Raw genomic sequence first — 57,671 nt, 5'->3', positions numbered from 1 at the left:
TGTCGAACAGCGATGTTTCGATCTTCTGGCCACGACCGGTTGCTCTGGCGTGACGGATCGCCGCCAGCATCGCGAAGCCGGCGTAGATACCGGTAGAGAAGTCGGCGACGGAGACGCTAATGCGGGCTGGCTTGCGGTCGGGTTCGCCGGTCGACCACATCATGCCAGACGTCGCTTGCGCGAGCGGGTCGACTGCCGGACGGTCACTGTAGGGACCGTCCTCGCCGTAGCCGGTGACAGAACAGTAGACGAGTTTCGGATTGAGGTCTGCGAGGGTCTCGTAGTCACAGCAGAGGCTGTCCATCTTCCCCGGTCGGTTGTTGTGGATAAACGCGTCGGCGTCAGAGACGAGATGGTGGAGTGCGGCGACTCCCTCGGCGGTTTTCAGATCGAGGACGACCGAGCGTTTGTTGCGCGCGATGTTTGGAAGCGTGATTCCGTTGCGGTAGTGACGGGCGGTCTTCCCTCCTGGTGGCTCGACGGAGATAACGTCCGCGCCGAGGTCGGCGAAGATGACGCCCGCAGTCGGTCCAGCGACGCCCTGTGAGGCGTCTATAAGCGTGATATCGTCTAACGGCTTGGGTCCCATACTCACAGCACTGCGTTCGATCAAGTTAGCCTTACTGGTCGATTGCGTACTGGGTCGATCGGGAATTGAATCAGACTGAGGCGACGATAGACGGTCTATCGAAAACCGAGCGTCGAAAATAGATCAGAACCAACTGTCGGGCTGTCCAATCATCTTGGAAGTTCGATCGGTTTTAGTACAGATATTGGCGTATGAGTTCGGCATAGAGCTCGTTGAAAGACTAACAGCTGCGACTGTCGAACAGGACTTCTACGTAAATCATGATCGTGGTCACAGCTACGAATGGGCACACCAAGATATCGAACGCTTACTGGACGACTTTCTGGCGGTGTTCCAGCGTGACCCCGCCGATCCGTCGAGCGGTACCTACCGATCCACTGAGCCCACCTTCGACGTTTAGGGTTGGCAAGTCGATCGGTCAGCGCTCAGTCGGGAGACTGCCGAGTTCCTTGACCTCGAGAACGTAACTACTGATGGGTTTCCCGGTACTGGGAGCGGGAAGATCGAATTCATTACACGGGTTCTACGAACCCCAGGACCGCTTTGTAATCACTGTTGACGGAAAACCAGCGAGCGTCAGTCCAGTTGTCGTTGCGGCCGATGATGCGGGTCGATTGTCGTTCACCGTGAGGGCGGGCCCACCGGCCAGGACGAAAGGGAACATACTCGGGGAACGTACCGTTAGCGACCCAATGACGGTTGAGATCTTCATTACGCCCCGATAGAACACCCAACCGTGGACTGGCCGACTACGACTCTCCCGAGGTGTGAATTACGTCGACTGACCGCCGACGATGTCGAAATTGACGAAACAGCGTTCTATTCTCTCTTGGAGCGGTCTGTTTTTACCACACGAAAATATATGGTGGACGCAGTCCTTTCGTCTCTTCATGGGCGACACCTCTCCGAAAACGATCAAAGCCGTCGAGCACACCTGTGCGATCCTCGACGAACTCAGAGTGTCCGGCGGCCTGACGGTCACGGAACTGGCCGACCGTGTTGGACTCACTCCCGGCGGTGTGCACAATCATTTGACGACGCTCAAACAGCAGAATATGGTTCGACAGGACGAGACCGCCTATCGACTTGGCCCCGACTTTTTGCTGTACGGTGCCCATATTCGAAACAACAGTGGGATGCTACGGGCCGGGAAAGGAGTGGCTGATACGCTCGCCTACGAAACGGACGAGATCGCGAGCCTGCTCCTCGAGCACGACGGCAAACTGTTCGTCCTGCATGAACGCTTCGGTGAAAACGCGATCGGTCGGTCCTTCCACATCCAGAAGCGGGCGGAAGCGACGAAGTATCTCCACTGTACCGCCGGTGGAAAAGCGATCCTCGCTCACTTACCCGAAGAACGTCTCGAGACGATCCTTGAGAACCAGGAACTCGTCCAGTTTACGCAGAATACGATTACGGATCCGGACGAGTTGCGAAGCGAACTAGCCGTCATCAGAGAACAGGGATTCGCGCTGAACCGTGAGGAAGAGATGAACGGAATCCGTGCGATCGGTACGCCTGTTCTGGATGTCGACGACGGTGTGGTTGGAGCTGTCAGCCTCGTCGGCCCGGCGAGTCGACTGAAGGGCGACTCGTTCGAGCGAGAATACCCTGAACAGATGGTGCAGGCAGCAAACATGATCGAAATCAATCTTCAGACCGGGGATGCCGAACTGTGAGTTTCCCTATTCACTCGGCTTCTACCCTCACTCCGGTACTGACTCAGTTACGGTAAATATGTCGACCGACCAGAAATGTGACTGCTGATGGTGAACAGTCTCCTTGACACCGGAAATATACCTGGTAGAAAAACTATATTCTAAAATGATACTACTTCGAGAACCTCCTGCGAACAGTCAATGGCTGGAACTCTCGCAGCAAATCTAGTCCAGCCAGAAACTATTCGAATATTATGTTGTATTGATGGCACAGGGACTAGTATGATCAACCATAACTGCACATTTCTGTTTCCATACTGTCGAAACCAGCAATAAAACCTTCAAATGTTTACTTCCGCAGGGCAGGGGTTGTTTACGGTAACTTCTTTGTGTGAATCCTCGGAAATGGGCACCCTAACGACTCTTCAGCTTCGAAAAGTGACGTGATCCTCCCCGGTCGGTAATTACCTGTTCTCGAGTCTTTTCGCCGAAGGACACGAGTCGGAGAGCGTTACTAGATATGTTTGCCTAAACTCAAAACACAAAACTTCTCTGTATTCATACTATTTTGGTGTACTGTCGAGATGCTTCTATTTTTTGAGCCGTGCGCTGCGTCGTCTCAGGTAACTGAGTGCTCGACAATTCAATCGAAAGAACGCGGATGTGAGTCCGTTCTCCAATACGATCGGTAGGTTCAGTCCGCTGGACGTACTGAAGCCCGTCAAACGAGATGGTGCTCAGCGATGCGAGTCGGCGCCACTACGCGAAGGCTAGTTGTGAAGCCCCATCGCGGAGATCTGTTCCTGGTACCGGTTTCGGATGGTGACCTCCGTCACCTGTGCGACGTCGGCAACCTCTCGCTGAGTCTTCTTTTCGTTGCACAGGAGCGCACTCGCGTAGATCGCCGCCGCGGCGTAGCCGGTCGGCGACTTGCCGGAGAGCATCCCTTTTTCGGCCGTGGTATCGATGATCTCGTTGGCTTTCGCTTGGACCTCCTCGGAGAGATTCAGCTCGGAACAGAAGCGAGGGACGTACTTTTTTGGATCGACCGGCTCCATCTCGAGACTGAGTTCCTGCGAGATGTACCGATACGTGCGCCCGATCTCCATCCGTTCGACCCGCGAGACTGCGGCCACTTCGTCCAGCGACCGCGGGATCCCTTCCATCCGGCACGCGGCGTACAGGGTACTCGTGGCGACACCCTCGATCGAACGGCCGCGAATGAGGTCCTCGTCGAGCGCGCGTCGGTAGAGGACGCTCGCGACCTCCCGGACCGATCGCGGCACGCCCAGCGCGGACGCCATCCGATCGGTTTCGGAGAGCGCGAACTGCAGGTTCCGCTCGCCGGCGTCTTTCGTTCGAATTCGTTCTTGCCACTTCCGCAGCCGATTCATCTGGCTCCGTTTGTCCGAGGAGAGCGACCGGCCGTAGGCGTCTTTGTTCTTCCAGTCGATCGTCGTGGTCAACCCTTTGTCGTGCATCGTCTGGGTCGTCGGGGCTCCCACGCGAGACTTGCTGTCTCGTTCCGACTGGTCGAACGCCCGCCACTCCGGCCCGCGATCGATGGTCTCTTCCTCGAGGATCAACCCACAGTCTTCACAGCTCACTTCGCTCTCGTCGGCGCTTCTGACGAGCGAACTCGAGTTACACTCGGGACAGGTCTGAACGCCTTCTTGCTCAGTTGTCTCCTCGGCCGTCTGTTCATCGCGCTCGTCTTGGCGAGTTAGGCGTTCCATCAGTCATTCATACAGAATTGCCAGAGAAGGTTAAACGCTGTGAGCGCTCTCTGTCAATTTACCTGTCATCGCGGGAGGAGTCAACAAGTCGAAATCGGATAGTAGCGGTCGCGTTGCGTCCAGTCGGTACGAATAGCTGACGTCTCGGTCTACTGATTTCCCGCCTGTCGCCGTTCCTCGAGTACGAGTTCGGCGATCCGTTCCGGGTTCTCGTTCGCGAGCCGAAGCACTGCGTCGTGTATTTCTCGAGTTTCCTCGTCGAGAATCTCCGCTTCGGCGAGCGTCGGGACGATGGTCGTTCGGATCTGATTTTCGAACTCGTTTACCGTCTCGGTGCGCGCGTAGAACGGTTTCTGCTGTACTTCGCTGTACTCGAACGCTGGCCCAATTTCTGCGGGCGTGAGCGGTGTCTCGGATTCGTTTTCGGATTCCTCTCGATCTCCCGTCTGATCCGTGCTCGACCCGCCGTCCGTACTCCCGGTAGTCGACTCTGCCGTCGACGGTTCGTCGACAGGCTGTTCTGACACCGGCTTCGATTCCGGTTCGGACTGGGTCTCCTCTTCCGACTCTGCCGGCTCCTCGTCATCCGATTTAAGGTCGTCGAACGGATTGCTCATCGCTCGATCCCTCCAGCTGCGACGATCTCGGCGAGTTCCTCGTAGTATGCGATCTGATCGTTCTCCGGATCGTAATCCTGCAACGGCTGATTGTGCTGGAGCGACCGTGAGAGCGCAGAGCGGTGGCGAATTCCTGGTTTCGGTGGCGTCATCTCGCCGGCGTCGATCGCGTCGAACTCGTCGGCCGTGATTCGAGCGAAGTTGGGTACTGCTTCTTGCAGCGGTTGTCCGGGGTTCACTTCGTAGGTGGCCTTGTTCAGGTTCTCGAGCAGCTCCCGGTCCTCGGTCTGTTGATCGATTCGATCGGAGAGCTTGTTCGGTACGACCGCGAGGACGTCGACGTCGATGTACTCCCGGGCCGGCTCGATCAGCCGCTCCATGGTTCGCTTGTAGCCGCCGATCGCACTCGAGCCCGGTTCGATCGGGATGACGACGTTCCCCGTCGCAACGAGCGCGTTGTTGTTGAGCATCCCCGGGTACGCCGGGCAGTCGAAGACCACGTACTCGTACTCGGTCCCGAGCAGTGGGTCGACGATCTTCGATTTGATCCGGGCCGATCCCTGCATCGCGCCCGCGAGATCCTTTTCGACGTCCTCGAGTGTATCCGAGGACGGAAGTAGATCGAATCCGTGTTCAGTCGACCGAATGAGATCCTGGGGCGTCGCGTCGCCCTCGAGGATGACGTCGCCGAGATTGATCTCTCCCTGGTAAGCGTCCCCGAAGCCGAGCCCGTTCGTCGCGTGGCCGTTCGGGTCGAGATCGGCGTAGAGGGTCTTGCCGTGCTCGGCGAGCTGGCGCGCGAGGTTCATCGAGGTCGTTGATTTGCCGACACCACCTTTCAGGATGACCACGCTCACGGCGCGTGGTTCAGTTGTTGTCGTTTGCATTGAGAGGATCACCCGTTTGTACGGTACGATAGGTGCCTATTGTTCTGACACCTTCTATTTCAGCCATTACTGACCTCATCTAATTCTATCTTCTTAGTTTTACCTACTGAGGGTTTAATAGGTGGGGTAGTTACAATAGGTTGTGTGTCTATTGTGCCTATTGTACCTATTTTGGCTGTGGCACCTATTGTGTCTGCCTAACCGATCATCCCTGCTCTGCCTATCTGCCCTGCTTTTGGTGGGCCACTGTTGACTGGTTTGATGGCTATTGAGGGTGTTGGAGCTATTCAACCCAGTTCATCTATTTAGCCTATTTAGTGAAATGCACCTGTCTGATCTATTTAACCTGTGGTACCTATTGTTCCTTTCCAGGCTGTAAATCCGGCTTTCGCTCTCGGATCTGTTTCACCTATTGTTCCTACTGTGCCTATTCGGACGATGCTGGTCAGAGTTCTAGTGCCATACAAATTTACTATGGTGCTATTGCGACTATTCTCCCTATTGTAACTACTATGCCTATTGTAGCTACTATGCCTATCTCAAATATCATCTGCACTTACCTGTGGTAGTTCGAGAGAGCAAAACACCTCTCCGTTTACGCCGAGACGGAGGTTACACGTCATCGTCTTTCTCCAACGACTCGAGCTTTCCGGCGAGGTCCTCCGCCGATGCCGTGGTATCTGCTCCCGAGACGACGAACAATACGACGCCGAGGATACACCACAAAAGAACGATCAGCCACTCGTATGGCCAGAGCAGTGCCGACCCTCCGCCGGGTAAGTAGAGTGACACGAAGATTGCGGTCATAACGAACCCGAGTGCCCCAACGAGGTATCCTGCCGGAACCTTGTACGGGCGGTCCATCTCGGGTTCTCGATAGCGAAGGACAAGGAACGACACGACGACGAAGAACCAGGCGGTGACGATACCTAGCCCTCCTGCGTTCACGATCCACGTCAACATCTGTTCCCCGAAGAGTGGTGCGAGCACGGAAAGACCCCCAATGAGAAGAATCGCGTTACTTGGGGTGTTGTACTCGGGATGGACTTTCGATAGTGATGCGGGAATCATTCCAGATTCTGAAAGGGCGAACAACGCTCGGCTTCCACCGATGATAAACGCGTTCCAACTCGTGAGAATTCCGGCGATTCCGGCGAGAGCCATCAGTTGCCCCATCAGTTGCGAATCGAATAATTCAGCCATGGCTGCGGCAGCTGGAAGCGGACTGTCGACAAGTGTGCTCGCAGGAAGTGCTCGACTTGCCCCCCAGATCACGGCCATGTAGAATAGTGCGGCCATCACAACTGAAACGATAATCAAGAGCCCCAACGTCCGAGGAGGAACGTTGGCCTCTTCTGCCGATTGCGGTATCACGTCGAACCCCACGAACATGAAGGGTACCATCAACATTACGGCGAAGATACCGGCGGTGCCAGCCCCAAAGGAGGGATCTGGAGATGGCTGGCCACCGATCACTGCACCAGCAATCAATACGACCCCGGCGAACGCGATAATCACTGTCATGATTATCTGAAACTGTGCGGCTGGCCGAATGCCGATATAATTCAAAACTGTCACAAAGAGAGTTCCGGCGACACCAACCAAAATCCACGACCCATATACTGGTTCTCCGGCCACAGACCATAGCGGCATGACGTTAAACCCGGGAATAATGAACGCCATGGCAGACGGCAGGGCGACCGCTTCGAAGGCAGCGACGGTGACGTATCCAAAGATAATCGCCCAGGTACAAATGAATGAACCGATCGGTCCTAACGCTCGGAGACTATAGACGTGTTCACCACCGACTAGGGGCATCGATGAAGCGAGTTCGCTGTAGATGATTGCGACGAACCCAACGACGATTCCACCCAACACAAAAGCGGATATCGCTCCTAACGGTCCACCTTCACTGATCCACTCTCCTGTTAAGATGATCCACCCCCACCCGATCATTGCACCGAACGAGAGGATCAACACTTCCTTCGACGACAATGTCTTTGTGAGCCCGCTGTGTGTAGTTTCAGCCATGATTTAATTTTTGAATGACCTTCCGATCAATAATAATCGGAAGTCTAGTATCAAATCGGTTAGGCTTGATAGCGCAAGGGGATCTGTCTCGAGACGAATGATTTGTAGGCTCTGTTGAACCCCTTCGTACCTGACAAGGCCTACCTGCTGAATACAGAGGTATAGTGCAGCACAAGAGCTTCATTTGTACACCAGAGCTCTGCTTACGTACTTCGCTTCCCGATGTGTCCGCATTCGTGGCACGTCTGAGACGTGTAGGCAGGATTCTCGTTAGAGTGATCACCGCAGTTACAGCAGGCCGAGTGCCTCGGGATTAGATTCTGAGGAATCTCACTCCGACCGACATACAGATTTATTGTCCGGTAATCCAACACGCTATGCATCGTGTCACTCAAGCAGTCGAAACCGATCGATCGGCTGTATCACGAGGTTGCCAACTACGATCTCGTGATCGTTCCCGACTCACCGCTGGCAGACGCCCTCAATCGACGCCTCGAGCGACCCCATTTTGGCCCGTTCGCGATCACACCCCGGCGACTTGCGACGCGCCGTCGAGAGACCGCGGAGGACCGGACCGCGTTCCTCGAGGTAATCGACGAGACTGATCTCAGCTGGAAGGAAATCGCCTACACCGTCGGCAACGTGCTCCAGTGTTGGGAGTACCGGGGACGTGCCGACGCAATCTTCGAGTACGGCGCGTTCGACACGCCGGCAACCAGAACCGTCGTCGACATCGTCAGTTCGCTACAGACGTCTTCACGACTGCTCGCAGACTACGAGATCGATGTCGATTCGGGCGAGTCAGTCGCAGTCGTCGGCGAGTCCCAATTAACGAACCTCGAGCGGTCGATCCTCCCCGATGAGTACGATTCGATCGACCGGTTCACTGCGGACGCGTTCGATCTCCCGGCGTTTCGAATCTTCGAGTCACCAGCAGCCATCGTGGACGCGATTCTCGACACCGTCACGCAGGATAACGCCGACGAGATCGCCATCGTGCTCGACTCGAGCAGCGAGTATTCCCCGCTCATCGAGTCGGCGCTCGAGACGGCAGCGATTCCGTACTACGGCGGCCCTGGCTTCATGGACGACCGCGATCACCGCGCATTCGTCCAACTGCTTCGCTGTACGACGGCTGGCTCCGATACCCGCGTTCACTCCGTGAAACCGCTCCTTTCGTGTCTCGGTGCAACGGTACCGATCGAGCACGACGGCAAACGACTCACCGACGTCGACGACTCCGAAATCGGCTGGCTCCGTGAATTCATCGGTCGAGCGGATGCGCTTACCTTCGAAGCGACGTTGAACGCGTATGAGGATCGTGCCGGACGAACGCTCGAGACGTTCCGCGAGGAACTCGCGCGACTCGGGGTACTCGAGGAGCCGATCACGACGGATGCGATCGATCGACTCGCGTTCTACCTCGAGACCTACGAGGTACCGATCGACCGGGACAACGAAGGCGTCCTGCTAGCGGACGCGAAATCGGCCTCGTTCGTCGATCGGCCGGTCGTCTGCTATCTGGGGCTCGACGAAGACTGGACCCACGATTCCCCGAATCGGCCGTGGGTCGACCGCAACGAGGAGTACGAGCGAAACGTCGACGGCTTTCAGTCGCTTCTCCAGAGCGGCGTCGAACAGCAGTATCTTGTGCAAGATGCGGCTGGTGGCACAGCCGTCACGCCGTGTCTGTATTTCGACGAACTGCTCGAGACCGAGTTCGAACGGTTCAGTGATCTCGAATCGATTCACCACTCGCGGAGTGATCGATCGACCGGCGATGGATTCGATCGAGAGCCGCTGGATGCACCCGTCGATCCCGAACGCGTCGAGACGGTCAGTCAGTCGAGTCTGAACACGTACGCGAACTCGCCACGGGACTACTGCTTCGGACGGCTCGTCGACACCCCGGACAAACACTACTTCGTCGACGGGAATCTCTTTCACGACTTTGCGGAGTTCGTCGTTAATCATCCCGAGTTCGTCGACGATGGGCGTCTCGAGGATGCTGCTGCCGTCATGGTCGAGGAAACGCGTGCGTTTCATCGGCGTATCGACCTCGAGACGCAGCGAACGCGGTATCGGATCGGCCTCGAGACGATCTGTGACTACCTCGAGGAACACGCGCCGACCGAGACGACGTTCCTGACACCGTCGAGCGGCTGGGGTGAGAACTTCTTCGCGGAGTACTTTGACCGCGACGTCGACTCACCGGTGACCGAGCGGTGGTTCGAAGACGACGACCTTCGACTCAAGGGAAAGATCGATCTCGTACAGTCCCCGACACGACTCGTCGATTTCAAGAGCGGGAACAGAACCTCCGCGACGCAGGTAACCAAACACGGATCGATCGACGAGCCGAGTGACGAGCCGAACTTCCAGGCGTTGTGCTATCTCTCTTACTGGCGCCGCCAACAGCCCGACGAGTCCCTCGAGTTCACGTTCTTCCACTTCCTCGAGACGCTCGACGACGTCGTCGCTGGCGACGCCACGCTCGAAGACTGCCTGACAACGCTAACGTACCGTCCGATCGCGTTCGACGAGTTCGTACAAACCCGAACGGTCTTCGACGAACTCCGTGAAGATGCCGCGAACGATTGTAACAAGACGTTCTCGAAAGCCGACTACGAGACGTATCTGGCGGTGCTCGACGCGTACGACGTCCCCAGAACGCGAGACGCAGACGAAATGGCCGACTCACCGTTCGGTGAGGCGCTGGTCGAACGCCTCGTCGACGACGTCGGCGACTACAAGTACGTCAGGAACGGCTGCGTGCAAGCGTTCAGACACCTCTGTGGCTACCGCAAAGAAGGCTACTTCGTCGAAGATCTCGACGCGTTCGAGCGCTTCGTCGACGAGCAACTCGAGGAGCTGAACCGCTACCGCCGCGGCGAGGACCGCTTCCCGATCGACGGTCGCGCTGGCGAACCGAACTACCGCTACGTGGATACCCGCGATATGCTACTTACCGACTCCAGAGCCACTCGAGGCACCGCTCAAAACACTCACACGGAAGGGGCGCCAGCAGCCGACCCAGCGGACTCGGAGGGGCATCGATGACGTCGTCGACCGATGACACGGCACCTGCAGCCCCGACACCCAACGAGGGCCAACAGAAACTCATCGAGAGTACGGACGGACTGTACCTCGTCGATGCCGGCGCCGGCACCGGCAAGACGTTTACAGTCACGCATCGGTACGCAAACATCGTTGCACAAGACGATGTCGAACCCGACGATATCCTGTTGATCACGTTCACCCGCAACGCAGCGACGGAGATGAAAGACAGAATCGTCGCCAGCTGTGACTACGGCATGCGGGCGCTGAACGACGCACCCATTCAGACCTTTCACAGCCTCTGTAGCGATCTCCTCGACCAGCACGGCTTTCACGCACCCTCGTATCTCGGAATCGACGATGCGATCACCGGGTCGACGCAGATCCTCGAGAACGAAACGATCGAGCGGGAGTACTTCCGCGAATTCATCGGCCGCTTCGGCGACGATCACGACGAGTACGACGACCTCCTTCGCTGTCTCTCCGAGCCAGCGGAACTACTCGACCTGATCAACACCCTCGCCGCGAAAGGCGTCTTTCCGACGTCGGACGGCTGGTATCGAGACTCCAGAGACGCCCTCGAGGGAGAGTTCGACGCGTTCAAAGACGCGTTCGACGAGGTAAATCGGCCGCGAAACGACGGGAGCAAACAGTCGACACTCCGGTCGAGCCTCGGCCGCTACGGGAAGAACAAGTGCTACCTCCCGGACGCACCCGACCGCGATGAGTTGCGCGGTGAGTACGGGTCGAAAGCCGTTCCCGAAGCGGTCGCCGAGCAGGTCTTCACCGAGAATCGCGATCACCTCATCGAGTTCGTTCACGACGTCTACGTCGAGTACCTCGAGTTCGCACTCGGGCGGAACTACCTGAACTTCTCGTTCCTCCAGCTGTTCGCGTTCGTCCTGTGCTGTGAGGACGACGATCTCCGCGAGTCGCTCGAGTTCGAGTACGTGATGATCGACGAGTTTCAGGACTCGAGCGAGATCCAGTTCAAGCTCGCCCTGTTGCTATCGGGAACGGACAACGTCTGCGTCGTCGGCGACTGGAAACAGAGCATCTACTCGTTCCAGTACGCCGCCGTCGAGAACATCACCGACTTCGAGGCACGACTCGAGCGCTTCGCCGAAGCGTTGAACGACGACAGCGACCGTATCTCGTTCCCGCTCGCCCCCGTCACGCGAATCGAACTCGAGCAGAACTATCGTTCGACGCAGTCGATTCTGGATTTCTCCGAGCACGCACTCGTCGCACCGGGAAGTAAGCGGGAATCGGTCGATACTGATTCGATACTCGAGCAGGTCGTCTCCCTCCGTTCGAACACCGAACGGGATCAGTCGCGGATTGAGGCGTTCCAGCACGCCGACGAACACGAGGCGATCCTCACGAAGATTCAGGCAATCGTCGGGAACGACGAGTACGCCGTTGAAGACGATGGTGAATTGCGACCACCGTCGTTCGAGGATATTGCTGTTCTCACGCGCACCCGCGATTTCGGTCGCGAGTTGCTCTCGGCGGCCGAAGACTACGAGTTTCCGATGGCCTACGAAGGCGGAATCGAACTCTTCCGCACCGATCAGGCGAAACTCCTGCTGGCCTGGCTGCGCATCCTCGAGGGCGGACCGGCGGCCGACCGCGGGTGGGCAGTCGTCTTAGAGCGTGCCGGGTACACGCTCGACGAGATCGACTCCGTGCTCGAACGCGAACCCTATCCCGACGCGATGGAGCAGTTCCGGTCCGAACTCGAGGCGCTCGAAACGCACACGGCCGTCACGCGGCGCGTGTTCGATCGCTACGGCTACGACGGGGCGACGGCCGACGTCGTCCTCACGACGATCCAGTCGCTTCACAGTTCGACGACGATGACTCGAGGGGACCTGATTCGGATCATCGAAGACGGTGTCGAGAACGGCTACACGCAGGAGGTGCAGGCCCCCGCAGGAACCGATTCGGTCACCGTCCAGACGATCCACTCGGTGAAGGGGCTCGAACATCCGATCGTGATTCTCGGGAACATGAACAGCGGGGCGTTCCCGCCGTCGGGAGGGGCCGGCGGTACCATCACGTACTCCGAAACGACTGGCCTTCGTCAGCGAAAGTGCTACGACGACGCCCACAGCGACCCACACGTCTACGACAACTGGCGCGCCGACGTCCTGCGGCGCTGTCAGCCGACCGAATACGACGAGGAACGCCGACTGCTCTACGTCGCGATGACTCGCGCTGAAGATCACCTGCTGTTCGCCGCCGGTGAGGAACCCAACACCTTCCTCGAGGAGTTACCGGTCGAGATCGAGACGGTCGAACCCGACGTTTCGTCGGTAGCCATCGATGAGACGACGCACACTCGGTTCAGCATCGATGTGCCAGCGTCACCGGGACCGAAAGGCTACTCGCCGCACTCGCTCATGGACGACAGCATCTACGAGGACGTGTCCGATGGCAGAGGGATGGAGTTTGGCTCTCGCGTACACGAGTTCGCCGAAAACTACGCGCTTGGAACGGATGTCACGCCTGACAACGACGACGAACGGAACGTGAAAGCGTTCCTCGATGAGCTCTCGGGCGAACTGTTAGTCGAGGAACGAGCGTATCTGCCGCTCGAGGTCGATGGGAGACAACTCACGCTATCGGGAGTGATTGACTTAGTACACGTGACGGACGACTCCGTCGAGATCGTCGATTTCAAAACGGATCAAAGCCGTCACGCCGAGTCCGAGTACCGAGTCCAACTCAGCGTCTACTATCACGTCCTTGAGGAGTGGTTCAGTGACCGCACTGTGTCTGCGTCGCTCTTCTATACGGCAGAGGATACTCGAGTCAGGATTGAACCGTTATCGGAGTCGGAGTTAGTGGAGTTAGCTGATAGTTAGTAATCTTCCCGCGCTGGGTCTCGACTCGTTTCGCTCGTCAATACGAGCAAAGTTCCTCGGGCAAGTCCCGAGGCATTCACCCTGCTGTTTCTGTAGAAGATGTGATTCTGTTCGCGGCCCTCGTGTCCGTGAATTACGACTGTCGTTCCTCGAGATCGAAGAGCGCGAGCCGTGACCGAGTCGATGATATTCGTAATCGATGAGTGAATATCGGTAATTCCTACCGTTGCCGATAAACGAATCTCATCAGGTCTGGCGCTGCTGTAGTTCATCGTCGACGTATAGGGAGTCGAGGATGAACTCGTCGATGGCGCGGCGCGCGTCTTCTGGGGCGTTATCGTGGCCGAGTGATATCTTTCGCCCACGGGCAGCGTGGATGACGTCGGTGATGAGTTGTCCCATCCGTTCTGCGTCGACCGTGTGGAAGACTCCCTCTTCCATCCCTTTCTCGACGACTTCAACGATGCTGTCGCGCATGCCCTCGTAGTGGCTGTTGAAGATCTCGCGGTGTTGTTCGTCGTTCTGGGCGTGGGAGTACAGCTCGTGGAAGACCTTCATGCGGTCCCAGTGGTCGAACTCGCCGAACTCCGGTCCGAACAGACACTGGTCGATACGGACCGCGAGTTCGGCCTGTGGGTCGGCGTCCTCGTCAACGTCGACGCTGCCCTCGTACTGGTCGATGATGTACTCCAGAAACGACGAAAGTAGGTCGTACTTGCCGTCGAAGTGGTAGTGAATTACCTGTCGGGTCATCTCCATCTCCTCACCGATGTCCCGCATTCTGAGGTCCGCATATCCGTGCTTGCTGATCGCACGGAACGTCGCCTCCATGATCACCTCCTCCGTATCTTTGGAGGTTACCTTCCCCTCGGTGTCGCTCATGCGTTCACCTCGTCCCGTAGAACATATAAACTCGTGGTTGAATCAATCCGCCGTTGCCGGCCTTTACCAAACAGTAAATTTTTAACCTCTTGGTCAGACTTTGTGAATGCGCATGACACAGCGACTCATACGGAACGGGACGATCGTCTCGCTCGACCCGGACATCGGGCAGCTAACGGAGGGTGACGTTCTCATCGACGACGGTGAGATCGTCGAGATCGGCCACGGCCTGACGGCGTCGAACGCCGAGGAGATCGATGCGACCGGACAGATCGTCCTGCCGGGATTCGTCGACTCTCACATCCACCTTGCACAGACCCAGGTCAGGGGAATCGCCGGAGACTGGTCGCTCATGGGTGAATACTTCGATCACATGCTCGGTAATATGACGGGGCTCTATCAGCCCGAGGACATGTACCTCGGTGGCCTCTTCGGTGCACTGGAGAAGCTCTACACGGGGACGACCACGGCCCTGGACTGGTCGTACCCCAACTCGCTCGAACACGGCGAACGGGCCGTCGACGCGCTTCAGGATGCTGGACTGCGCGCGGTATACACCTACGGGCCGCCGGGCGACGACTCAGCGAAGTGGTGGTACGAGAGCGACGTCGGCCTCCCCGAACAGAACATCCGCGAACTCTACACCGAGAAGATCCGCGACGACGACCTGCTTAGCCTCGCGCTCGGACTTCGCGGGCCGGATTTCTGCGTCGACGAGACCGCCCGCAACGACCTGGAACTGGCGCGAGAGCTGGAGGCGCTCGCGACCATTCACATGGGTGCCGCACTGTGGCCGTCGTCGGTCTACGGCGGGGACTACCGGGGCTTTGGCTGCATGGAGGACATGCTCGGCCCTGACGTGAACGTCGCCCACGGCAATCACTTCTCTCAGGAAGACATCGACCACGCCGTCGAACAGGGCGTCTCGTTCTCCGCAACCCCGGAGGTCGAGATGCAGATGGGCCACGGAATCCCCGTCACCGGCAAGGTCACGAACGCCGGTGGGCGCCCCGCGTGGGGCGTCGACGTCTGCTCGAACATCAGCGGCGACATGAGCAGTCAGATGCGGATCGGCATGCAGGTCCAGCGGATGTTCGACAACCAAGAAATCCTCGAAGGCGACGAGGAGGTCACCGAGGTGAGCATCACCTGCCGCGATACGCTGGAGATGGCGACCATCGAGGGCGCTCGAGCGCTCGGCCTCGAGGACGAGATCGGCACCCTGACGCCGGGCAAGCGCGCGGACATTATCACCATCGAGCAGAACGATTTCCTGACGGCCCCCTCGCACTCGCCGATCCAGACAGCCGTGTTCCAGTCCGACCCCTCGCACATCGACACGGTGCTGGTCGACGGCGAGGTCGTCAAGCGCAACGGCGAACTGACCAACCCCCTCGTCGACGAGGAGTTCGACCGGTTCGTCGAATCCGGTCGCCGACTCGTCGACGAAGCGGGGCTGGAGTTATAACCGGAATTGCCAGTTCCAACACACCGTACTCAATTCACAGATGCGACTCGGACAATACACCACGACGGACGACGCACAGCCATGGGTTGGCGCGACCACGAGCGACGGCGAGGTCGTCAACCTCGCCGAAGCCGGCGCCGAAACCGGCATTGCCATCCCACGAGCGACCAGCGATCTGCTCGAGCAGTGGAACTGGCAGCGCAAGGTCGAGCTGGCAGTCGAGTACGCCCAGGAGACCGGCACCGGACGCTACGACGCTACCGACCTCGACCAGCACGCACCCGTTCGCGACCCCGGGAAAGTGGTCTGCGTCGGCCTCAACTACCGCGACCACGCCGAGGAAGGGGACAACCCCATCCCGGACGAGCCCGTTCTGTTCTCGAAGTTCCCGACGACTGTCACGGGTCCCGACGGCACCATCACCTGGGATCCCGACCTCACCGAGAAGGTCGACTACGAGGCCGAACTGGTCGTCGTCGTCGGCGAGGAGGCCCGCCGAGTCGACGAGGACGAGGCGCTGGACCACGTCGCCGGCTACATGGTCGGCAACGACGTCTCGGCGCGAGACCTCCAACACGGCGACGGCCAATGGGTCCGCGGCAAGAGCCTCGATTCGTTCGCCCCGACCGGGCCGGAACTAGTGACCACCGACGAAGTCGACGACCCGCACGACCTCGAGATCTACGCGGCGGTCAACGGCGAGCGCCTGCAGGACTCCTCGACGTCGAACTTCATCTTCGGCGTCGACGAACTCGTTTCGTTCTGCAGTCAGGCGTTCACGCTGGAGCCGGGCGACCTAATCTTCACCGGCACGCCCCCGGGCGTCGGCGTCTACCGCGAGCCGCCGGTCCTTCTGGAGGAGGGCGACGAGGTGACGATCGGTATCGAAGGGCTGGGCGAGCTGACCAACGACTGCGCGTACCTATAGGAATTGTCGGATAGTGCGAACCTGGTTTTTCGATCCTCCATACTGTTCGCTGTAAGTCATTTCCGGTGGGACCGCAGGACGACTCGCGGTCCCACCGGTACATCGGTACAGCAAACCGTCTCAGGTCCCGAGTCCGAACACCTCGCGGGGGTTCTCGTAGACGACTTGGCGAATGTCGTCGACGTCGATGCCGTAGCGGTATAGCTCGAAGATAGCCCGCTTCAGCGCGAAGGGGTCGGTCCGGAGGACGTTCGCGCAGTCGGTGTCGACCATGATGCGATCGGGGCCGTACTCGTCGATGGCGTCGGCGACGTCCGCGGCGTCGACGCCGACGAGCCAAGAGTGGCCGATGGTGTAGCTCAGATAGCACTCGGTCTCCGTCATTAGATAGTCGGTGTTGTTGCCGTCGGCGTGGGAGGCGACGACCCGCTCTTCGGCCAGGCCGGCGTCACGCGCCGCCTGAACGTCCAGTTTGACCGCTTCCAGCTGCGGGTTCTCGCCGTCGAGCACCGGTTCCACGCCGAGGGCGGTGTTCTTCTCGTAGCCGGGGACGCCTACCTCCGGTCGGTAGGACCGCTTGGAGTCGGTGGTGGTGTTTGGAGTGTGCAGAATGACCGGCAGATCGTGTTTATCTGCCAGTTCCATCTGCGCCTGGACGATGGCGCGCTGTTCGTCGACGTCCCAGGCCTCGACGTGCTGGGATGGCGTGACGCCGGTTTCGCCGACGGCAACGACTTCATCTAGTTCGCAGTAGGCGTCCATGGCGTCGATCAGATCGTCGGGGTCTTCGATGCGGACGCCGGTATGGACGCCTAGGCCGAGGGCGGCCTCGAAGAAATGGTTGCGTTCGATGGCCGCCCGGCGGTTGACGGCGTCGTCCCAGAGGTAGCGGACGTCCCCGGCCCGGACCGGCTTGTAGGGAGTCCAGTGGTAGCCCGACGATACCATTACCATCCCCTCACAGCCCGCCAGCGCGTATCGCTCGCGGTCCTCCCAGGAGAGCGTGTGCGCGTGGTTGTGGATGTCGATCCAGGGGAGGTTCAGCAACTCCCGCGGCAGGTCGGGTTCGTCCTCGAGGTGCGCTGCGTCGGTCGGTCGTTTCGTCGGGTATGTAGACGTCATGGCTGTGGACTGTGAGGCTACTGGACCGGCATGCGACGAGGCGTTCGGCTCCAGTGCCGTCGTCTCCGGGTAGAGCTTGTGTTTTACAGGTTGGTAAAACTTTATTGTGCGTCCGACTCTCATACACGGCGTATGACGCTACTCATCGGCACGGACGAGGGCCTCTACCGGGCCGAAGACGTTCCGTTCGATCGGGGCGAACTCGAGAGGGTACTGGACTGTGGGATGGTCACGGCAGTCAAAACGTGGGAGCACACCGATGGCGTGTTCGTCGCCTCCACGGAGGGCGCGTTCCGGTCGTTCGACGGCGGAGGGACCTGGGAGAACCTCGGCGTACCGCTTGGCGACCGCTTCTGGCACGCCGGCGAGAGCGAGGTCTGGTCGATCCTCGCGACCGCCGACGGCGCCCTCTACGCGGGCACGAACGACCCCTACATCTTTCGATCGACCGACGACGGCGAGACGTGGACGGAACTGAAGGGATTCCGGGAACTCCCCTCGCGGGGCCACTGGGAATCGCCAATCGACCCCCACTACGCGCGACTGCGAGCGCTGGAAGTCGTCCCCGGGCGGCCGGACCACCTCATCGCCGGGGTCGAGGCCGGCGGTATCCACATCAGCCGCGATGGCGGCCGGACCTGGGTCGACCGCCGCGACACCATCGTCGACGATATCCACCAGATACTCCCGATATCCGAGGACGTCTGGCTGGCGACGACGGGCTACCTCGACCACGACCTGGAGAACCTGGGTCTCGGCCACGCCGTCGGTGAGGGCGGCCTCTGGCGGACGGTCGATGGCGGCGAGTCTTGGACCCGCATCGACCGGGGTAACGACTTCTCGTACATCCGGGGGGTGTTCATCCACGACGGCCGGGTGTTCTTCTGTGGCGGCGAGGAGGCCCCGCCCGCCTGGGTGGACGACGACCACACGACCGCGCTGTTCGAGTCAACCAACTTCGGCCGCGACTGGGAGCGAGTCTCCTATCCCGGCGAACCCCACGAGGTCATCGAGACCTGGGAAGTATACGACGGCGAGGTTATCTGTGGGTCCGGACTGTTCGACGTCCCGGACCAGCGCGATGACGTCGAGGGGCGCATTATGCGCCGCGACGACGACGGCGAGTATCACACGGCGGGCCGCGTCGACGCCAACGTCAGCCGCATCGAAGCCATCTGAACAGCAATCGAGACACTCCTACCACTAACATACATAATGACTGATACGACAACCTCGAACTCGACCCCACCGTCACTGCTCGGCCGCCTCCTGTACAGCGGCGTCCTTACCATCATGGCCGTCGATGGTTTCCGGAACAACGACAAACGCGTCGACATCGCACGCGAGAGCGGCGTCCCGATGCCGAACGTGATGGTCCCATTTGCGACGGGGTTACTCCTCGTAGCTAACCTCGGCATCCTCCTCTGGAAGTACCCCCGTGCCTCCGCCGGCGCACTCATCGTGTTCTTCCTGGGCACGACGCCGTTCATCCACAACTTCTGGACGATGGAAGGGAAGGAACGGCAGGCGAACAAGATCAACTTCCAGAAGAACGTCGCGCTGCTCGGCGGCGCGCTGCTGATCCTCAACGAAGCCGCCACGGACGACGACCAGTCGTGACCGACTAGTCGTTCTGCGGTCACACTCTTTCCCGCGCTTGCGGGGCGACGCTCGAGGGAATGCGACTCGTCGGTTGTACGGTCTGTTGGAAGTCGTTTCCGGAACGATCGCGATCCGTCCTGTGGTCGCTCCGGTAAACCGTTACAGCAAACCGTATCAGTCGGCCGTCTCCTGGTCGCCGAAGACGCCGGCGGCTGCTAATTCGTCCAGTTCGGCTTCCGAGTAGCCCAGTTCGCGGAACACGACGCGATTGTGCTCGCCCAGCAGTGGTGGCGGGACCTCGAAGCCACTGTCGGCGTGTTCGAATTTGAGGGGGTGTTCGACGACCGGGATCGTGCCGATCTCGGGGTGGTCGAGTTCGGTCATAGTGCCGCGGGCCTCGATCTGGGGGTTGTTCAACGCCTCTTCGACGCTGTAGACCGGACCGGCAGGAACGCCCCCCTCGTCGGCGATGATCTCGACCCACTCGTCGGTGGTCTTCTCGGTGAGGGTGGCCTCTATTTCGGCTTCGAGCTCCTCGAGGTGGTCGACGCGGTCGGCGTTGGTGTCGAAGCGGTCGTCGTCGATGAGTTCCGGCCGATCGATGGCCTCACAGAGGTCGGCCCAGAGCTTCTCGTTGAGGACGCAGACGTTGATGTAGCTGTCTTCGGTCTCGAAGGTCTGGTAGGGGGCGAGCACGGGGTCTTTCGTCCCCATGCGCTCGGGTGTTTCGTCGGCAAACGCTCGTCCGGCCTGTTTGGTCAGCCACGGCAGCGTCGCCTCCAGCATCCCGAGGTCGATATACTCTCCCTCACCAGTTAATTCGCGGTTGTAGAGCGCGGTCATCGTCCCGAAGGCGGCCCACATGGCGGTGATGAGGTCGGTCATCGGTAGCCCGACCTTCACCGGTTGGCGCCCCTCCTCGCCGGTGACGTCCATGATGCCGCTGAGGCCCTGGATGAGCAGGTCGTAGCCCGAGCGCTCACGCCAGGGGCCGGTCTGACCGAACGCCGAGACTGCGAGATAGACCAGGGTCTCGTTGTGCTCGGTCAGGGTGTCGTAGTCGACGTTGAGGCGTTCGGCAACGCCCGGCCGGAAGTTCTGGATGAAGACGTCCGCCTCCGCGACGAGGTCGTACAGCGCCTCCAGCGCCTCGTCGTTCTTCAGGTCGAGTTCGACGCTCCGTTTCCCGTAGTTGACCGTCCAGTAGTAGGGGGACTCGCCCTCGATGAACGGCGGGCCCGAATGGCGGATGGCATCGCCGTAACCCGGCTGTTCGATTTTGATGACCTCCGCACCTTGGTTGGCGAGCATCGACGAGCAAAACCCGCCGGTCACAAACGTCGACATGTCCAGCACCGTGATCCCATCAAGTATCTTGTTCTCGTCTGTCATAGATTGGCCGTCCATAGCAGAGTTGTTGGCTTACCAAATGGTAAACCTATCGGGGACTACCCTTGAAGGGTGGGGGAACCGTTACTCCGGAAGCGACACTGGCTCGAACTCCTGTAGCCCGAAGTACGTCACTACGACGGCCCCCAGGCCGATCAGAAGAAGCCCACCTGCGATCAGGTCGCCGAGGATTGGAACCGCGCCGACGACCTGTAACAACATCATGATACCGACTACGCCGAGCCCGGTGGCCAGACCAACCCGCGGCGTATCCAACCGTTTTCCGGCAAGATATCCCATTCCGATGATCCCGTATGCGATTGTCACTAACCCGATCAGAAGTCCGAAGATGCTCACCGGGAGAAGAACGAGGGTAAACGCCATGAACACGAACACAGCCAAGAACGTCACGGAGAGGAGTGCGCCCACGGTGAGGCTGATTACCGGATGGTCCCGCGCGGTCGTTCCGACATTTTCGAGTAACGCTGGACGCTTTCGGGAGAGCCACGCCCCGACGAGGGATAGGAACAAAGTCGTCAGCACGACCGGCGTGTACGCAGCGATCGGGCCGGGTTCGGCCGGCGCGAACTCCACAGTGGATCGCTCACCGATGGCTGCGTCATCCGCAAACTCCTCGCTCCCACCGATGTGCTGGAGTTCGCCGTCGATCGTTCCTCCATTTTCAACGACGAGCGACCCCGACAGTTGCGTCACGTCGCCTTCGACCTCCCCGTGAATCTGGAACTCGCCGCCGATGACGTAGACCGGTCCGGAGATCGTTTCGTCGTCCGGGATTGTGACGGTCGCATCGCCGACGATCAACGCGCCCCGATGCTCGGTGATCTCGTGGTCACCTTCGATGACCAATTCAGTGGTTTCGACGTCCACCCCGCCGGCCGAGATCATGAGCAGGACGATGATCAATAGCGGAATGAGTTCCAGGTTCATGACGACACCTCTCCACGTGCTAACTCGAACATTCGATGGACGTATAGCAGTATGGGCAGCGCGACGATGAACAGCAGCGATAGTGCGTTGACGTACGTCATGTGGCTCCCTAACGGGAGTCCGATTCCCTCGGAGTACAGCGCCAGGGCGGTACTCATGAACGTCGCCAGCCACCCCGCGATTCCGACGCCGAGGGCGGTATGCGTACCGATCGTCTCCGTGGTCGAGAGATCCGGCCAGAGTGCGAAGTTGAGCGTCGTGTAGAAGCTGACCGCGAGCACGTAGAACATCGGCAGGATGAGCGCCGGCGTCTCGCCGCCTCCGAACTGAATGTCGAAGACGTACAGCAGGTGGGTGAACGCAAACAGGCCAAATACCCAGAAGAACACCCAGTTCCGATCGAAGTTCGTGTAGAGGACGCCGGCGGCGAGCGCTCCGACGACGTGGAGGACAGCGATAAACAATCGAACGCTCAGATCGGGCGATTGCCAAGACGTGTAGATGTAGAGCGGCTCTTCGATAATTCGGAGAAAGCCCAGACTATCGATAAAGAAGACGCCGAACATCAGCAGAACTGGACCCCAGAACGCGAAACTCAGCGTCCGGATCGGAATCGGCCGACAGAACCGTCCGACCCTGAACGTACTTCGTTCGTGCTGACCGGCGAGGCTGTCGACGAACGCGAACCGCTTCACTGAAAGGACGGCCAGAATCAGCACTGCCGGCACCATCATTGCGCTCATGACGAGACTAAACTCGTGGATCCGCCACTCGATTGGATACAGCGCTGCGACGAAAAACGAGAGGCCCGCCACGACCGCAGCAACGTATCCACGGTCTCTAACGGGGATGAAATCGAGCATGAAGCTGAACGTCACCGGGATGCCGAGTCCGAGCGTCGCCGAACAGATGACGACCCAGAGCACGAACTGTTCGACCGTACTCACGAACGGAGCAGCGATCGTCAGTAACAACTGGACGAGAATAATCAGAAAGAGCAGGCGAAACTTCACGTAGAGATCGGTACTCCAGCCACGCCGATCCATGACGAGACCGCTACCGACGGCGGCGACAAGCGTGAGAAGCGCGAGCACGCCCATCACTATCGAAACATCCTCGGGGGCCATCCCGATCTCTCGCGTCCCGAGATCGGTCAATCCCAACTGAACGAAGGTGAGATTGTAGTAGTAGCCCGCCGTGAGCGCGGAGACGTAGATTAGGTAGCCAGTGATCGGAACCCACTGGCGCTCACGAACGAAATCGAAGAGCTTCATGGAGTACTGTGTTCCTCAACCCGGTATAAATATTGTCTCTTGGATTATATATTACCAACGATATAACTCAAATAGTTTTGAGGTTATTACTAGGTGCTGAGTGTAACTCTCGTTCCGGAAGGAAGACCCGCAGTCGTTCCTCGACATTCGTAAACGGAACCACCGACAGCCACGCCTGCTCATCGTAGGTATCCAGCGTCAGCCGTTCCGGGAGATGAGGTTCGATAAGTCTCGGATCGGTCGCTCAATTAGCAGAAAGAACGTGACGCCAGCCTATGATGAGCGAAATAACCGTTCTATCCGTTTCTTCGACTACTGTGATGCAGTATTCTACCGCGACGCAATCGCGCTCCTAACCGCTCGGTTCGTCGTAATCGTGAGCGCAGAGCTGTGACCCATACTTAAGATATCCGACGCAAAGGTAGGGATATGGATTCTCGTACGGCTCCTGACCGGGGAACGAGTGAGTCCGGCATACGCACTCGAAAAGTAGGGCTCTTTCTCGCGCTCACGTTCGGTATCGCCTGGACCGGTGCCATCGTCCTCTACCTCGTTGGGATCGAACTCGGGACGCTCGTCGGACTCGTATTCGTGGTCGTAGTCGTCATGTGGGCACCGGCGTTCGCTGCGATCGGAACCCAACTCCGGTACGGTGAGTCTATTCGAGAGGGGTGTGGACTCGCTTTGGGTCGGCTTCGATGGGTCGGACTTGCGTGGATCACGCCGGTTGTCCTCGTTGCTGGCACGATCGGCATCGGAACCGCCCTTCCGGGCGTGTCGTTTACGACCGACTACGCGGTGTTTCTGCTCGAGTTGGGCCTGAGTCAGGACGAAGCCGCTGAAGCGATCGCGCAACTGGAAACGGTGCCTGTGCCACCTGTCGTTCTATTGGTCGTTCAGGGTCTCTTCGCGGGGCTGACGATCAACGCCCTCGCTGCGCTCGGCGAGGAACTCGGGTGGCGCGGGTTACTACTCACGGAACTCGCTCCGCTCGGATTCTGGAAACTCTCGATCTTCACCGGTGCGGTCTGGGGCATCTGGCACGCGCCGATCATCCTTCAGGGGCACAACTTTCCCGACGCGCCGCTCGCGGGTGTGTTCGTCATGACCGCTGCAACGATTGCGATGGCACCGATCTACACGTACCTGACCATCCGCGCTCGATCCGTACTCGCTGCAACCGTCCTTCACGGATCGTTCAACGGACTGGGAGCACTGTCGCTGGTCTACCTCACGGGAGCCGGAAACCTCGTGACCGCGCCCGTCGGCGTCGCCGGCATCGGTGCCGCACTGATCGTCACTGCGCTCTGTGTCGTCCACGATAGATTCATTGCAGACGAGCAGATCACGACTGGAGGCGCGCTGTCTCCGTGGTCGTGAGGGACGGTAGCGTGTCTCGGAGGACTGCGTCAGCGACCGGTTACTAGCGTACGTTTCCGTTGACCGGCGAGATGGTGTCACCCAGGTATCTATTGATCTAATGTTTCCAGAAACGAGGATAGTATTTCGTTGAACGTCATCGGATTATCGTGATTCGCAATATGTCCCGCATCCGGCACCGATGTGTGAACGCTGTTGGGGAGTTTTTCGTTCCATTCTTTCGCTTTCTTTCGTAGCAGGAAGTACTCGTGTTCACCGACCACGATCAATTGAGGAAGCTCGGTCAGTTCGGGAATCCCTTCTTCGATGTCTTTGAGGAGTCCGCTTTCGAGGGAGACCATGTTCTCCTTCCCAGTACGTGCACTCGCCCGTGTCACGTACTGTCTAGCGTCGGACGTGCGAGCGACCAGCCGACCAAACGCGTCGTATATCAGTTGTTCGGGCATGAGTTTCAGTGCCCTCACGTGCAACCCCATCAATATGATCGTGCGTTCGGAAAATCCCTCGTACAATGGGAAACCACCAACGTGAACGAGGGCTCGAACGCGGTCGGGGTGATGGTACGCAACGTACTGATTCAACAGGCTCCCCATCGACTGGCCGACCAGAACGGCCTGGTCGATTCCTTCATCATCCAGTACGTCGATTAATTTCCGGGACGCGACCCCAAAGCGCACTGGATCACTCGATTCAACGGATTCACCACACCCGGGGAGATCCCACGAGAGAACCCGATACGACTCGGATAGCGTCGAGACCTGTTCTCGCCACGTCTCGCGGTCGAGGGCGAATCCGTGGGTGAACACCACCGCGGTCGCGTCTTCGGGGCCACTCACCTCGTAATAGACGCCATCAGATTCGCGTTCGGACGCGGAATCGGCTCTCGCTTTCGAGCGCAAACTCCGAAGAGCGAGCGCGAGTGCTCCCGCTCCGATTGCGGGGGCAACGACCCCATCCCACCCCATGGATAGGTCTCGTTTGCCTTCGGGATACGGCGGTGTCCCTGGATCGTAATACGGAGCCAGCCGGTCGATGGCTTTAGTTTCTACGTCCGTCTCGTCTAGTATCGAACGCAATCCGTCGAACAGATATCGCATTTCGTGTCGGCCATCTCGGGCGTGCCCTTCGACCGAGACCTTCGCGTACTCCTTTCGCATGAGCCACCCGATGACCCAGACGCAGATCGGCTCAGGGACGTATTCGAAGGTCTTGACGACCGGCGGACTGGGTGCATACCCTGCGTTACGTAATCCCCGCAGCGCCTCTTTCGTCGCACGGACCGACAGCACCAGCAGGTCTCTGGTTTCGCCCAGCCGTTTCATACTGGTGTCAGCGGCGTACAGCGCGGGGACGAGGCCGGACATGAGCAACGCGACGTGGTACTTCAACCACTCGTCCATGTCCGTCCGGATTTCGACGTCGTACCCGCGCATGTCCCCCAGGATCGCGGCTACCTGTCGAGTTCTGGGTCGAATCGTTCCATCGACCTCCCCGATCGGGACGGTGTATTTCTTGTCCTCGTTGATCGGGAGGACGCGCACGACGTGGCCCTCTCGTTTCCCGCCAGGGTACGGAAACCCCAGCATCACGCGCTCTTTGCCGAGCGCCTGAACTATTTCGTCAGACCCGTTGACGTTGTTCCCCATGAAGAGAAACGTCGGGACGTGGTCGTTTTCCGCCAACGTATCCAGAATCTGTACGGCTTGATGCTCCCCCATGACGACCAGAACGAGATCGTAGTTGTCGTCGGGTTCGAACGACTCTACCACGGGAACGTGAGCGACTTCTCCCCCATCGGCCCCCTCTTCCTGAATAACGATTCCGTGTTCTTTCAGGTCGGCTAACCGTTGCCCTCTGGCAAGAAGATGAACGTCGTGCCCTGCTTCGTGGAGTCGGGCTGCCTTCAGACTGCCCAGCGGACCCGCGCCGAAGACGAGGATTTTCATACAATCCGCCTCCGCCCGGAGAAACACTTCCCACCGTGAGCGAGAAAATATATCTGTTCCATGTAGCACTATTGGTTCGGTGCCGCGATAAAACCGGTCTCTAAACCTCCACATCGAAGAATACACGTATTCATTTATACTCCGATGTGTGAAACAGCTCGATCATGGGAGCCGGAGATACGTGGATCAATGCGGTCGTCGGTGCGGTTATCACGATAGGTCTCTCGTTCACGGGATTTTCGCCGCTCTTGGGTGGCGCCATTGCAGGCTACCTTCAGGCGGAGCCTCCCGTACGAGGAGCAAAAGTAGGGGCCTTCTCCGGCGCGATAGCCGCTGTACCCCTGTTCCTGATAACGATTCTCGGGTTCGCTCTGTTTGCCGCAGTCCCCGCCGGGCCCGGCGACGTTCCCGGCGGAGTCGAATTGGTACTCATCTTCGGGGTGATGCTGCCAATGCTGTTGCTCTGGTTCGTCGGCTTGAGCGCAGCAGGAGGTTACGTCGGTGCGTACTTTCACGCGGAGACACGATGAGTACCGCACGACGTCCGCTTCTCGCGTTCGTCCTGCTGACGTTCCTCATCTCGTGGACTGCGTGGGGTGTACTCGCTGTACTCGGCGTCAAACCTGGAATCAACCTCGGAGGTGTGCTGTGGCTGCTCGGTGGGCTGGGTCCGCCGATTTCGGCCGTGGTCGTGACACGAATGACCGACGGTAGCCAGTCCACGCGAGAGTTATTGAGCCGGCTCCTCCGGTGGCAGGTCAGCTGGCGGTGGTACGGCGTTGCGGTATTGCTCCCCGGTGTCGTCGTCATCAGCACGCTCATATTCGATTCACAGATACGGGGAATGAATACGCCGTTTCCGGCCCCCGAATTCGCACTTTTGTTCGTCGGAATGATCGTTGCGAGTTCGGTGATCGGCGGGGGATTGGAAGAGATCGGTTGGCGTGGCTTTGCACTACCACGATTGCAGTCTTCGCTCGACGCACTGACTGCGAGTGTCATTATCGGAGTAGTCTGGATGGTCTGGCACGCGCCCCTGTTCGTCGTCCCTGGAGCGGTTCAGACGGATCTGCCGGTTCTGCCGTTCGTCGTTCAGGGAATCGCTCTCGCAGTGGTATTCACGTGGCTGTACAACAGCACTAACGGGAGTGTGTTACTCGCCGTTTTCCTCCACGGTTCCTTCAACGCGTGGGTATCGACCGTGTGGCTCCTACGAGCGGACGTTGATCCAGTAACCCTCTGGATAATGGCGATCGTCGTGTGTTTGATCGCTATCGGTCTGGGAGTCGTCTACGGAACTGAGCATCTGTCCCGCAACGAGCGGCAGATGATATAACGACCGATCCACCAAAGGACGAGGTGTCGTTGGAGCATCCATCGCTACTCACTCGGTTCGACCTTGGTATGTGGAAGTTTGGCAAGTCTGTCACACTATTATGTAATCTCACGGCGTACGTCGCAGTGTGCGCCGACTCTCGCTCACATTGTTAACGCTCGCGCTCTCAGGATGGCTGGCCGCCGGTATCGCACACGTACGAGGACTCCGAACGAACGACGAAAACAACAAATCGAGGTGGACGATGAGGCGGAACCAGTGTCTGCTGCTGTCGAGTATTTCGATGAACTCGCTTGTCGTGATCACCCTGTATCGGTACGCGAAGAAATTCACGCATCGAAGGGGCTGATACTGGACAAAAGCGATCAGGCCTTCACTGTTCGACTGCCCGGTTGTCCTCCGTTGGAGGTTGAGAGTTCGTGTGGATATACCCACCAGCGGCGCTCAGTCCCACGAACAAGAGGGCGAATATAGAACGAGCTTCGAGCCACTATTCGAAAGTGGTCGTCAGCCGGTATAGTACTATAAACGTCAGCACCCTTTTGGAATTATCCATGAACCCAACTAGGGAACAGTTCTCAGGCCATCCAACAATTCGATTCGGTAGCGGTCCCGAACCGCTCGTCATTCTTCCCGGACTTAGCGACGCGTTAGAGGGAGGTGACACACCGAAAATAACACGGCTCCTTCTCGAGCGGTACTATATGCGGCCATTTGCTGACGACTTCGACGTGTATGTCGTAAAGCGTCCACGTGACATGCCGGACGGCATCACGACCCGAGAGATGGCACGTAATTATGGCGATGTTCTCGCCGAGATCGGGCCTGCGAACGTGCTCGGACTCTCGATGGGTGGATTGATTGCACAGTATCTAGGCATCGACCACGCCGAACACGTGCAAAACCTCGTTATCGCAATTGCCGGTCCGCGGTTGAGCGAACGTGGCCGCGAAATCGTGTCCGACTGGCTCGCCGCCGGACGTGACGGAGATTGGGCGAACGTGTACGTTGGAAGCATCGAAACGACGTACTCCGCCGGGACGAAACGCGCTGCGTACGGTGCACTTCTCAAAATTCCGGGAATCATCAAAGAACCACCGTACCCGAATGATTTCATCACCTCGGCACAGGCTTGTCTCGACCATGACGCCACAGGCGAACTCGACACGATAGAACCGGAAACACTCGTCATCGGCGGTTCTGAAGATCGACTTTTCGACGCTGAGGACCTTCAGGCGATGGGAACGACAATCCCGAACGCACGGACACATCTCATCGAAAACACTGGACACGGTGCCTTCGAGGAACGCAGACGCGAATTTTGCTCTACGGTCGCGTCGTTCCTCTGAACAACGGTCAGCGTAACCTGTCCCGTAGTGAGTACGCTCGGTATCTGTGTGACGTTCACAGTACTACTGATTACCTGCTTCAACCCGAATTGGTCGCAACAAGCGAAATCGAGTGTTGAACTCATCCTCTATGTTTCGGATCCGAAAACATCGAATTCTCTATATTACAACAAAGCCATAACGGTACAACGAATTAATCGGAGTTAGATCTAAAGGTGAGAACCGACATCCTGAATCGTCCTAACCGTGTATCTCGGCTATCCTCATGCTCACGAACTGGATTCGAACACATCGCCTCGTTTCGTTTTTTCTTCTTACCTACGCAATCTCCTGGAGCCTCAACGGTGTCGTCATCGCTCTCCAAATGGAACCGTCGTGGACACGGTGGATCCTCAGCGGCTTTCTCAGTGCCTCCGGACCAGCGATCGCCGCCGCCATCGTGGTTCACGTCAGTGACCACGATCTTCGAGTGTGGGCGCGTAGCATCGTTCACTGGCGCGTTCATCCGAAGTGGTACGTGGCCGCGATCGGAATCCCTGCTGCGATTGCGTTGAGTGCTGGAGCCATAGCTGCGTTACTCGGTGGCCCGATCGATTTCGGTGCGTTCTCGCCCAACCTACTCACGCTCACATTCGGGATTCTCCTGGGGACGTTCATCGGCGGCGGACAAGAAGAGATCGGCTGGCGTGGGTTCGCCCAGCCAGAACTCCAGCAGCGCTACGGTGGGCTCGTCGCGGCCATCGTGATTGGCGTCCTCTGGGGTGGATGGCACCTTCCGTTGTTTTTCGATCCGACCGCTCCACACGCCCAGTGGCCGCTCGCATCGCAGTTGGCGTACTTCATCGGCATTATCGGATTCTCGGTACTCCTGGCCTGGGTCTACAACGGCTCGGGTGGAAGCATACTGCTGGTCATGATCATGCACGGGAGCGAGAATGCCCTGGGTGCGCTTGTCCCGCTCGACGTGGATCTCGTCATCGTAGACGGCGTCCCGGACTGGGGACTGCTCGTGTCACTCAACGTCGCTCACGTAGCGGTGACGTGGGTGTCCGCGCTGGTTACAATCATGGTCGTCGGAACCGGATTACGTGCTACGAGACTGTCAGCAGCCGGAGCTACCGGTACAACACGGCAGGACGAACGAGTGTGATCGCCTCTACGGTACTCACGTCAAGAAGATGCCGTCCAGCCAGTCAAAGGTGATCTGCTGCCCTCGCGTCCAGTTGTCCATCTGAACGTGATCGTCGGAGCCGTCCGCTCCGAGCGTAAATACGTAGAGATCTTTCTCGTCAGCCGAAAGGCCTTCGACGAACGCCTCCGTTTGGACGATCATCTCTTCGCCTTCGTCTTCACCGACGAGCGCGAGGGTTGGGCACGTGATCTCGTCGAGATCGTCCTTGATCACCATGTCCGAACCGATCGGTTCGTCAGATTTCAGCCACTCCGAAATCGTCATCTCCGGCTTTCCGAAGGAGTAGAAGCCGTACTCGACGTACGCCTTCGCCAGCGGTGACTTGTCGAGTCGTCGCTCGACGAGCCGTTCGAGAAGCGGCCCGGGAACTCTACCGATAAGCGGATTGACGAGCCCCGACTGGATCTTCGGCACGTCGATCATCGGACTGTTTGCGATCAACGCGTCCACCCGGTCGTCGTGGATTGCGACACGTGGGGCGACGTACCCGCCAAAGCTGTAGCCAGCCATCGCTATTCGGCCGTCACCCCCAGGGAGACCTTCGACGTAGTCGAGGATCTCTGCAAACGGTACCTCGTAGTCGGGGCGTTTGACACAGTCGTCGTAGAGCAGAACCGCTCCGCGGTGACCCGGGTAGTCGATCGTGAAGTAATTGTACCCTCGACGAACCGCCGCGGAGCCGGTGAACACCGTGAGCGCTTCGAGCAACTCGTCGTTCCCGCCGACGGCTACCATCGTGGGTCGCTCCTGGTCGTCGTCGGCAGGCCGCCAGTAGTACGCTGGAAGCTTCCAGTCATCGACCTGAACCTCGTGCACTTCGATAGGGGGATCAAATAGCGGACACGCTCGCTGGAAACACTTCTGGCTCTTCTCCCACAGCTCGAAAAACCGGGGGTGAGACGGAGAACAGCCGTGGTCTGCGGCTCCGTAGTAATTTTGTGCTCGGAGGAATAGTTCCCGGGCACTGATTTCGTGACCCTCGTTGAGTGCGTCCTCGGCATCCTGTTCGAGACGTTCTGCGAGGGTCGCCCATTCCGAAATCCAGCTCTCGACGTCGCGTTCGTTGACTCGCCGAGCAGCCGAGAGACACTCGCCGACTTCAGCACCCTTCTCGGTCATCTGCGCCAGCGTTCGAAGGAACGTCCAGTCCGTCTCGTGATCGTCGAAGACGCCAAAGCCTTTGGTCGCTCGCGCTGTTCCGAAGGTTCGCTCGGACATTGTGAATTGATTCACCACCGCAAGTAGCATAAACTGACTCCACAATGGGAACTCCGAGATCTTTTGTGTCGGCGTGCAGAGATGCGACCTTCAGAGTCGTATTCGAGTACTATCAGTGGTACCCAAAAGAGGTACGATACGCCGAATGCGATGGCGAAGAACTGCCACGGGTTCGAGTACTCGAAGAACTCCGCCTCCATGTCTGAGGATGCTATGATGGATACAGTCGAAGTCTCACCGCTGCTTTGTCGCTGGTGCTGTCGTCAGTCACGTCATTTCACCTCTTCTGTTCGAGGAAAGAGGACCGTCACCAATAGTAGAACGACGACTACAGACAGTGCTAGCCCAACCCACTCGGCAATTACTGGCAGGAAGAATGCTACGGTCTCCCGGCCAAGGGTCCACCAGAGTCCGAGCGTCGCCAGTCCAAGACCAGCGAGGATCGCCCGAATGGAGCGGTCACGTTCGGACAGCGGAGCGAACGATCGCTTCCCGGTGATACCTCCGTAGCCGAGTCGTAGGACAAGCCCGGCCGCGATACCTACGAGAATCCAGATTGGCAGACGGACCCATCGCCTTGCGCGTGCCAGTGAGACCGTGGGGAATCCACTCTGTTCAATCCACGCCTCGACCACGTCTGCGATTAGCTGCAAGCTCCGTTCGCTGTTTGTGAGGATGACGATACCGTCGCCGGTCTCGGGGACGGCATGAAACCAGTTCCACGAACCGGCTCCCTGTCCGCCGTTCATTACGGCTTGATTTCCGTCGGCGAGCGTTTCGACGAAAAATCCGAGGCCCGAACCGTCGGTGGCGAGGCCATAGAACCCCGTCGTCTCCACCGTTTCGCTGTATAACTCCGCAATGGTCTCGGGACCGAGTACGCTGCGCCCAAGTGGCTCCTCGGTTGCCTCCGCTCCAGCGGCGACGAAGCGTGCGATATCTCTGGCGGTCGCGTACAGTTCGCCGTGGGCATTGGCAGGGCCGTGTGACGCAGGGACTGGCGTTCCATCAACGAAGTGCTCAGTCGCCAGCTCCGAACGGAGCCGATCGGTCATGGAGAAGGTTGCCCTGTCCATCCCCAGTGGGCTCAGGATTTCCTCGTCCATGTACGCTGCATAGTCGCGGCCCGTGACGTCCTCAATCAGGAGTTCGAGCAGTGCGTAACCCGGATTCGAGTACCGAAACTCACCGGGCTCATCAATCGGTCGCGCTACAGGTCCGCCTCCGTTTCCGGACAGCGCCTCCCGGAGTAGAGGCGGCTCTTCGTCGATTGGGACGCTATCGTACCCACCTGCTGGCAATCCAGCGCTGTGGCTGAGTACTCGCCGTACGGTCACTTCCTCCCACGAATATTCGGCGTCCGGGGGCTCCCAACTTGTGAGATGGTTGCTGATCGGATCGTCGAGAGCAATTTCGTCCTGTTCGACGAGCTTCAGCACCCCCCATGCCGTGACCGACTTCGTGATCGACTGCACTCGGAACGGGGTATTCTCGTTCGTCGGACGTTCTTCCGTGAGGTCAGCAGTGCCGTACGCACCGCTCCACGTCACCTCGCCGTCTTTGATTAGGGCAATCGATGCCCCCGGCACGTCGTAACGGTCAAGCAGGCCAGGAACGCGTCGGTCGAGATACGTCGGGGTCGGTTCGCCGGGCTCTACGATGTTTCTGGTGGAGCCGAACTTCCCGGAGAGCCCCCCGCCAACTCCAACGAGCGGGGCCGAGAGCAACTGGCGGCGAGTGGTAGTGACGGGTTCCGCGTAATTCGACCCCATAGTATGCTTTAGGTGGATCGACTGGAAAAACTGTGCTACTATTCCTCCTTCAAGAGAATCCTCGTCGCATTGCTACCAGACGGGATGTAGTCGTGAAACGGAACATGGCAACATTAAGAAACCGTACTTCGTGTACCCAACGCGCTACCGAACAGGGCGATTCTATCGGGCTGCCAGTCAGTGGCCTCGATAAACTCCTCGACGTAGCCAGCCGCTTGGACTTCCCTGACTTCACCGGTGGAGGACAGCGATCCCTGGAAGAAGGCGGTTGGTTTCGTCGCCAGCGTGTTGCGGTGAGCGGTGACGAACTCACGGACCGATGTCTGGTGTTTGCCGGTGTAAATAGACGCGCCGACGAGGATCGCGTCGAAGTCATCAATTGCGAATTCCGGCGAAATCTCACTCGCGTTCACCGTCGTGGCTTCGTGCCCACGGTCGATGAGCACGTCACCGATGCGAGTTACAACTTTTTCTGTTTGTCCCTCACTGGTTCCATAGAGTACGAGGAATGATGCCATGGTGAATCCCGTTTATCTAGCCCCGCATTGACAATAAAGGGGTAGCGAGTTTCAGAACTCATCCTTCGTTCGGGTTGACCTTTACCAGCCGTCCAATGAACGTACTCTTCGTAGCGATAGTTCGTGATCGAGGGAGGCAACTGTTCTTATCCCAGTGGACCACAGATGGGGAGTAGGACCTATCCATGGGAGTAGATCAAAACGATCAAATCGATCAGGAGGTGGTTGACGCTATCAGCGCGCTCGGAAATTCGCAGCGTTTGCAAATTTTGCTGGCGTTAGGTGAGGTGGAGCGAGAGCATCACGAACAGCGGTTCACGATGACGTTTACCGAATTATATGATGCAGTCGATATCGATAGTACGTCTCAGTTTTCGTATCACCTGAACCAGCTCGTCGGACAGTTTGTCAGTGAGACACCCGACGGATATCGCTTGACGTATAGTGGAACCAAGATTGTCCGAGTTATCCGCTCGGGTGTGTACGAGAGCACATCAACGTTTGAGGATCAGGAGGTTTCCGGAGCCTGCGTGTTCTGTGATGAAACGACACTTCTGGCAACGCTCGACGTCGATCAGTTCCGTATTCGATGCACATCGTGTAACGCGATTCTCATTACTGATTTCTGCCCACAAAGTCAAACTCGAAACCGAACCTCCGAGGAAGTCATAGAAAGTTTTTGCTACCGCATCTGGAGCATGTACATTCTCCTCCGAGGTGGTATCTGCCCGGAGTGTTTCGGCCCTGTCGATACAGTTGTTAGCCAGTATGAGCACGGTGAAAACGCCCAACATATCTACAATAGTTCGTGTCGTGAATGCCAATTCCTGGTCAGTATGCCGGTCGAAGTACCGGTTGCGTTTTACCCTGCTGTCCTCTCCCTATTCTGGGAACACGGTATTTCGGTACTTGATGTTCCGCTCTGGGATCTGTACGAGTACATCACATCGGACGTGATCGTAATGGAGGTCATCTCTGACAAGCCGTTCGAAGCACGGTTCACTGTTACACTGAACGACGAGTCGCTGTCTCTCAGAATGGACGATACCGTGACTGTCACACTCGAACCGTGATCACGGGGAACTCTATTTTCGCACGGCTAAGTCACTGATCTCTCGAACCGGAATACCGGCTCATCGAAGCGAAAATCGCGTAGGTGTGTACAGATCGTCGTGTTCTTATTTCACTTCAATTGTTGCCCTGTCACCCAATCTTGCGGACGAAGTTGGTGCTGATCCAGCACGACTGGTGGAGGCGTCAAGGTCGTTTGTCATCTGTCTCTCACAGAATGAACGTCGACGGATTCTAAACGCCTGTCTAGACGCTTCTTGCGTACGCTTACAACGGCCTGGGAGCTCCGAATACTTTGAATGTTCCCCGTCAGATATGACTCATCGCTGGTTTCCACTATACAGCGCCCCCTAGTTCTAACGGATTAATGCGGCTCCGTCTGGCGATCCATAAGGATCGTTCGAAACCGTCGGTCATGAGATGGCCAGCAGTGAGTGACTGGTTGATTACGGACCAGTCGACGAATCCGGTTCACTCAGACACTAGTTCCTCGAACACCTTTGATTGCGCAGCTCGTAGGTGCTGAGTGAACGTCGCTCGAGAGATATCGAGCATCGCCGCGAGTTCACCGGTGTTGTGCCGGCGCGGTCGCTCGAAGTATCCCGCGTCGAGCGCCAGTTCCAGCACCTGACGTTGCCGGTCCGTCAGTCGTTCCAGCCCACCCCAGCCGGCATCCTCCGGTTGGGGGTGATCGGACCAAACCGTCGTCACCGATGCGTCGGCGAACGCGTCCTCGAGATGATCGATGACGGGACGAACCGCCTCCGTAGCCCGAACGGAGGCCGAGATACGCATCTGACCGTCGGCAACGACGGTTCGTCGGAATCGACCCCCGACCTCAACGAGGACCGTTTCCGGCACCGGCGTCTCGACGACGAGCCCGCATCGAACAGGGTCGTCGGTCCCGTACACTTCGACCGAGCGTACGGACGCCACGGCCTCGACGGCGTCCTCGAGCGAGGTCGCAGACGTATCCGAGATAGAGGCCAGATAGAGCACTTCGTCGTCGTTTCTGGGAATGACGGTTCCGACCTCGATCGTCGCCGTTCGCGCCAGTTCGCGGGAGAGCGCCACGAGGGGTGAGAATTCGTCCGCGACGGTGATCTCGAGGGACGTGGCGGTCGACGAGAACAGCGCCCGTCGCCACTCCGTTGCCTGGAACGCGTAGCCAACCGTCTCAGCGTACTCGGAGAGCAACTCCCTCGCCTGGCGGTCGGACGAGACGCCGTCGTTGTAGACGGCGAGCACGCCGAACTGGACATCGTCGTGTTCGATGGGAACGGCCATCGCAGAGCCAATGCCGTGCTCGAGCGCCGCTTGTCGCCACTCTGCTACGCTTCGGGCCCCGTCGATCCCCTCGCCGGAATCGGGCCCACATTCTGCGTTTTCAGCTCTCGATTCGGCATTGACGGACTCCGGCGGTTCGCCGACGGAGTCTATCGGCGATACGGCGACTGTGTCGCCGCGTGCGAGCGCCGTCACCGCTGGCTCGGTCCCGTCACCAGGTTTCGTTCCCGGCTCGAGGACCGCTTCGAGGTAGCTGTCGTCGCCGGCCGTGGCGAACGGGACGACCGCGCCGTTGCGATCGAGGACGCCGATCCACGCGAACGCGTACCGGTGCTCGTCGACGAAGTGTTGGCAGACGCCTCGGCCGAGGTCCTGTCTGGTCGTGCTGGCGGTCACCAGTCTGCGCAACGCCTCTTTGCTCCGCCGTTCACGTTCGAGCGCACGTTCCGTTCGATAGGCCTCTACGACGGACGCGACCCGCGTGGCGAGGAGGTCAGGTTGGCCCGCCAAGTCGTCCTTTCTAACGTAGTCGGTAACGCGCTCTCGGATCGCCTCGCTCGCGACCGATTCGTCTCCCTGTCCGGTGACGAGCACGAAGGGGAGCTTCGGGTGGTCGCGTCTGACCGCTTCCAGGAATTCGAGCCCGGTGCCGTCGCCGAGCTGGTAGTCACAGATGAGACAGTCTGGGGAACCCGTCTCGAGGGCGTAGAGGGCGTCCTGAAGCGTGTGGGCCGTCGAGACAGAGATAGCGTCGTAGTGCCGCTCGAGGACTCGCCGCTGCGTCCTCGCCCACGTTTCGTCGTCGTCGACGAGCAGCGCGTCGACCGTTGGGGGCGGGGCGTGTTGGTCGTCCAATCCGGCGTCCGTGTTCAGTGCTGTCATTGGCGTATTTTCTCATCGTCCGCTGGGCCGTCTCCCGTATCCACGAGTCAGTCGCGACCGCTCTGGCGCCTCTTCTTCGGAGAGGCGAGTCGATTTGTCGGTCGCGTTGTCGATATCACTGCTCAGAGGTCGGCACCCGACATACTAAAACACATACCACCATGCGGTGGTGCGCCGAAGATCGGTCAGTCGACCTCGAGGATCTCGAACCGCGCTCCACCGTCGGCCGCCTCGCCGATCTCGAGGGACCAGCCGTGTGCTTCGACGATGGTTCGGACGATGGCAAGCCCGTAGCCCGCACCGGAGCCCGTGCTGACCCCGAACTCGAGGAGGTGCTCGCGTCGCTCGGGTGGGATTCCGCGGCCGTCGTCCTCGACGTAGAAGCCACGTTGCTGGGCGGTTTCTCGACCGGTGGAATCGGTCCCGTCGCCCCTACCGTCGATGGCCGAACCGACCGTTCCGACTCGAATCGTCGTCACTCGAGTGTCGGTCGCCGCTCTCGTTCCGCTGGTCTGCTCGTCAGGAAGAGTAATTCTGTCCGCCCAGGATTCGCCTCGATCCTGGTTCCGCTCGACGACATCGGCGTCGACGGCGATCTCAGAGTCGTCCGGTCGGGATTCCGGTGAGCCGTGTTCGACGGTATCCTGCTGAGCCCGCGAAACAGGGCTCGTAGAGCCGTGCTCTACGGTGTTCCGACGAGTGTGCGAGTCGGGGTTCGTCGAACCGTGTTCGACAGAATTCTGAAACAGGTTTTCGAACGCCTGCTGCAGCCGCCGCGGATCGCCCCTGGTCGTCCGTGTTGACTCGATCACGAGCGTCAACTCACCGGTGTCCACGACGTCCCACGCCGCGTGCGCGACGGACTCGAGATCGCACTCGACCGGTGACTCGACGTCGGTGCTCTCCCGTGCGAGTTCGGGGAGCGCCTCGGCGAACTCCCGTAGTCGGGCGTGGACAGCCTCGAGATCGTCGAGCGATTGCTCGAGTTCCGGATCGTCGTCATCGGTATCTGCGCGAATGAGGTGGACCAGACTCTCGCCTGTTGCGAGTGGCGTCGCGAGGTCGTGCGAGACGACGCTGGCGAGGCGTTCGAGCTGTTCGTTTTTGGCCTCGAGGTTCTCTTGCTGGCGTTTTTGAACCGTAATGTCCGTCAACGAAACGATACAGCCGCGTGGATCCTGACGGTCCGGATCGATGGAGCGAACGCGAGCGATGTACTGTCGGGGCCTGCCGTCGACGTCAATCATACATTCCATGGCTGTCTCGAGATTCGGATGGAGGCCGCCGTCGTCGAGCAGCGTCTCTGGGAGCACGTCGGTGATATCGCTGCCTTCGATAGATGTGATGGTACTGTCGGCGTTGACGAGTATGCGAGCCGCGCGGTTGACATCGAGAATTCGATTCGAGTTAGTGACAACGAAGACGGGGTCATCGAGGGTGTGAAAGACGCGTTCGTGGGCGACCGGGACGAAGCCGGTGAGTTCGGTGCGCTGGACGATCACCGCCAGCGGGATGCCGGCGAGAACGAAGATGACTGGGGTGAGATCCGCCGTCGGAATCGGTTGGACACCGAGGTGGAACACGCCGTTTGCGACCCACGGCGCGCTCAGACAGGCCAAAAGCACCAGCGACTGTCGACGATAGAGCCGGTTTGTCGTGAAAATTTCGGCGACGATCAGGGCGGTTCCGACCAGTAGCAGCCCGTAGGCGTAGATGATATTGATTCGGTGGCCGATCGCCGGTGGCGTGTCAAGCAGGGCGACGCCGTCGACTATCGTGACCACGGTGTCGGCGTAGAACAGCGAATGATATGGCGCAGTCCAGACAAGCGTCAGGACGCCCGCAGGAACGACCGACAACAGGGCGATTCGTCGCCTCGAGAGCCAGGCCTCGTGGTCAGTGTACTGGAGTGCAAAGACGAGCCAGACGATAGGCGCAGAGACGACCGACAAATACGATAACTGGATGAAAAATAGGAGCCACTGCTCGCTCGAGGCGACCAGATAGCCGACGTACGCCGCCGCCCAAAAGCCGATGACGAGCAGAAACAGACCGAAGGTAAAGGAGGGCTGTCGGCGGTCGTATTTAGTCAATAACGCGACCGCTAGCAGACCGCCGATGAGTGCTGACCCGGCGTAAGCGATTAGCCCGACGATATACATACGTCTGTGATTGTGTTACGCGCCAGCCAGTACGACTCTATCGGTCCGACTTAGGTCATTTTGGAGAAAGGTAGACCAAGCAGTCGGCAGCGACCGCTGCAGTACGCATCCCTCGCCATACCACTATCCGCTGGTATTCGGTTTATGCGCTATCTATCAGTATCTGTGAGCAAGAATGCCATCTATTCATCGCCCGATATCCGTTCGGTTTCGACTGTCACAGCCTTTTCGGGAGTTGTGTGAGACTCTCAGTCGACTACGGATCCAAGGGCTGGCTACTCGAGGACGCCAGATTGTCTCGGGGCCGACACTGACCTCGGAGGATCGATGAGGGGGCTTCGGCTCACGGCGATCGTTTTTATCATCGTAATGAGTGCCTTCGCTGGCGGACTCATCGGGACGGCAGCGACCGATCCGGTCGATCTCGGCATGGGCCTCGAGGGAACCGTCGTCGACGTGCACGCACACTCTCCGTCGGATGTCCCGATCGAGGATGCGAGCGTCATCCTCGTTTACCCCGATGGGACCGAAGACGAGGTGCAGACGGACGAGAACGGCGCATTCACGCTCGAGGACGTGCCCGGAACCGGCGAGGAGTACGAACTCGAAGCGATCGCAGAGGGCTACGAGGCGAACGCCACGACCGTCACCGTCGACGACGATGTCGAAGACGTCGTTATCGGACTCGAGGGCAACGCGACCGTGAGCGGCCACATTGAAGATACCACGTTCGAATCCGGCGTGCCCGACATCGACGTGTCGGCCGAAAACGGCGCGGGAACGTACATGAACGAGACGGACGAGGATGGTTCGTACACGATCCCCGTGCCCGGAACGGGCGAGGAGTACACCGTGAGCGCCGATCCAGACGGCTGGGAAGGGAGCTCGACGACGGCGGCGTCAGTCGCTGATGGCGAGGACGTCACCGGCGTCGACCTCGAGCTTACCGGCGATGCGGACAAACGGATCACCCCGAGAGACAACCGTACGCAGGAGCAACTCAAGGGAGTCACAGTGACAGTCGAGAGCGAGAGCTTGGGGGAAACGGCGTTTACGGGCGATGGCTTCGATCGGATAGAGTTCACCGTTCCCAGTGGGCAGCCCTACACGCTCACCGCCTCGAAAGACGGATACAGGGATCGCCCACTCCCCACCACTCCACACTCCGGTACAAATAACCGCAACTTCTTCATAGGCGGCAACGCCGAACTCACCGGCTGGGTCACCGACGGCGAGAGTGGCGGCGGAGTCGAAGGTGCGACCGTCACCGCCGAAAACGGCGCGGGTGCGTACAGTGCGACGACCGGCGCGGATGGCAGCTACGAGATCGACGTACTTCCCGGCGGTCACGACTACGAGATGACGATCGAGAGAGACGGGTACGAACCAGTCACTATCCCCGAAGAGCACGTTGCGGACGAAGCCGACCACGAACTCGACGTCGAGCTGTCCGGCGACGCCGCAATCGAAGTGGACGTCGTCTCCGAACGCACCGGAGACGGACTCGAGGACGTGACGGTCGAGGCAGTTGGCTCTGATGGCGCAGGACCGTACACGGGATCGACGGCTGTCGACGGTTCAATCGCGTTCGAGGCTGTCTCGAGCGTCGACGCCTACGACCTCGAAATCTCGAACGACGGCTACGAGCCGGTGACGATCGAGGGCGTCGACCTCGAATCGGGCGAGACAGCCGAACTGGAAGCCGCGCTCGAGTATTCGGCATCGATCGACGGCACGGTGGCCGACCGACTCACCGGCGACCCGATCGAGGCTGTGGAGCTCGAGGTCACCGAGAATGCGACCGGAACGGCGTTCACTATCGAGAGCGCGACGGACGCCGACGGGGAGTACGAGGTGGCCGTCCCGGGCTATACGGACATCGATACGACGTACGACGTTTCGGCCTCCGCCGACGGCTACGAAGCCGAGACCGAACGCGGCGAGACGGTGCTGCGAGCCGGTGGCAGCGAGACGATCGACGTCGCCCTCCTGGAACCCGGCGAGGAAACTGTCTTCGGAGCGGTAACCGACGCGGTGACTGATGAACCGATCGCCGACGCGGCCGTCTCACTCGAGATCGATGACGAGCGCGTCGACGCCGACCTGGCCTACGAGATTGAGACGGACGCCGACGGCAGCTACGAGCTGACCGAGGTCGTCGGCGGCTACGATTACACGTTCACCGCTGGAGCCGACGGCTTCGACGCCGGGACGGAATCCATTCACGCCGACGGGACCAAGGAGGTCGACGTCGCGCTGACTGGAAACGGCGCACTCGAGCTCGACGTCGTCGGCGAGCAGTTCGGCGACGGCCTCGAGGGTGCGACCGTCGAAGCGACGCCGGTCGACGGCGTTGGCACCTACGAAGGGAGCCACGACGGTGACGGCACCTATTCCGTCACCGAACTGCCGAGCGGCGTCGAGTACGCCGTCGTCGTGGCGGCGGCTGGCTACGAGCCGACCGAGCTCGACGTACTCATCGAGGAGCCCGGAGTCACGACACCGTCCGAGTCGGTGTTGCTCGACGGCGACGCCACGCTCGAGGTAAATGCCACTGACTCGGTCACCGACGAGGGCCTCGAGAACGTCTCGCTGACGATCGAGCGCGATGACGACGGCGCACAGTTCGAACCGGCGGAGACGACCGGCGACGACGGCACGCTCGAAGTGACGGTTCCCGGAACGGACGACGAGTACGCCGTCACCGTGAACGCCACGGGCTACGAGAAGTCGACTGCCACGACGGACGAAGTCGACTCGGGTGCGACGGTCTCGGTTCCGATCATGCTCGAGGGCGATTCGACCATCGAGGGAAGCGTAAGTGACCGGGTAACCGGCGACGCGCTCGGAGGGGCGACCGTGACGGCCGACGCGGACGGCACCGTCTTCGAAACGACGACCAACGCGGACGGCACCTACGAGTTCACGGTCGTTCCGGGCGATCGCGGCTACGAGATGACCTTCGAGGCGGACGGCTACCGATCCAACTCGACGACCGCTACGCCGTCGGCCGAGACGCTCGTGGTGGACCACTCGCTCTGGCTGGCCCACGAGGGTGAGGGGACGGACGAGGCGCCCTACCGGATCGCGAACGCGGCCGAACTGCAGGCGATCGGGGCGGCACTCGACGCCCACTACGTCCTCGAAGGAGCCGTCGATGCCGCCGAGGCCGACGTTTGGCACGACGGCGACGGGTTCGACCCGATCGGCGACTCGGAGTCGCCATTTGCGGGCGAGTTCGACGGCGATGGTCACGTCGTCGAGGCCCTGACGATCGACCGACCAGACGAGGATAAAGTCGGCCTGTTCACCGCCATCGGCGGCCACGACTTCGAAGGCGAGATTCGCGACGTCGGACTCGAGAACGCGTCTATCGTGGGCGGGTCGGATACCGGGGGGATCGTCGGTGCAAATTACGGTACCATCGCGCGGTCGTACGTGACCGGTGATGTTCACGGAAGTCAGCGAGTCGGCGGGCTGGTCGGGTTGACCGGGTACGAGGCGACCGTCTCCGACTCGTACGTGACCGCCGACGTCGGCGGCGACGGGGCCGTCGGTGGACTGGTCGGGCACAACCCTTCGTCCAGTTCCAACTCCGGCACGATCGAACGATCGTACGCGGCCGGCGAAGTGAACGACGGGGACGAATCTGGTAGCGTCGGCGGACTCGTGGGCACCGGCGGCGGCGACGTGACGTACTCCTACTGGGACACGCAAACCACGGGGCAGTCCGACTCCAGCGGCGGCGAGGGCCTCGAGACCTGGCAGATGCACGGGAAAAACGCCACCGTGACTATGAATGGCTTCGCCTTTACCGACACTTGGCACGCCACCGACCAGTACCCCACGCTCGCGTGGGAGGACACCGATCCCTTCTTCTCTGTGGCCATCACCGAGACAAACGCCCCAGTCACCGAAGGGACGACCCTCGAGGTGACTGTGAAGGTCACCAACTGGGCCGCAGATGGTGAGCAGTCGCTTGAATTTCGCGATTTCGAGGACAACCTGCAAGATAGCGATACTCTCGAACTCGAGGCCGGCGAGTCGAAAACATTGACATTCGAGTGGGCCACGGCCAGCGGCGACGTCGGCGAGAGTGACGTGACCGTTGGAAGCGTTAACGACATCTCCAGCGAGACAGTGACCGTCGAGCCCGTTCCGTCGACCGGAAGTGGGACGAGTAGTCCCAGCACGTCAGTAAACAGCGACGAAACGTCGTCAGTTCACATTTCAGGTGGCGACCTTCGCGCCGATGTTACTCCCACGATTAGAAACGGAATTTCCGAATCACTGCTTCAGTTCAGTCATGTTCGGACGGTTGATCTCCGGTTCGCCACTGACCCCACTGCAACCGAGCACCACGTAACAGCCACGAGCGAGCGACTCCACATCGAGTTCACCGACCGAATCGACACTGACCTTACGATCCGCGAGGCCAGCGAGCCGACCAGCGACGACGCTCGCGGCCTCGATCAAGGTCTCGAGGCAGTTGGCTACCTCCAGATCGCCACCGACTTCGAGCCCGACCAACTCGACTCGGCGACGATCGAGTTCAGCGTGCCGGCCGAGGCGCTCGAGACCGCTGACGGTGACGCCAACGCGGTCTCGCTGTACCACTTCGACCCCGACGCCGACGAGTGGCGCCCACTCGAGACGACGGTGATCGACGAAACGAAAGACGAACTTCGCTTCAGTGCTGGTGTCGACAGCTTCTCGCAGTTTGCCGTTGGTGTCGGACTACCTGACGTGGACGATGAGCACTCGAGCGCGGACGAGGCTGATGACGATGATCCGTCTAGCGTGGACGATGACTCGAGCGCCCGCGAGACTGACAGTGACAGCATGACTGAAGATGTCGACGACGGAACACCAGGTTTCGGAGTTAGTGTCACGCTGCTGGCGATCGTCGTGTTTCTCGTCGCTGGCCGTCAGTTCCGAAACGGTAACAAACACAGCTGATTTCGGCCGGTCGTGTGTAGTTTGTTTCATTGTGTCAGGCGACGAAGAACTGGGGTGACAGTTCTGCTGTAGATGATTGTACACGACTAAAACAGTTTGATAGCAAAGAGGTATGGTATTATATCTCATAAAAAACATGTTGAGAAGCGGTCCGATCTCGATGCTTTTCATATCGAACTTGGAGCCAGTTCAGCGGAATACAGTCTGGAGAGATTTTGATTTATCGACGAGAAATACAGCATCGTCGAGGTCATATTTCTCGGTGGGTTCTCGAGGAACCGTTCTGTCAATGTGGTTGTTGTCGTCAGATACTGCCGTATATGGGGTATCTTGTTCGTTACTGGATCGACAGCACTGTACAGCCAATATCGATGTTCCTCACGTTGAATCACCGTCTCATCAAATGCGACGTGATTCGGTTCCTTGTCACCTGCCAGCTGTCGAACGCCTTTATGAATCCAATCGTGGACTGCCTTTCGGCTACGCCCGACACCCAATCTCTATAATTATCGAACTATATTTGAATGTGAGAAGATCGCGGGATAGTATCAAATGTCGAGTTATGTCAGCTGGCGGGAAATCCACTCTCGTTGACCCAGTCGCGACGCCCGCTGAGGCGGTCGATTTTTGATAGAGACCATCACAAAATTGAACCATCTTACTTTTTATGGGTGGCGAAACAACACCGCAACTGACTGCTTTCGGAAGCAAATCCCGCGACGGTGAGGAGCTATCACGGTGTGACAGACTCACACAGGGTGCGAGCGTCCGGCATACCCTCGGATCGAAGCAGTGCCCACGTCCTCTCGGCGGCCGAGTCACCGAGGACGGGAGTCACGAGTGAATCGAACTTCTCGTGGAGCCGTGACTCGTTGAACGGACGCGTTCCCCCACCGCGGGCGTGATCGACGGTTATCGTCGATTCCGTCTCGCCGTGCTCGATTGTTACCCGTGCGCCACGACTGTCCGGGAGGGCGTCGGCGAACTCCGACCTTGCGTTGACGGTAACTCGAGTCGCGAGCTCGAACACCTCCTCTTTGAACGCGGCTGGTTCGAACGCGTCCTTCCCAGCGTGTCCGTGGACCAGCCGGGTCGCGATTACGAACGGAATCGAAAACTTAGCTTCGAGTCGCGTTTGAGGGGCCTGTTCGCCGAGACCGGCCGCCGCCGGATAGGTCTCGACTGCGATCGAATCGATCGCAGTTAGCTCCAACGCGGTCTCGTCCTCGAGTTCGTCGATTGCGTCGAGCACAGGGTGTGTATATCGGCAGGCGGCGTGAATCTTGAAGTAGCCGTTGCAGAGTTCCCACTCTTCTCCGAAATCGTCAGCCGAAATCGTGCTGATGGCACCATCGGTAACCGACTCGAGGTGGCGACGAACTCCATCTTCGAGTCCCGTGAAGCCGGCTTGGGCTTGATCGACGGCACGGATGGCGTCTGGTGCCACCATCCCGGCGTACGTGTCTCTGACACTTGCGCCCTCGAGGGCGGCTTCGAATCGAGTGTGTTGTGCGTGGTTCGCAGCAATACTGAGCGCGTTCGCAACTGTCTCGGCCTCGAGGCTGCGGTAGTTCGCCACGCCCGCGGCTGCGCCGACGACACCCCAGACGCCGTGCGGGTGGTAACCGTCGGCGAGGGGCTGGCAGGCTTGTGCGACGCGGGCGGCGGTTTCGTAGCCGGCGACGAACGCAGCGAGTAGGTCTTCGCCGGATCCGTCGTCGGCTTCGGCGACGGCTAACACGGCTGGAAGTACGTGGATCGAGGGATGGCCTGCCGCCCGTTTGTGCCCTTCGTCGAGTTCGAGTACCGTCCCGGCAGTGCCGTTGAGCGTTGCAGCCTGCTCGATCGGGAGTGACGAGTTGGTTCCGAGCACGGACGCCGGTCCCGAGCCGCGAGCAGCATACCGTGCTTGGAGTGTTCGAACGGGTTCGGTCGTCGATCCGGCGACGATCGACCCGATCGTATCAGCGATTACGAGTCCAGCGCGGTCACGAACATCGGATGGGAGCGCATCGGATGACAGTGTTGCAACGAACGTTGAGAGTGGGCTGGGAGCTGTCATTCGTCGTTGTCCATGTTTTCGTCATCGATCGTACTCTCGTACAGTCCGCGGTCTTCCAGCAGTTCGAAGAGCCGAGCGGGCCACGAGACGACCCCTTTCGGGCTGTAGAGGACGATCACGATGAGGAGCACTCCGTAGATAACGTGGTCGAATCCGGCGATATCGACGGACTGGCGAGCTATTTCGGCGAGCGGGATCACGAGGAACGCGCCGACGATCGGGCCGAGTACGGTGCCGATCCCCCCGACGATCGCCGGTAACAATACCTCGACGTTGACGAGGATGTCGTAGACCGTTTCCGGACGAATCGTGTTGAAGTACATCGCCCAGAACGCACCCGCCCAGGCGGTGAAGAACGCACTCACCGTAATGCCGACGAGTTTGTACCGGTAGGTCGGAATGCCGACGGCACTCGCGGCGTTTTCATTCTCTCGAATCGCGAACAGATACAGTCCGAGCCGGGACTGTTTGATCACGAGCGAGATCGCCGAGACCACGATGAGAAACGCCAGGATGACGTAGTAGTATGGCAAGGCGTTCTCGAACTGGAACGCGATCAGTCCGAAGCCGTCAGCGTACTCCTGTGGAAGCGGTCTAAAGAATCCACTGGCTCCGCCGAGTTGCGACACCGTATTGAAGGTGTGTCTGAGTAGTTCGGCGAACGCGAGCGTTGCTAGCGCGAAGTAGTGTCCCCGAAGGTCGTAGCGAAAGCAGAGCACCCCGATCAACAACCCATACAGGGAAGCGATGGTCGCGCCGACCAGCATACCGAGCCACGGATTCAGTCCCGCAGTGTTCAGCAGGATGATCGTGCCGTACGCGCCGAGTCCGAAGAACGCGGCGTGTCCGAACGAAAACTGCCCGGTATAGCCGGACATCATGTTCCACGCTTGTCCGGTAGTCGCCCAGACGAGCGTGAGGATCAGCATATGCACGCTGACCCAGGTACCGAGACTCAGTCCGAACGCGTACAGATTCAGTGTGAGTGGTAAGACGAGGAGTATGCCGAAAACTCCAGCGAGCAAAACGGCTGTCGAGTACCACTGGCGACGGAACGTTCGGTACCGGAGACGGGCACGATCGATTCGCGACGGCTGTGTCTGCGCTGTCGATTCACTCATGGACATCACCTCCGAGCAATCCCGATGGTTTCAACAGGAGAACCAGAATAAAGATGAGGAAGATTGCGATCTGATACCCCGATCCAGGGAGGAACACCTGTCCGAACACGTGTACGAAGCCGATTATCATGCCGCCGATCAGCGCACCAGGGAACGACCCCAGACCGCCGAGGACGACGATGACGAACGCATTAATTAGATACGCGTCGCCGAGATGCGGATCGATCGATTGGAACAACGGAATCACTGCGCCGGCGAGTCCGGCGAGTGCTGCACCGAACCCGAACGTCAGGTAGTCGATTCGCGGGACGTTGATGCCGACGTACTGGGCTGCATCCCTGTTGTCGGCAGTGCCGCGGATCGCCCGCCCGAGTTGCGTATACTGCAAGAAAGCCCAGGCAATGATCACGGCGAGCACCGCGATTATTAACGCGTACAGTTGGCCTAATGGAAGGTACACCCCTGCGAACTGGACCGATCCGAGTCCGAACTCGAGTCGCTGTGGATCCGCCGAAAACACGATTTCGATTGCACTCACGATGATCAACAGGACACCGAACGTGACGATCAACTGGTTCTCCTGTGAAGAGTCGATAATCGGCGCGATCGTCGAGAGATGGATACCGACACCCAGGACGAACAACGCGATAACTGCGATTGGAATCGTCAGGAACAGACTGAGTCCGAGCTCGTTCGTCCCCCACCAGACGATGTACATCCCTACGACCATCAGGGCGCCATGAGCGAAATTGATCACGTCCATCACGCCGAAGATCATCGTGAGCCCGAGCGCGACGAGGCCGTAAATTCCACCCAGCAAGATCGCAAACGCGACGTACTGGAGTGCAGTTGACGGATCCATAAATAGCGGTACAGCCGCTAGTTCCGAGACTGCATCGATCCCTGAGATGGGGCCCACCGGTCCGCTAGCAAACGTAGATAGCATTGCGGGCTGTTAGAGGTCGATTTCGCTTTCGGCGAACTCTTCGGGGGCCACGACTCGGTCTTCGAGGTCTTGGACCTGGAACAGTGGTGCCAGTGCGTTCTCGTTCTCACCGGTCTCGTCGAAGCTGATCGGTGGCATCGCCGCGATGTGGTCGCTGACTTCGATATCGTTGAGCGCGTCGTTGATATCGTCCGGGTCAGCGGAGCCTGCCTCCTCGATGGCAGCGATAATGACCTCCGTTGATGCGTAGGTCATTGCGACGTTAGCATCGAACGACTGGTCGAACTCCTCTTCGAACCGTTCTCGGACCTCCGCGGCACGGTCGTTAGTCGGATCGAGTGCGAAGTTCGTTGCAAGTGCTCCTTCGACAGTGTCACCCATCGACTCCAGCGCGCTTCGGTCGTTGAGCGCCTCGTTCGAACAGCCGGTCAGGAACGGTGGCGCGTAATCCTGATTGTCCATCGCACGGACGAGTTCGACCGTTTCTGCCTCGTACGAAATTGCGATGACGACGTCGGGATCTGCAGACTGAATCTGCGTGACCTGCGTATCGACTGTCTCCCCGAAGTCGACGCTGACCGTTTCCACGACTTCGATATCTTGTTCAGGCAGTTCTTCCTGAAGTCTGTCCCGGACGGACTGACCGAAGTCGATGTCGATGTAGTAGATGGCGGCGGTCTCGATATCGTGACCGGCATCGCGGACTGCTGCCGGCATTAGATCAGCGTGATCGATAGCCATCTGTGCTGCCGGTGGCTGTGGCCGGTAGACGTAATTTAGGTCGTTTTCTTGCAAAATTGCGTCGTCGACGGAGACCGAAATGACCATCGGGACACTGCTGCTTTCGGCTGCACGCGCTGCAGCGTTCGTCACCGGCGACGAGAAACAGCCTGTGAGTACGTCCGCACCATCGTCGACAAGTTCGTCCGCGATCTCACCACCGAGTTCCTGTGCACCCTGATTATCTCCACTAATAACATCGATTTCGGCACCGTCCATCGACTCGATGCCTCCGTCTTCGTTTTTAATCATCGCGGCGAGCTGGACGGCGTTATCCATGCGTGTACCCGTTCCGCCGAGATCTCCGGACAGTGGGTGATTCGATCCGATCACTACCCCATCGCTATCATCGTCCCCGTCGTCTCCAGGGTCCTCACCGACACACCCTGCGAGACCAACGGCGCCCGCTGCACCGATGTATTTGATAAAATTACGCCTGGAAGGCCGGTTGCTATTCTTCCCCATACTGTGCCATGGTGAACGAACCCATATATAGATTTGTGCTTTTCACGGCACAAGTCAAACCATAGATAGAACCGGTGCAGAGAACTATTACTCGAGACCGAGGTAAAGCTCGACGAGCTCGTCCTCGTTCAACAGTTCTTGCGCCGGCCCCTCGAACTGGAGTTGCCCCTGTGCGAGAATGTAGACGTGGTCTGCGATACGGAGTGCTTCTCTGACGTTTTGTTCGACGAGGATTACCTGTGCTCCCTGGTTGACGAGCGTTTCGGTCATTTCGAAGACGTCGTCGACGAGCGAGGGGGCGAGCCCGGCACTGGGTTCGTCCAGCAAGAAGAGTTCCGAGCCGGTCATCATGGCCCGACCGAAGCTCAACATCATCTGTTGGCCGCCGGAGAGCGAACCGCCGTCGGCGTCGAGTTTCTCCTCGAGGGCGGGAAACGCGGCGAGCACGTCATCGAGCCGATCCCGACGCACCGATCGGTCGTTGACTCGGTAGCCACCGAGCAGTAGATTCTCTTTGACCGTCAGATTGCCGAAGATGCCACCGTCCTGTGGCAGCATCACCATCCCGTAGTCGAGGTTTTTGTAGGTGTTTGACTGGGTGATGTCCGTGTCACCGTACCTGATCGAGCCAGACCAGACCGGGACGGCGCCAATCAGCGCTTTGAGCAGCGTCGACTTGCCGCTGCCGTTTGGGCCGAAGATACACGTGATCCCCTCGTGGCTCTCGACAGAGACGTCTTCGATTACTGTGTGGTTGCCGTATCCCGTAACGATATTGTCAGCTACTAACTGCTTCTGTCTCGAGTCGGTGTCACCCGTCGGAACGGACAGCTGTGCCGATGCGCTTGCGTTCGCTGCCGATGTGCCGCCCGATGTTGCCGACGTCCCACCGCTGCCCGCCGTCTCCGGGGAACCATCGGCGACCGTGTCAGCGGTTGCGTCGGATGCCGATCGGCTTCCCTCGAGCGTGTCATCGAGGCCTGCATCGGGATCGGTCGTCTCGCCGAGGTAAGCCTCTCTGACGCGTTCGTCGCTGGTGACGGAGTCGAAATCGCCCTGCATCACGATCTGTCCCTGATTCAAGACGCTTACACGGTCTGTCAGCCCCGAGATGACGCTCATGTCGTGTTCGATGATCACGAACGTCCGTCCCTCGTCGTTTAGCCCCTGGAGGTGATCGATGATGCGAGCCTGAAGTGCGGGATTGACGCCAGCGGTCGGCTCGTCGAGCATGATGCAGCTCGGATCAAGCATCAGGATTCGGCCCAGTTCGAGGAGTTGTTGTTGACCGCCGCTGATATCGCTGGCTTCGTGTTCGGCGATGTGTTCAATCTCGAGTTGCTCGAGGATGTTCTGTGCGCGAGCCCGCTTCTCGTCGGGAATGCGAAGCCCCGAGCCGAGCCCGGCCGTGTAGACGCTCAGGAGGTTCTCCCGCACCGTGAGATCGGTAAACGGGGAGGCGATCTGGAACGTCCGCCCTAGTCCGGCTCTGGCGATTTCGTCTGGGCCGAGATTCGTAACGTCCTCGCCCTCGAAGCGGACCGTACCGCCGTTCGGCTCGAGAAAGCCGGTAACCGTGTTGAAAAACGTTGATTTGCCGCTGCCGTTCGGACCGATGATGCCGTGGACCTCGCCGCGTTCGACGCCGAGGGAGATACCGTCGTTGGCGACCAGCTCGCCGAACGTCTTCCTGAGGTCCGCAGTCTCCAGTATGTAGTCGCTCACATCCGTATATCTGACCAACTTAGCATAAGGGTTTCCCAGCCTCAAACCAGCTTCAGGTTGGCGGCCTGAGAAAAAACGGGGGTTCCCAGAAGGTATAACGTCGTTCCTCACCTCCCTGAATCCGATGCAATGGCTACGACAGGTCGTACGAGAGGGATGGAATGACTGAGCAGTGGTTCAGTGGACGAACGATTGTCATCACGGGCGCTGCCGGAGGTATCGGGCGGGCCTGTGGACGGGCCTTTGCGAAACGCGGTGGGACGGTGATCGCCGGCGACATCGGCGATTGTCAGTCGCTTCTCGAGGCGACGGCGGATGCTCCAGGGGAAGTCCACGCGTTCGAGGTCGACGTCAGAGAACCCGCCGCTCTCGAGCGACTCGTCGAGCGGGCGACTACTCACGGCGGACTCGACGTGCTCGTCAACAACGCCGGTATCGTCGCGCGCGAATCGATCGAGGATCTGGCACCCGACCGATGGCACGACGTGCTCGAGACGAACCTTACGGGCGCGTACAATGCGGTTCAAGCGGCGAGAGAGCCGCTGTGTAACTCCTCGGGATCGATCGTTACGGTGTCGTCCTTGCTCAGCCACATCGGCTACTCGGATCGCGTCGCGTACAGCGCCTCGAAAGGTGGGCTCGATGCGATGACGCGAGCATTGGCGACGGAACTCGGTTCTGAAGGCGTCCGGGTCAATGCGGTCAACCCTGGCTTCATCCGCACGGAGATGACTCAGACGCACCTCGAGGCCGGAAAGGAAGACGATTTCCGAGAGAAAACGACGCTCGACCGCCTCGGCGAGCCCGAAGATGTGGCAGAACTGGTGACGTTTCTCGCGAGCGACAACGCCGCGTTCATCAGCGGTGAGACCATCCTCATCGATGGTGGACAGGCCGTGAAGGGATAGCGGTCCCGCCGATTGCCACCTTACGTTGGTTGGGTTGTCTCGAGGAGTTGCTTCACTGAATCGCGATCGGCTCCGATCGGTGCGCGAACGATGGGCAAATTGACGCCCGCTCTGCGCAACTCCGCAAGTCGCGTTCTGACGGCGGTTTCGTCGCCGATCACTGCAACCTGCTCGAGGAACTCGTCCTCCACGACGGCCGTGGCGGCTTCGGCACTCGACGCGGCTCTCACGCGTTCGATCATCGACTCGAACCCGGCCTCGGACGCCACGCGATCGTAGTAGCCCGGAATGTCTCTGAAGTAGGTCGCGACGTGTGCTGCAGCAGCGTCCCGTGCGACCGCTGGATCGTCGTCTACGGAGACGAGAACGTACATCGCGATGTCGATGTCATCGATGTTTCGGTCGCCCCGCTCCAGGCCGGTTTCGAGCCATTCGGACGCCTGATCGAACGCCTCTCGAGGGTAGAGGTTCGGCAGCCAGCCGTCAGCCAGCTCACCGGTCAGCCGGACGTTCGACGGGCCGAGGGCTGCGTTGTATATCGGAATATCCGACCGTACCGGCTCGAAAGCCTCCCAGAACGACGTCCGCTCGGGCGTGTAGAACTCGCCGTCGAACGCGGAAGGCTCCCCCTCGAGATACCGCCTGACGAGTCTGATGTATTCCGCGAGTCTGGCAATCGGTCGATCGAAGTCGGTCCCGTGGAACGCCTCGACGACGCCCGGATGGGCGACGCCGAGTCCGAGAATCGCTCGACCGTCGGAGTGGTCGTCGAGCGTCGCGAGCGCCTGCGCCGTCGTCGCCGGTGTTCGCGAGAACACGTTGACGATCCCGGTCGCCAACTGAACCTCGTCGGTGACCGTCGCCCACCGCTCGAGTTTCCCGAACGCTGTCTTCCCCTGTCCTTCGGCCGCCCAGATGCTTTCGAAGCCGAGGCGCTCTGCCTCCCGGACGAGTTCGAGGTCGTCTCGCGTCGAAAAGAGGACGCCCGCTCGGGCTCGTGAGCTCACTGGACGACCCCCGCTGCAGCGAGGTCGTTGTAGATGTCGACGCGAGTGATCTGTCCGTCCTCGACGCGATAGATGTCGACGTAACGGACGTCATCGAACCGATTTCCATCGGAATCTACTCCGTAGAGCGTTCCCTGACTTACGACTCGGGCGCCCGATTCTATCCAGTCGTCGAACTCCTTGTCTGCCCACTCGTAGCGCCCCTCGAGCCACTCGAGCATGGCCGTCGCGGCGTTTCCGCCGTCGAAACGGGCTCCCGGTAGCGTGATCACCGCATCCGATGTGAATAGTTCGTCGACGGTCGCGCGTTCGTCTGCGTCCGCCATTCGGTCGAAAAACTCCTCGACGACGGCACGTGGCGTCTGGGTCATACACGTCAGTCGTTGTCGCGACAGTGCTAAAAGCTTGCTCGAGACGCGAGTGACCGAGTGATGGGGAATCTGTCTCCTCCGACGGTTCCTCACCGCTCGATTCGTCTCCCCTAAAGTACGCTATCTCGCTGATGGCGGGGACTCAGTTCGCGGCTCGAACTACGAACCTCGAGGGAGTAACGTCGATCACGTACCCACAGTAGGACACTCGAACGAGTTTGACGCCGTTGTCCGTGTCCGAAAACAGCGCGTCCAGTGCTTCGGGATCGACGGCGTCGAAAAGCGGTGGTAACTCAATCGGGTCACATTCCTCGAGCGTGGCGACGGTCGCGACGATCTGCATACCGAGGCCGCCGGATGGGTTGGAGTTCCAGCTACGGTGGTGAGTCTCCGCTTTCGAATCGACGATAGCGTCACTGTGAGGGCTGTCCTCAGTTGTCATTGTACGAACTGACATGACTCACCAAAATAAAACTTCGTTTCGCACCGATCTTTGATAGTTCGCGCGTCGTGAGACAGGTTTAGGTGCTCCCCGTCGAAACGGGGTAGTATGCGAACTTGTCACAACAGTCGCACCGGCAGTATCGACCACTGGTGGTGCCTACCACGCGCACTCCGATCCTCACTCCGTTCGTCGACTATTACAGCGACCGCGGAGAGGAATCGATGACGACCGACGGGCCGACTCCGACAACCGATTGGGAAGCAGCGATTTTCGACTTCCTCGAGGCACCGATCCCCGATGCGGTGCTCGACTACGGCGCGAAAACTGTCACGGATGTACTCGGTGCAACAGTGGCCGGGAGCGCAGTCGAGCCGTACGCTAGGGCTTGGGATACCGTCGACGTTCCGTCGGGATCGGCCACTGTAATCGGGACGGATCGAACGACGAACCCGGTGCAGGCTGCAACGCTGAACGGAACGGTGGCTATCGTCCAAGAGGTCGAAGAGGGGCACAACACGGGCGGCCACGTCGGCTCCGGGATCGTCGCCGGCGGACTCGCGATGGCCGAACACGCCGACGCGGACGGCGAGACGCTGGTCGAAAGCTGCGTGCGCGCATACGAACTCTGTACCCGACTCGAGGAGGCAATCTTCGCGATGAAAGCTCGGATCAACGAGGCCGTTCCGTGGCTCGTCCGTGATCCACACGCGACGTGGACGACCGTCGGTCCCGCCGTTGCAGCGATTCTCTGTACTGATCCGGAGCCGGAGACCGTTCGAGAGACGTTCCGACTCGCAGCGAACCGAGCCGTGGTCTCGATGGAAGATCCCTACGAGGAAGGGCCACCATCGCGGAACGTGACCGCTGGCGCATCTGCCGGCGTCGGTATCACGATGGCCCAACTCGCCCAGGCCGGCATCCCGGGGTCGGGCGCGGTGATGCAGACGGTGTACGACCCGTTCGAGGACATCTTGCCGGATGGGTTTACGTCCCTGTTCGCTGATCTTGGCAGCGAGTGGGCTATCGCACAAAATTACTTCAAGCCGTACCCGTCGTGTCGGTACACCCACGCTCCGGTCGACGCCCTGCAGGAAATCGACGGCGAGATTCGTCCGGAGGAAGTCGAGAGAATCGTCGTCGATACGTACGCGAACGCCGCGGATATGGCCCACACCACGCCAGAAACACTGACGGGCGCGAAGTTCTCCATTCCGTACGTACTCGCGCGGACGATCCACAGCGGGACACCGACGCTGGAGGACTTCGAACCCGACGCAATCGCCGATTCCGCTGTTCAGGCACTTGCGAACAGCGTCGTCGTCCGTGCGAGCGAGGGGTTCGACGCCGCCTTTCCGGACGACTGGGGTGCCCGCGTGACCGTCGAGTTCACCGACGGCTCCTCGAAGAGCGGCGAGCGACCGTATCCGCGCGGCGACTACCGCGATCCGCTTTCCGACGAGGAGTTCGACGACCGACTCGAATCGCTGCTGGCGTACGGGTTGCCGGCCGGGAGCCGTGAAACAGCAGTCGACGTCGTTCGTTCGCCGAGGGAGTATCGCGCTCGAGAGATCGGGAGCGCACTGCGGATGGATTCGTAACCACGGTACGCGACGGTCACGTTTCTGATCGGCGCGTTACACGCTCGAAACGGACTCGGTCGTCGTGAAAACGAACGCCGATTACGACTGTTCGGCCGTCCCGAGTTTTCGTTTCGTATAGGGCTTGAGTCCACCTTCGTCGACGAGTTCCTGGAGGAACTCGGGCAGTGGTTCGGCGTCGTACCGCTCGCCGGTTTCGTGGTTTCGAACGGCTCCTGCATCGAGATCCATCGTGATCTCGTCACCGTCTTCGATCCGGTGCGCTTCGGGACAGATCATGAGCGGAAGCCCGAGGTTGATCGCGTTCCGAAAGAAGATCCGAGCGAACGACTGGGCGACGACACCGTCGACACCCGCGCCGAGCAACGAGAGCGGCGCGTGCTCTCGAGAGGAACCGCCGCCGAAGTTCTCGCCAGCGACGACGAACTCGCCCTCGCGGACCTTCTCGGAGAACTCGGGTCGGAGATCGTTGAACGCGTGCTCGGCGAGCTCTTCGGGATCCGAGAGGACGATGAACCGGGACGGCGTGATCTGGTCCGTGTCGATGTCGTCGCCGAACACCCACGCGCGGCCGGGTTCGTCGACGGTCATCGAACCACCCCCACGTCGGCGCTCACGTGATCGCCGTAGCGTGTCGTCTCGAGGTCTCGTGGATCCGTAATCTCGCCGTACAGCGCCGTCGCACCCGCGGTCGCTGGACTGCCGAGGTAGACCTGACTGTCCATCGACCCCTCCCGGCCGGGGAAGTTGCGGTTCGCCGTCGCCAGACAGACGTCGTCGTCGCCGAGGACGCCCTGGTGGTAGCCCGCGCAGGCCCCACAGCCCGCGCTCTGGAACGTGGCGCCGGCTTCGACGAGGGTCTCGAGGACGCCGGTCTCGAGGCACTTTTCGTACACTGATTTCGACGCTGGGACGACGATCAGCCGTGTCCCCGGCGCGACCTGCTCGCCAGCGAGGACGTCCGCGACGACGCGGATATCTTCGTAGCGGCCGTTCGTGCAGGTTCCGACGAACACCTGATCGATCCCCGTTCCGACGACGTCGTCGACGTCGACAGCGTTTTCGGGGTTCGAGGGTTTCGAGACCTGCGGTGCGAGGTCGCTCCCCTCGTACGTATAGGTCGCCTCGTAGGTTGCATCGTCGTCCGAGGCGAGGTCGGGATCGACCGACACGTCGAGTGTCGCCTGATCCTCGAGGAACGTTTCGACGCGCTCGTCGGGTTCGACGATGCCGGCTTTCCCGCCCATCTCGATGGCCATATTCGCGAGGACGAGTCGCTGGTGAATCGGTAGCTCCCGAATTGCGGAGCCAGCGTATTCTGCCGTTTTATACGTCGCACCGTCGAAGCCGACGTCACCGATGAATTTCAGGATCAGGTCCTTCGCATAGACGCCGTCTGGGAGATCACCCTGAACTTCGAACCGGATCGTCTCGGGGACCCGGAACCAAAGTTCGCCGGTGGCGAACGTCGTTCCGAGGTCGGTCGAGCCGACGCCGGTGCCGAACGCGCCGAGACCGCCGTACGTCGTCGAGTGCGAGTCCGCACCGATGACCAGTTGGCCGGGCTCGACGAACCCCTCTTCGATCATCACCTGATGGCAGATTCCGTCGTTGATCTCGTACTGGTGGGTGCCGTACTCCGCCGCGAACTCGCGGAGGATGTTGTGGTTGTTCGCCGCTTCGACGCCGTCTGCCGGCGCGTGGTGGTCGAGGGTGAAGACGATGTCGTCAGCCGTGGGCAGCTCGCTCTTCTCGTCGGTTACGTCCTCGAAGACCTCGATCGCCAACGGGCCGGTGACGTCGTGGGTGACCATCGAGTCGACGATCGCCTCGACGTACGCGCCCGCAGTAACGTCCCGTCCCGATTTCTCGGAGAGAATCTTTTCGGTTATCGTTTTAGCTGTCATAGTCTCTTTCGTCGTTCGCGTGGTATCAGTGTTTGCTCGGTATCCGCGTTCGATTCGCGCGTCGTTCGGGAGCCGTCCGTACGCTCGCCCATCGAGCTACTTTTTCCGGCTCGGTTCGGTCTCTGCCGTCTCGAGAACCTGCTCTCGCGTTCCGCCCATCAGCGCTCGACTCGGCGTCCCGAGATCGAGTCGGTCCGCGACGTTGG

General features: G+C 59.5%; 43 protein-coding genes and 2 pseudogenes (2 of these 45 running past the window's edge). 16 read left to right on the top strand and 29 right to left on the bottom strand.

Annotated features, from left to right (window positions below; translation table 11 throughout):
• On the bottom strand, positions 1-589 hold the 5' portion of the coding sequence (locus tag BLT08_RS15895; protein WP_090309785.1) for a CaiB/BaiF CoA transferase family protein. Its footprint begins 575 nt before the window's first position; only the first 589 of its 1,164 coding nucleotides appear in the window; it begins with the start codon at positions 587-589; the stop codon falls past the left edge of the window.
• Positions 590-1,479: 890 nt separating this feature from the next.
• Here BLT08_RS15895 and BLT08_RS15885 point away from each other — a divergent pair.
• Positions 1,480-2,268, top strand: a complete 789-nt coding sequence (locus BLT08_RS15885) for an IclR family transcriptional regulator (protein ID WP_175529341.1) — start codon at positions 1,480-1,482, stop codon at positions 2,266-2,268.
• Positions 2,269-3,017: 749 nt separating this feature from the next.
• Here BLT08_RS15885 and BLT08_RS15880 read toward each other — a convergent pair.
• The 4 genes from BLT08_RS15880 to BLT08_RS15865 all read right to left on the bottom strand — a co-directional run bounded on the left by BLT08_RS15880 (position 3,018) and on the right by BLT08_RS15865 (position 7,518).
• Entirely contained in the window at positions 3,018-3,983 is a 966-nt protein-coding gene (locus BLT08_RS15880; protein ID WP_090309778.1) for a transcription initiation factor IIB, read from the bottom strand.
• Positions 3,984-4,132: 149 nt separating this feature from the next.
• On the bottom strand, positions 4,133-4,600 hold the full coding sequence (locus BLT08_RS15875; protein WP_090309775.1) for a DUF7970 domain-containing protein: 468 nt from the start codon (positions 4,598-4,600) through the stop codon (positions 4,133-4,135).
• Positions 4,597-5,487, bottom strand: coding sequence for a ParA family protein (locus tag BLT08_RS15870; protein ID WP_175529340.1), 891 nt, complete (start codon positions 5,485-5,487; stop codon positions 4,597-4,599). The genes BLT08_RS15875 and BLT08_RS15870 overlap by 4 nt, the downstream gene beginning before the upstream one ends.
• Positions 5,488-6,099: 612 nt before the next feature.
• Positions 6,100-7,518: an APC family permease gene (locus BLT08_RS15865; protein WP_090309772.1), complete on the bottom strand. Its 1,419-nt coding sequence runs from the start codon at positions 7,516-7,518 to the stop codon at positions 6,100-6,102.
• Between the two features lie 384 nt (positions 7,519-7,902).
• Here BLT08_RS15865 and BLT08_RS15860 point away from each other — a divergent pair, with 384 nt between their 5' ends.
• Both BLT08_RS15860 and BLT08_RS15855 read left to right on the top strand, forming a co-directional pair.
• The gene (locus BLT08_RS15860) at positions 7,903-10,578 is read left to right on the top strand and encodes a PD-(D/E)XK nuclease family protein (RefSeq protein WP_090309769.1); all 2,676 of its coding nucleotides are present in this window, start codon (positions 7,903-7,905) and stop codon (positions 10,576-10,578) included.
• Positions 10,575-13,445 (top strand): UvrD-helicase domain-containing protein, encoded by a 2,871-nt coding sequence (locus BLT08_RS15855; RefSeq protein WP_090309766.1) that lies wholly within the window; start codon positions 10,575-10,577, stop codon positions 13,443-13,445. The genes BLT08_RS15860 and BLT08_RS15855 overlap by 4 nt, the downstream gene beginning before the upstream one ends.
• A gap of 246 nt (positions 13,446-13,691) precedes the next feature.
• Here the strand turns inward: BLT08_RS15855 and BLT08_RS15850 are convergent, their stop codons facing one another.
• The gene (locus tag BLT08_RS15850; RefSeq protein WP_090309762.1) at positions 13,692-14,327 is read right to left on the bottom strand and encodes a TetR/AcrR family transcriptional regulator; all 636 of its coding nucleotides are present in this window, start codon (positions 14,325-14,327) and stop codon (positions 13,692-13,694) included.
• Between the two features lie 112 nt (positions 14,328-14,439).
• On the opposite strand from BLT08_RS15850, the gene BLT08_RS15845 reads away from it, so the two are divergent.
• Together BLT08_RS15845 and BLT08_RS15840 are read left to right on the top strand one after the other, a co-directional pair.
• Positions 14,440-15,795 carry an amidohydrolase family protein gene (locus BLT08_RS15845; RefSeq protein ID WP_090310148.1) on the top strand — a complete coding sequence of 452 codons (1,356 nt, stop codon included), beginning with the start codon at positions 14,440-14,442 and terminating at the stop codon, positions 15,793-15,795.
• Positions 15,796-15,835: 40 nt separating this feature from the next.
• Positions 15,836-16,723 carry a fumarylacetoacetate hydrolase family protein gene (locus BLT08_RS15840; RefSeq protein ID WP_090309759.1) on the top strand — a complete coding sequence of 296 codons (888 nt, stop codon included), beginning with the start codon at positions 15,836-15,838 and terminating at the stop codon, positions 16,721-16,723.
• Between the two features lie 120 nt (positions 16,724-16,843).
• Here the strand turns inward: BLT08_RS15840 and BLT08_RS15835 are convergent, their stop codons facing one another.
• Positions 16,844-17,845, bottom strand: a complete 1,002-nt coding sequence (locus tag BLT08_RS15835) for a TatD family hydrolase (RefSeq protein WP_090309756.1) — start codon at positions 17,843-17,845, stop codon at positions 16,844-16,846.
• A 132-nt stretch (positions 17,846-17,977) separates the two neighbouring features.
• On the opposite strand from BLT08_RS15835, the gene BLT08_RS15830 reads away from it, so the two are divergent.
• Positions 17,978-19,024 (top strand): WD40/YVTN/BNR-like repeat-containing protein, encoded by a 1,047-nt coding sequence (locus tag BLT08_RS15830; protein WP_090309753.1) that lies wholly within the window; start codon positions 17,978-17,980, stop codon positions 19,022-19,024.
• A gap of 36 nt (positions 19,025-19,060) precedes the next feature.
• Entirely contained in the window at positions 19,061-19,465 is a 405-nt protein-coding gene (locus BLT08_RS15825) for a DoxX family protein (protein ID WP_090309750.1), read from the top strand.
• A gap of 156 nt (positions 19,466-19,621) precedes the next feature.
• On the opposite strand, the gene BLT08_RS15820 is transcribed toward BLT08_RS15825, so the two are convergent.
• The 4 genes and pseudogenes from BLT08_RS15820 to BLT08_RS23445 all read right to left on the bottom strand — a co-directional run.
• Positions 19,622-20,854, bottom strand: a complete 1,233-nt coding sequence (locus tag BLT08_RS15820; protein WP_245724244.1) for a CaiB/BaiF CoA transferase family protein — start codon at positions 20,852-20,854, stop codon at positions 19,622-19,624.
• 66 nt (positions 20,855-20,920) lie between these two features.
• Complete coding sequence (locus BLT08_RS15815; protein ID WP_090309748.1) at positions 20,921-21,784, bottom strand: DUF8173 domain-containing protein; 864 nt, start codon at positions 21,782-21,784, stop codon at positions 20,921-20,923.
• On the bottom strand, positions 21,781-23,058 hold the full coding sequence (locus BLT08_RS15810) for an MFS transporter (RefSeq protein ID WP_090309745.1): 1,278 nt from the start codon (positions 23,056-23,058) through the stop codon (positions 21,781-21,783). The genes BLT08_RS15815 and BLT08_RS15810 overlap by 4 nt, the downstream gene beginning before the upstream one ends.
• Before the next feature lie 67 nt (positions 23,059-23,125).
• Positions 23,126-23,287: pseudogene (locus BLT08_RS23445) on the bottom strand (DUF2071 domain-containing protein); the annotation flags it as partial.
• Positions 23,288-23,487: 200 nt separating this feature from the next.
• Here BLT08_RS23445 and BLT08_RS15800 point away from each other — a divergent pair.
• A complete protein-coding gene (locus BLT08_RS15800) occupies positions 23,488-24,438 on the top strand; it encodes a CPBP family intramembrane glutamic endopeptidase (RefSeq protein WP_090309739.1) in 951 nt (316 codons plus the stop codon).
• A gap of 89 nt (positions 24,439-24,527) precedes the next feature.
• Here BLT08_RS15800 and BLT08_RS15795 read toward each other — a convergent pair whose 3' ends face one another.
• Positions 24,528-26,384 (bottom strand): alpha/beta fold hydrolase, encoded by a 1,857-nt coding sequence (locus BLT08_RS15795; protein ID WP_090309736.1) that lies wholly within the window; start codon positions 26,382-26,384, stop codon positions 24,528-24,530.
• A 164-nt stretch (positions 26,385-26,548) separates the two neighbouring features.
• Here BLT08_RS15795 and BLT08_RS15790 point away from each other — a divergent pair, with 164 nt between their 5' ends.
• From BLT08_RS15790 to BLT08_RS15775, 4 genes are all read left to right on the top strand, one after another.
• Complete coding sequence (locus tag BLT08_RS15790) at positions 26,549-26,914, top strand: DUF5518 domain-containing protein (RefSeq protein WP_090309733.1); 366 nt, start codon at positions 26,549-26,551, stop codon at positions 26,912-26,914.
• The gene (locus BLT08_RS15785; RefSeq protein ID WP_090309729.1) at positions 26,911-27,720 is read left to right on the top strand and encodes a CPBP family intramembrane glutamic endopeptidase; all 810 of its coding nucleotides are present in this window, start codon (positions 26,911-26,913) and stop codon (positions 27,718-27,720) included. The genes BLT08_RS15790 and BLT08_RS15785 overlap by 4 nt, the downstream gene beginning before the upstream one ends.
• A 419-nt stretch (positions 27,721-28,139) precedes the next feature.
• Positions 28,140-29,069: an alpha/beta fold hydrolase gene (locus tag BLT08_RS15780; protein ID WP_139171318.1), complete on the top strand. Its 930-nt coding sequence runs from the start codon at positions 28,140-28,142 to the stop codon at positions 29,067-29,069.
• Positions 29,070-29,334: 265 nt separating this feature from the next.
• Complete coding sequence (locus tag BLT08_RS15775) at positions 29,335-30,219, top strand: CPBP family intramembrane glutamic endopeptidase (RefSeq protein ID WP_090309724.1); 885 nt, start codon at positions 29,335-29,337, stop codon at positions 30,217-30,219.
• A gap of 15 nt (positions 30,220-30,234) precedes the next feature.
• Here the strand turns inward: BLT08_RS15775 and BLT08_RS15770 are convergent, their stop codons facing one another.
• The 3 genes from BLT08_RS15770 to BLT08_RS15755 form a co-directional block, all read right to left on the bottom strand.
• The gene (locus BLT08_RS15770; protein WP_175529339.1) at positions 30,235-31,479 is read right to left on the bottom strand and encodes an alpha/beta hydrolase family protein; all 1,245 of its coding nucleotides are present in this window, start codon (positions 31,477-31,479) and stop codon (positions 30,235-30,237) included.
• A 272-nt stretch (positions 31,480-31,751) separates the two neighbouring features.
• Positions 31,752-33,251 carry a serine hydrolase domain-containing protein gene (locus BLT08_RS15760; RefSeq protein WP_090309715.1) on the bottom strand — a complete coding sequence of 500 codons (1,500 nt, stop codon included), beginning with the start codon at positions 33,249-33,251 and terminating at the stop codon, positions 31,752-31,754.
• Positions 33,252-33,364: 113 nt separating this feature from the next.
• On the bottom strand, positions 33,365-33,769 hold the full coding sequence (locus tag BLT08_RS15755) for a flavodoxin domain-containing protein (RefSeq protein ID WP_217636380.1): 405 nt from the start codon (positions 33,767-33,769) through the stop codon (positions 33,365-33,367).
• Positions 33,770-33,954: 185 nt separating this feature from the next.
• On the opposite strand from BLT08_RS15755, the gene BLT08_RS15750 reads away from it, so the two are divergent.
• Positions 33,955-34,842, top strand: a complete 888-nt coding sequence (locus tag BLT08_RS15750) for an ArsR/SmtB family transcription factor (RefSeq protein WP_090309712.1) — start codon at positions 33,955-33,957, stop codon at positions 34,840-34,842.
• 469 nt (positions 34,843-35,311) lie between these two features.
• On the opposite strand, the gene BLT08_RS15745 is transcribed toward BLT08_RS15750, so the two are convergent.
• Positions 35,312-37,009 carry a bacterio-opsin activator domain-containing protein gene (locus BLT08_RS15745; RefSeq protein WP_090309708.1) on the bottom strand — a complete coding sequence of 566 codons (1,698 nt, stop codon included), beginning with the start codon at positions 37,007-37,009 and terminating at the stop codon, positions 35,312-35,314.
• A 185-nt stretch (positions 37,010-37,194) separates the two neighbouring features.
• Positions 37,195-39,171 carry a histidine kinase N-terminal 7TM domain-containing protein gene (locus BLT08_RS15740; RefSeq protein WP_090309705.1) on the bottom strand — a complete coding sequence of 659 codons (1,977 nt, stop codon included), beginning with the start codon at positions 39,169-39,171 and terminating at the stop codon, positions 37,195-37,197.
• A 369-nt stretch (positions 39,172-39,540) separates the two neighbouring features.
• Here BLT08_RS15740 and BLT08_RS15735 point away from each other — a divergent pair, with 369 nt between their 5' ends.
• Positions 39,541-44,130: a carboxypeptidase regulatory-like domain-containing protein gene (locus BLT08_RS15735; protein ID WP_245724242.1), complete on the top strand. Its 4,590-nt coding sequence runs from the start codon at positions 39,541-39,543 to the stop codon at positions 44,128-44,130.
• Positions 44,131-44,164: 34 nt separating this feature from the next.
• Here the strand turns inward: BLT08_RS15735 and BLT08_RS23440 are convergent.
• The 6 genes and pseudogenes from BLT08_RS23440 to BLT08_RS15705 all read right to left on the bottom strand — a co-directional run bounded on the left by BLT08_RS23440 (position 44,165) and on the right by BLT08_RS15705 (position 51,229).
• Positions 44,165-44,755 (bottom strand): annotated as a pseudogene (locus BLT08_RS23440) (IS6 family transposase).
• Between the two features lie 108 nt (positions 44,756-44,863).
• Positions 44,864-46,192 (bottom strand): MmgE/PrpD family protein, encoded by a 1,329-nt coding sequence (locus tag BLT08_RS15725; protein WP_090309697.1) that lies wholly within the window; start codon positions 46,190-46,192, stop codon positions 44,864-44,866.
• Entirely contained in the window at positions 46,189-47,313 is a 1,125-nt protein-coding gene (locus BLT08_RS15720) for a branched-chain amino acid ABC transporter permease (protein ID WP_090309694.1), read from the bottom strand. Before BLT08_RS15720 ends, BLT08_RS15725 begins: the two co-directional genes overlap by 4 nt.
• Positions 47,306-48,175 (bottom strand): branched-chain amino acid ABC transporter permease, encoded by an 870-nt coding sequence (locus BLT08_RS15715; protein WP_245724240.1) that lies wholly within the window; start codon positions 48,173-48,175, stop codon positions 47,306-47,308. Before BLT08_RS15715 ends, BLT08_RS15720 begins: the two co-directional genes overlap by 8 nt.
• Positions 48,176-48,268: 93 nt before the next feature.
• Entirely contained in the window at positions 48,269-49,504 is a 1,236-nt protein-coding gene (locus BLT08_RS15710) for an ABC transporter substrate-binding protein (RefSeq protein ID WP_090309689.1), read from the bottom strand.
• An 87-nt stretch (positions 49,505-49,591) separates the two neighbouring features.
• Positions 49,592-51,229 (bottom strand): ATP-binding cassette domain-containing protein, encoded by a 1,638-nt coding sequence (locus tag BLT08_RS15705; protein ID WP_090309686.1) that lies wholly within the window; start codon positions 51,227-51,229, stop codon positions 49,592-49,594.
• 161 nt (positions 51,230-51,390) lie between these two features.
• Between BLT08_RS15705 and BLT08_RS15700 the strand changes: the two genes are divergently transcribed.
• Positions 51,391-52,137, top strand: coding sequence for an SDR family NAD(P)-dependent oxidoreductase (locus BLT08_RS15700; RefSeq protein ID WP_090309683.1), 747 nt, complete (start codon positions 51,391-51,393; stop codon positions 52,135-52,137).
• A 20-nt stretch (positions 52,138-52,157) separates the two neighbouring features.
• On the opposite strand, the gene BLT08_RS15695 is transcribed toward BLT08_RS15700, so the two are convergent.
• The 3 genes from BLT08_RS15695 to BLT08_RS15685 all read right to left on the bottom strand — a co-directional run bounded on the left by BLT08_RS15695 (position 52,158) and on the right by BLT08_RS15685 (position 53,957).
• Positions 52,158-53,144, bottom strand: a complete 987-nt coding sequence (locus BLT08_RS15695) for an LLM class flavin-dependent oxidoreductase (RefSeq protein WP_090309680.1) — start codon at positions 53,142-53,144, stop codon at positions 52,158-52,160.
• Entirely contained in the window at positions 53,141-53,515 is a 375-nt protein-coding gene (locus BLT08_RS15690; protein WP_090309677.1) for a nuclear transport factor 2 family protein, read from the bottom strand. The genes BLT08_RS15695 and BLT08_RS15690 overlap by 4 nt, the downstream gene beginning before the upstream one ends.
• Before the next feature lie 142 nt (positions 53,516-53,657).
• Positions 53,658-53,957 carry a HalOD1 output domain-containing protein gene (locus tag BLT08_RS15685; protein WP_139171317.1) on the bottom strand — a complete coding sequence of 100 codons (300 nt, stop codon included), beginning with the start codon at positions 53,955-53,957 and terminating at the stop codon, positions 53,658-53,660.
• Between the two features lie 224 nt (positions 53,958-54,181).
• Between BLT08_RS15685 and BLT08_RS15680 the strand changes: the two genes are divergently transcribed.
• Positions 54,182-55,558, top strand: coding sequence for an MmgE/PrpD family protein (locus BLT08_RS15680; RefSeq protein ID WP_090310144.1), 1,377 nt, complete (start codon positions 54,182-54,184; stop codon positions 55,556-55,558).
• A gap of 81 nt (positions 55,559-55,639) precedes the next feature.
• Here the strand turns inward: BLT08_RS15680 and BLT08_RS15675 are convergent, their stop codons facing one another.
• From BLT08_RS15675 to BLT08_RS15665, 3 genes are all read right to left on the bottom strand, one after another.
• Positions 55,640-56,149: a 3-isopropylmalate dehydratase small subunit gene (locus tag BLT08_RS15675; protein WP_090309671.1), complete on the bottom strand. Its 510-nt coding sequence runs from the start codon at positions 56,147-56,149 to the stop codon at positions 55,640-55,642.
• Positions 56,146-57,465, bottom strand: coding sequence for a 3-isopropylmalate dehydratase large subunit (locus tag BLT08_RS15670; RefSeq protein ID WP_090309668.1), 1,320 nt, complete (start codon positions 57,463-57,465; stop codon positions 56,146-56,148). The genes BLT08_RS15675 and BLT08_RS15670 overlap by 4 nt, the downstream gene beginning before the upstream one ends.
• A 96-nt stretch (positions 57,466-57,561) precedes the next feature.
• Positions 57,562-57,671: the end of a hydroxymethylglutaryl-CoA lyase gene (locus tag BLT08_RS15665; protein ID WP_090309665.1), read on the bottom strand. The gene runs 847 nt beyond the window's last position; 110 of the gene's 957 nt are visible here — the last part of the coding sequence; its start codon lies beyond the right edge, outside the window — the gene reads right to left on this strand; the stop codon is at positions 57,562-57,564.

The sequence above is a fragment of the Natronorubrum texcoconense genome (assembly GCF_900100335.1).
Lineage (GTDB): Archaea > Halobacteriota > Halobacteria > Halobacteriales > Natrialbaceae > Natronorubrum > Natronorubrum texcoconense.
This window is presented reverse-complemented; position numbering and strand designations above follow the sequence as displayed.

Excerpts from the sequence above, each read along its gene's own strand:
- BLT08_RS15675 (WP_090309671.1), bottom strand. The coding sequence starts at position 56,149 with ATGACCGTCGACGAACCCGGCCGCGCGTGGGTGTTCGGCGACGACATC.
- BLT08_RS15885 (WP_175529341.1), top strand. The coding sequence starts at position 1,480 with ATGGGCGACACCTCTCCGAAAACGATCAAAGCCGTCGAGCACACCTGT.
- BLT08_RS15830 (WP_090309753.1), top strand. The coding sequence starts at position 17,978 with ATGACGCTACTCATCGGCACGGACGAGGGCCTCTACCGGGCCGAAGAC.
- BLT08_RS15790 (WP_090309733.1), top strand. The coding sequence starts at position 26,549 with ATGGGAGCCGGAGATACGTGGATCAATGCGGTCGTCGGTGCGGTTATC.
- BLT08_RS15820 (WP_245724244.1), bottom strand. The coding sequence starts at position 20,854 with ATGGACGGCCAATCTATGACAGACGAGAACAAGATACTTGATGGGATC.
- BLT08_RS15825 (WP_090309750.1), top strand. The coding sequence starts at position 19,061 with ATGACTGATACGACAACCTCGAACTCGACCCCACCGTCACTGCTCGGC.
- BLT08_RS15685 (WP_139171317.1), bottom strand. The coding sequence starts at position 53,957 with ATGACAACTGAGGACAGCCCTCACAGTGACGCTATCGTCGATTCGAAA.
- BLT08_RS15875 (WP_090309775.1), bottom strand. The coding sequence starts at position 4,600 with ATGAGCAATCCGTTCGACGACCTTAAATCGGATGACGAGGAGCCGGCA.
- BLT08_RS15690 (WP_090309677.1), bottom strand. The coding sequence starts at position 53,515 with ATGACCCAGACGCCACGTGCCGTCGTCGAGGAGTTTTTCGACCGAATG.
- BLT08_RS15725 (WP_090309697.1), bottom strand. The coding sequence starts at position 46,192 with ATGACAGCTCCCAGCCCACTCTCAACGTTCGTTGCAACACTGTCATCC.
- BLT08_RS15800 (WP_090309739.1), top strand. The coding sequence starts at position 23,488 with ATGGATTCTCGTACGGCTCCTGACCGGGGAACGAGTGAGTCCGGCATA.
- BLT08_RS15770 (WP_175529339.1), bottom strand. The coding sequence starts at position 31,479 with ATGTCCGAGCGAACCTTCGGAACAGCGCGAGCGACCAAAGGCTTTGGC.
- BLT08_RS15865 (WP_090309772.1), bottom strand. The coding sequence starts at position 7,518 with ATGGCTGAAACTACACACAGCGGGCTCACAAAGACATTGTCGTCGAAG.
- BLT08_RS15855 (WP_090309766.1), top strand. The coding sequence starts at position 10,575 with ATGACGTCGTCGACCGATGACACGGCACCTGCAGCCCCGACACCCAAC.
- BLT08_RS15845 (WP_090310148.1), top strand. The coding sequence starts at position 14,440 with ATGACACAGCGACTCATACGGAACGGGACGATCGTCTCGCTCGACCCG.
- BLT08_RS15840 (WP_090309759.1), top strand. The coding sequence starts at position 15,836 with ATGCGACTCGGACAATACACCACGACGGACGACGCACAGCCATGGGTT.
- BLT08_RS15880 (WP_090309778.1), bottom strand. The coding sequence starts at position 3,983 with ATGGAACGCCTAACTCGCCAAGACGAGCGCGATGAACAGACGGCCGAG.
- BLT08_RS15760 (WP_090309715.1), bottom strand. The coding sequence starts at position 33,251 with ATGGGGTCGAATTACGCGGAACCCGTCACTACCACTCGCCGCCAGTTG.
- BLT08_RS15745 (WP_090309708.1), bottom strand. The coding sequence starts at position 37,009 with ATGACAGCACTGAACACGGACGCCGGATTGGACGACCAACACGCCCCG.
- BLT08_RS15775 (WP_090309724.1), top strand. The coding sequence starts at position 29,335 with ATGCTCACGAACTGGATTCGAACACATCGCCTCGTTTCGTTTTTTCTT.
- BLT08_RS15870 (WP_175529340.1), bottom strand. The coding sequence starts at position 5,487 with ATGCAAACGACAACAACTGAACCACGCGCCGTGAGCGTGGTCATCCTG.
- BLT08_RS15720 (WP_090309694.1), bottom strand. The coding sequence starts at position 47,313 with ATGAGTGAATCGACAGCGCAGACACAGCCGTCGCGAATCGATCGTGCC.
- BLT08_RS15715 (WP_245724240.1), bottom strand. The coding sequence starts at position 48,175 with ATGGATCCGTCAACTGCACTCCAGTACGTCGCGTTTGCGATCTTGCTG.
- BLT08_RS15755 (WP_217636380.1), bottom strand. The coding sequence starts at position 33,769 with ATGGCATCATTCCTCGTACTCTATGGAACCAGTGAGGGACAAACAGAA.
- BLT08_RS15680 (WP_090310144.1), top strand. The coding sequence starts at position 54,182 with ATGACGACCGACGGGCCGACTCCGACAACCGATTGGGAAGCAGCGATT.
- BLT08_RS15815 (WP_090309748.1), bottom strand. The coding sequence starts at position 21,784 with ATGAACCTGGAACTCATTCCGCTATTGATCATCGTCCTGCTCATGATC.
- BLT08_RS15850 (WP_090309762.1), bottom strand. The coding sequence starts at position 14,327 with ATGAGCGACACCGAGGGGAAGGTAACCTCCAAAGATACGGAGGAGGTG.
- BLT08_RS15835 (WP_090309756.1), bottom strand. The coding sequence starts at position 17,845 with ATGACGTCTACATACCCGACGAAACGACCGACCGACGCAGCGCACCTC.
- BLT08_RS15750 (WP_090309712.1), top strand. The coding sequence starts at position 33,955 with ATGGGAGTAGATCAAAACGATCAAATCGATCAGGAGGTGGTTGACGCT.
- BLT08_RS15735 (WP_245724242.1), top strand. The coding sequence starts at position 39,541 with ATGAGTGCCTTCGCTGGCGGACTCATCGGGACGGCAGCGACCGATCCG.
- BLT08_RS15795 (WP_090309736.1), bottom strand. The coding sequence starts at position 26,384 with ATGAAAATCCTCGTCTTCGGCGCGGGTCCGCTGGGCAGTCTGAAGGCA.
- BLT08_RS15740 (WP_090309705.1), bottom strand. The coding sequence starts at position 39,171 with ATGTATATCGTCGGGCTAATCGCTTACGCCGGGTCAGCACTCATCGGC.
- BLT08_RS15670 (WP_090309668.1), bottom strand. The coding sequence starts at position 57,465 with ATGACAGCTAAAACGATAACCGAAAAGATTCTCTCCGAGAAATCGGGA.
- BLT08_RS15710 (WP_090309689.1), bottom strand. The coding sequence starts at position 49,504 with ATGGGGAAGAATAGCAACCGGCCTTCCAGGCGTAATTTTATCAAATAC.
- BLT08_RS15700 (WP_090309683.1), top strand. The coding sequence starts at position 51,391 with ATGACTGAGCAGTGGTTCAGTGGACGAACGATTGTCATCACGGGCGCT.
- BLT08_RS15785 (WP_090309729.1), top strand. The coding sequence starts at position 26,911 with ATGAGTACCGCACGACGTCCGCTTCTCGCGTTCGTCCTGCTGACGTTC.
- BLT08_RS15810 (WP_090309745.1), bottom strand. The coding sequence starts at position 23,058 with ATGAAGCTCTTCGATTTCGTTCGTGAGCGCCAGTGGGTTCCGATCACT.